Annotated in this window: 57 protein-coding genes and 2 tRNA genes (2 of these 59 only partly in view); 23 read left to right on the forward strand and 36 right to left on the reverse strand. The window is 53.7% G+C overall.

Annotation, left to right across the window (positions count from 1 at the left end; all coding sequences use genetic code 11):
- A protein-coding gene (locus tag Q7C21_RS06385; protein WP_078804843.1) for an NAD-dependent epimerase/dehydratase family protein crosses the window boundary here: on the reverse strand, positions 1-582 show its 5' portion. 54 nt of this gene lie to the left of the window's left edge; 582 of the gene's 636 nt are visible here — the first part of the coding sequence; it begins with the start codon at positions 580-582; the stop codon falls past the left edge of the window.
- Positions 583-727: 145 nt separating this feature from the next.
- Here Q7C21_RS06385 and Q7C21_RS06390 point away from each other — a divergent pair, with 145 nt between their 5' ends.
- The gene (locus Q7C21_RS06390; RefSeq protein ID WP_003851045.1) at positions 728-1,249 is read left to right on the forward strand and encodes a type 1 glutamine amidotransferase domain-containing protein; all 522 of its coding nucleotides are present in this window, start codon (positions 728-730) and stop codon (positions 1,247-1,249) included.
- 35 nt (positions 1,250-1,284) lie between these two features.
- Here the strand turns inward: Q7C21_RS06390 and Q7C21_RS06395 are convergent, their stop codons facing one another.
- Positions 1,285-1,713: a YhbP family protein gene (locus tag Q7C21_RS06395; protein WP_039658932.1), complete on the reverse strand. Its 429-nt coding sequence runs from the start codon at positions 1,711-1,713 to the stop codon at positions 1,285-1,287.
- A 75-nt stretch (positions 1,714-1,788) separates the two neighbouring features.
- On the opposite strand from Q7C21_RS06395, the gene Q7C21_RS06400 reads away from it, so the two are divergent.
- Positions 1,789-2,082, forward strand: a complete 294-nt coding sequence (locus Q7C21_RS06400; protein ID WP_033743118.1) for a GIY-YIG nuclease family protein — start codon at positions 1,789-1,791, stop codon at positions 2,080-2,082.
- Here Q7C21_RS06400 and Q7C21_RS06405 read toward each other — a convergent pair.
- Both Q7C21_RS06405 and Q7C21_RS06410 read right to left on the reverse strand, forming a co-directional pair.
- On the reverse strand, positions 2,066-2,572 hold the full coding sequence (locus Q7C21_RS06405) for a GNAT family N-acetyltransferase (RefSeq protein WP_008925429.1): 507 nt from the start codon (positions 2,570-2,572) through the stop codon (positions 2,066-2,068). The two genes, Q7C21_RS06400 and Q7C21_RS06405, sit on opposite strands and share 17 nt — an antisense overlap.
- The gene (locus tag Q7C21_RS06410) at positions 2,566-3,090 is read right to left on the reverse strand and encodes an SCP2 domain-containing protein (RefSeq protein ID WP_003851052.1); all 525 of its coding nucleotides are present in this window, start codon (positions 3,088-3,090) and stop codon (positions 2,566-2,568) included. Before Q7C21_RS06410 ends, Q7C21_RS06405 begins: the two co-directional genes overlap by 7 nt.
- A gap of 204 nt (positions 3,091-3,294) precedes the next feature.
- On the opposite strand from Q7C21_RS06410, the gene Q7C21_RS06415 reads away from it, so the two are divergent.
- From Q7C21_RS06415 to Q7C21_RS06425, 3 genes are all read left to right on the forward strand, one after another.
- Positions 3,295-4,290, forward strand: coding sequence for a peptidase U32 family protein (locus Q7C21_RS06415; RefSeq protein ID WP_008925428.1), 996 nt, complete (start codon positions 3,295-3,297; stop codon positions 4,288-4,290).
- Between the two features lie 9 nt (positions 4,291-4,299).
- Positions 4,300-5,178, forward strand: a complete 879-nt coding sequence (locus Q7C21_RS06420; protein ID WP_008925427.1) for a U32 family peptidase — start codon at positions 4,300-4,302, stop codon at positions 5,176-5,178.
- A gap of 120 nt (positions 5,179-5,298) precedes the next feature.
- On the forward strand, positions 5,299-6,309 hold the full coding sequence (locus Q7C21_RS06425; protein WP_003851053.1) for a luciferase-like monooxygenase: 1,011 nt from the start codon (positions 5,299-5,301) through the stop codon (positions 6,307-6,309).
- Here Q7C21_RS06425 and Q7C21_RS06430 read toward each other — a convergent pair whose 3' ends face one another.
- Positions 6,310-7,230, reverse strand: a complete 921-nt coding sequence (locus Q7C21_RS06430) for an AraC family transcriptional regulator (protein WP_003851054.1) — start codon at positions 7,228-7,230, stop codon at positions 6,310-6,312.
- 176 nt (positions 7,231-7,406) lie between these two features.
- Between Q7C21_RS06430 and Q7C21_RS06435 the strand changes: the two genes are divergently transcribed.
- Complete coding sequence (locus Q7C21_RS06435) at positions 7,407-8,153, forward strand: SDR family NAD(P)-dependent oxidoreductase (RefSeq protein WP_003851056.1); 747 nt, start codon at positions 7,407-7,409, stop codon at positions 8,151-8,153.
- 55 nt (positions 8,154-8,208) lie between these two features.
- On the opposite strand, the gene Q7C21_RS06440 is transcribed toward Q7C21_RS06435, so the two are convergent.
- The 17 genes from Q7C21_RS06440 to rlmE all read right to left on the reverse strand — a co-directional run bounded on the left by Q7C21_RS06440 (position 8,209) and on the right by rlmE (position 26,214).
- Positions 8,209-10,137, reverse strand: coding sequence for a DEAD/DEAH family ATP-dependent RNA helicase (locus Q7C21_RS06440; protein ID WP_078804846.1), 1,929 nt, complete (start codon positions 10,135-10,137; stop codon positions 8,209-8,211).
- Positions 10,138-10,153: 16 nt separating this feature from the next.
- A complete protein-coding gene (gene yrbN, locus Q7C21_RS06445) occupies positions 10,154-10,210 on the reverse strand; it encodes a protein YrbN (protein WP_098053093.1) in 57 nt (18 codons plus the stop codon).
- A 105-nt stretch (positions 10,211-10,315) separates the two neighbouring features.
- Entirely contained in the window at positions 10,316-11,200 is an 885-nt protein-coding gene (gene nlpI / locus Q7C21_RS06450) for a lipoprotein NlpI (protein ID WP_003851059.1), read from the reverse strand.
- Between the two features lie 129 nt (positions 11,201-11,329).
- The gene (gene pnp / locus Q7C21_RS06455; RefSeq protein ID WP_003851060.1) at positions 11,330-13,465 is read right to left on the reverse strand and encodes a polyribonucleotide nucleotidyltransferase; all 2,136 of its coding nucleotides are present in this window, start codon (positions 13,463-13,465) and stop codon (positions 11,330-11,332) included.
- Between the two features lie 310 nt (positions 13,466-13,775).
- The gene (gene rpsO, locus Q7C21_RS06460) at positions 13,776-14,045 is read right to left on the reverse strand and encodes a 30S ribosomal protein S15 (RefSeq protein WP_003851063.1); all 270 of its coding nucleotides are present in this window, start codon (positions 14,043-14,045) and stop codon (positions 13,776-13,778) included.
- A gap of 131 nt (positions 14,046-14,176) precedes the next feature.
- Complete coding sequence (truB, locus tag Q7C21_RS06465) at positions 14,177-15,121, reverse strand: tRNA pseudouridine(55) synthase TruB (protein WP_003851064.1); 945 nt, start codon at positions 15,119-15,121, stop codon at positions 14,177-14,179.
- Positions 15,121-15,528 carry a 30S ribosome-binding factor RbfA gene (gene rbfA / locus Q7C21_RS06470; protein ID WP_033731320.1) on the reverse strand — a complete coding sequence of 136 codons (408 nt, stop codon included), beginning with the start codon at positions 15,526-15,528 and terminating at the stop codon, positions 15,121-15,123. The genes truB and rbfA overlap by 1 nt, the downstream gene beginning before the upstream one ends.
- A gap of 65 nt (positions 15,529-15,593) precedes the next feature.
- Positions 15,594-18,287: a translation initiation factor IF-2 gene (infB, locus tag Q7C21_RS06475; protein WP_003851068.1), complete on the reverse strand. Its 2,694-nt coding sequence runs from the start codon at positions 18,285-18,287 to the stop codon at positions 15,594-15,596.
- 17 nt (positions 18,288-18,304) lie between these two features.
- Positions 18,305-19,792: a transcription termination factor NusA gene (gene nusA / locus Q7C21_RS06480; RefSeq protein ID WP_003851070.1), complete on the reverse strand. Its 1,488-nt coding sequence runs from the start codon at positions 19,790-19,792 to the stop codon at positions 18,305-18,307.
- A 24-nt stretch (positions 19,793-19,816) separates the two neighbouring features.
- Positions 19,817-20,269: a ribosome maturation factor RimP gene (gene rimP, locus Q7C21_RS06485; RefSeq protein WP_010251795.1), complete on the reverse strand. Its 453-nt coding sequence runs from the start codon at positions 20,267-20,269 to the stop codon at positions 19,817-19,819.
- 211 nt (positions 20,270-20,480) lie between these two features.
- Positions 20,481-20,557, reverse strand: a tRNA-Met gene (locus Q7C21_RS06490).
- Positions 20,558-20,616: 59 nt separating this feature from the next.
- Positions 20,617-20,703, reverse strand: a tRNA-Leu gene (locus Q7C21_RS06495).
- Positions 20,704-20,740: 37 nt separating this feature from the next.
- The gene (gene secG, locus Q7C21_RS06500) at positions 20,741-21,079 is read right to left on the reverse strand and encodes a preprotein translocase subunit SecG (RefSeq protein ID WP_003851074.1); all 339 of its coding nucleotides are present in this window, start codon (positions 21,077-21,079) and stop codon (positions 20,741-20,743) included.
- A gap of 216 nt (positions 21,080-21,295) precedes the next feature.
- Positions 21,296-22,630: a phosphoglucosamine mutase gene (glmM, locus tag Q7C21_RS06505; RefSeq protein ID WP_033781660.1), complete on the reverse strand. Its 1,335-nt coding sequence runs from the start codon at positions 22,628-22,630 to the stop codon at positions 21,296-21,298.
- Positions 22,627-23,466 carry a dihydropteroate synthase gene (gene folP / locus Q7C21_RS06510; RefSeq protein WP_039658941.1) on the reverse strand — a complete coding sequence of 280 codons (840 nt, stop codon included), beginning with the start codon at positions 23,464-23,466 and terminating at the stop codon, positions 22,627-22,629. The genes glmM and folP overlap by 4 nt, the downstream gene beginning before the upstream one ends.
- Before the next feature lie 79 nt (positions 23,467-23,545).
- Positions 23,546-25,471: an ATP-dependent zinc metalloprotease FtsH gene (ftsH, locus tag Q7C21_RS06515; protein ID WP_033743100.1), complete on the reverse strand. Its 1,926-nt coding sequence runs from the start codon at positions 25,469-25,471 to the stop codon at positions 23,546-23,548.
- Positions 25,472-25,584: 113 nt separating this feature from the next.
- Positions 25,585-26,214, reverse strand: a complete 630-nt coding sequence (gene rlmE, locus Q7C21_RS06520) for a 23S rRNA (uridine(2552)-2'-O)-methyltransferase RlmE (protein WP_008925419.1) — start codon at positions 26,212-26,214, stop codon at positions 25,585-25,587.
- Between the two features lie 127 nt (positions 26,215-26,341).
- Between rlmE and yhbY the strand changes: the two genes are divergently transcribed.
- Positions 26,342-26,635, forward strand: coding sequence for a ribosome assembly RNA-binding protein YhbY (gene yhbY / locus Q7C21_RS06525; RefSeq protein WP_008925418.1), 294 nt, complete (start codon positions 26,342-26,344; stop codon positions 26,633-26,635).
- Positions 26,636-26,741: 106 nt separating this feature from the next.
- Here yhbY and greA read toward each other — a convergent pair whose 3' ends face one another.
- Complete coding sequence (gene greA / locus Q7C21_RS06530; protein ID WP_003851087.1) at positions 26,742-27,218, reverse strand: transcription elongation factor GreA; 477 nt, start codon at positions 27,216-27,218, stop codon at positions 26,742-26,744.
- Between the two features lie 248 nt (positions 27,219-27,466).
- Between greA and dacB the strand changes: the two genes are divergently transcribed.
- Positions 27,467-28,900, forward strand: coding sequence for a serine-type D-Ala-D-Ala carboxypeptidase (gene dacB / locus Q7C21_RS06535; RefSeq protein ID WP_033743117.1), 1,434 nt, complete (start codon positions 27,467-27,469; stop codon positions 28,898-28,900).
- A gap of 170 nt (positions 28,901-29,070) precedes the next feature.
- Here the strand turns inward: dacB and cgtA are convergent, their stop codons facing one another.
- The 3 genes from cgtA to rplU form a co-directional block, all read right to left on the reverse strand.
- The gene (gene cgtA / locus Q7C21_RS06540; RefSeq protein WP_003851092.1) at positions 29,071-30,243 is read right to left on the reverse strand and encodes an Obg family GTPase CgtA; all 1,173 of its coding nucleotides are present in this window, start codon (positions 30,241-30,243) and stop codon (positions 29,071-29,073) included.
- A 242-nt stretch (positions 30,244-30,485) separates the two neighbouring features.
- Complete coding sequence (rpmA, locus tag Q7C21_RS06545) at positions 30,486-30,743, reverse strand: 50S ribosomal protein L27 (RefSeq protein ID WP_003851093.1); 258 nt, start codon at positions 30,741-30,743, stop codon at positions 30,486-30,488.
- Positions 30,744-30,758: 15 nt separating this feature from the next.
- Positions 30,759-31,070, reverse strand: a complete 312-nt coding sequence (rplU, locus tag Q7C21_RS06550) for a 50S ribosomal protein L21 (protein WP_008925416.1) — start codon at positions 31,068-31,070, stop codon at positions 30,759-30,761.
- Positions 31,071-31,326: 256 nt separating this feature from the next.
- On the opposite strand from rplU, the gene ispB reads away from it, so the two are divergent.
- Entirely contained in the window at positions 31,327-32,298 is a 972-nt protein-coding gene (ispB, locus tag Q7C21_RS06555; protein ID WP_008925415.1) for an octaprenyl diphosphate synthase, read from the forward strand.
- A gap of 239 nt (positions 32,299-32,537) precedes the next feature.
- Positions 32,538-32,822 (forward strand): helix-turn-helix transcriptional regulator, encoded by a 285-nt coding sequence (locus tag Q7C21_RS06560; protein WP_003851095.1) that lies wholly within the window; start codon positions 32,538-32,540, stop codon positions 32,820-32,822.
- Positions 32,823-32,895: 73 nt separating this feature from the next.
- Here the strand turns inward: Q7C21_RS06560 and murA are convergent, their stop codons facing one another.
- From murA to Q7C21_RS06600, 8 genes are all read right to left on the reverse strand, one after another.
- Positions 32,896-34,155 carry a UDP-N-acetylglucosamine 1-carboxyvinyltransferase gene (gene murA / locus Q7C21_RS06565; protein ID WP_008925414.1) on the reverse strand — a complete coding sequence of 420 codons (1,260 nt, stop codon included), beginning with the start codon at positions 34,153-34,155 and terminating at the stop codon, positions 32,896-32,898.
- Between the two features lie 67 nt (positions 34,156-34,222).
- Entirely contained in the window at positions 34,223-34,480 is a 258-nt protein-coding gene (gene ibaG / locus Q7C21_RS06570) for a BolA family iron metabolism protein IbaG (protein WP_003851098.1), read from the reverse strand.
- A gap of 113 nt (positions 34,481-34,593) precedes the next feature.
- Complete coding sequence (gene mlaB / locus Q7C21_RS06575) at positions 34,594-34,899, reverse strand: lipid asymmetry maintenance protein MlaB (RefSeq protein WP_008925413.1); 306 nt, start codon at positions 34,897-34,899, stop codon at positions 34,594-34,596.
- On the reverse strand, positions 34,899-35,534 hold the full coding sequence (gene mlaC, locus Q7C21_RS06580) for a phospholipid-binding protein MlaC (protein ID WP_008925412.1): 636 nt from the start codon (positions 35,532-35,534) through the stop codon (positions 34,899-34,901). The genes mlaB and mlaC overlap by 1 nt, the downstream gene beginning before the upstream one ends.
- Before the next feature lie 15 nt (positions 35,535-35,549).
- Positions 35,550-36,095 (reverse strand): outer membrane lipid asymmetry maintenance protein MlaD, encoded by a 546-nt coding sequence (mlaD, locus tag Q7C21_RS06585; protein ID WP_375150530.1) that lies wholly within the window; start codon positions 36,093-36,095, stop codon positions 35,550-35,552.
- A gap of 4 nt (positions 36,096-36,099) precedes the next feature.
- Positions 36,100-36,882: a lipid asymmetry maintenance ABC transporter permease subunit MlaE gene (gene mlaE, locus Q7C21_RS06590; protein WP_375150531.1), complete on the reverse strand. Its 783-nt coding sequence runs from the start codon at positions 36,880-36,882 to the stop codon at positions 36,100-36,102.
- A 4-nt stretch (positions 36,883-36,886) separates the two neighbouring features.
- Positions 36,887-37,702 carry a phospholipid ABC transporter ATP-binding protein MlaF gene (gene mlaF, locus Q7C21_RS06595; protein ID WP_008925409.1) on the reverse strand — a complete coding sequence of 272 codons (816 nt, stop codon included), beginning with the start codon at positions 37,700-37,702 and terminating at the stop codon, positions 36,887-36,889.
- Positions 37,674-37,931: a hypothetical protein gene (locus tag Q7C21_RS06600; RefSeq protein WP_128755139.1), complete on the reverse strand. Its 258-nt coding sequence runs from the start codon at positions 37,929-37,931 to the stop codon at positions 37,674-37,676. Before Q7C21_RS06600 ends, mlaF begins: the two co-directional genes overlap by 29 nt.
- Here Q7C21_RS06600 and Q7C21_RS06605 point away from each other — a divergent pair.
- The 11 genes from Q7C21_RS06605 (at position 37,930) to npr (ending at position 45,910) form a co-directional block, all read left to right on the forward strand.
- Complete coding sequence (locus Q7C21_RS06605; protein WP_003851100.1) at positions 37,930-38,910, forward strand: calcium/sodium antiporter; 981 nt, start codon at positions 37,930-37,932, stop codon at positions 38,908-38,910. The two genes, Q7C21_RS06600 and Q7C21_RS06605, sit on opposite strands and share 2 nt — an antisense overlap.
- 16 nt (positions 38,911-38,926) lie before the next feature.
- Positions 38,927-39,910 carry an arabinose-5-phosphate isomerase KdsD gene (gene kdsD / locus Q7C21_RS06610; protein ID WP_003851102.1) on the forward strand — a complete coding sequence of 328 codons (984 nt, stop codon included), beginning with the start codon at positions 38,927-38,929 and terminating at the stop codon, positions 39,908-39,910.
- Between the two features lie 13 nt (positions 39,911-39,923).
- Positions 39,924-40,490 (forward strand): 3-deoxy-manno-octulosonate-8-phosphatase KdsC, encoded by a 567-nt coding sequence (gene kdsC / locus Q7C21_RS06615; protein ID WP_003851104.1) that lies wholly within the window; start codon positions 39,924-39,926, stop codon positions 40,488-40,490.
- On the forward strand, positions 40,487-41,059 hold the full coding sequence (lptC, locus tag Q7C21_RS06620; protein WP_008925408.1) for an LPS export ABC transporter periplasmic protein LptC: 573 nt from the start codon (positions 40,487-40,489) through the stop codon (positions 41,057-41,059). The genes kdsC and lptC overlap by 4 nt, the downstream gene beginning before the upstream one ends.
- Positions 41,034-41,585, forward strand: a complete 552-nt coding sequence (gene lptA, locus Q7C21_RS06625) for a lipopolysaccharide ABC transporter substrate-binding protein LptA (protein WP_033762313.1) — start codon at positions 41,034-41,036, stop codon at positions 41,583-41,585. The genes lptC and lptA overlap by 26 nt, the downstream gene beginning before the upstream one ends.
- Positions 41,586-41,590: 5 nt before the next feature.
- Complete coding sequence (gene lptB, locus Q7C21_RS06630) at positions 41,591-42,316, forward strand: LPS export ABC transporter ATP-binding protein (RefSeq protein WP_003851107.1); 726 nt, start codon at positions 41,591-41,593, stop codon at positions 42,314-42,316.
- 48 nt (positions 42,317-42,364) lie between these two features.
- Positions 42,365-43,798 carry an RNA polymerase factor sigma-54 gene (gene rpoN / locus Q7C21_RS06635; protein WP_182629905.1) on the forward strand — a complete coding sequence of 478 codons (1,434 nt, stop codon included), beginning with the start codon at positions 42,365-42,367 and terminating at the stop codon, positions 43,796-43,798.
- 21 nt (positions 43,799-43,819) lie between these two features.
- Positions 43,820-44,107, forward strand: coding sequence for a ribosome hibernation promoting factor (gene hpf, locus Q7C21_RS06640; protein ID WP_003851111.1), 288 nt, complete (start codon positions 43,820-43,822; stop codon positions 44,105-44,107).
- A gap of 152 nt (positions 44,108-44,259) precedes the next feature.
- Positions 44,260-44,739: a PTS IIA-like nitrogen regulatory protein PtsN gene (gene ptsN / locus Q7C21_RS06645; RefSeq protein WP_008925405.1), complete on the forward strand. Its 480-nt coding sequence runs from the start codon at positions 44,260-44,262 to the stop codon at positions 44,737-44,739.
- A 47-nt stretch (positions 44,740-44,786) separates the two neighbouring features.
- Positions 44,787-45,641 carry an RNase adapter RapZ gene (gene rapZ / locus Q7C21_RS06650; protein ID WP_003851114.1) on the forward strand — a complete coding sequence of 285 codons (855 nt, stop codon included), beginning with the start codon at positions 44,787-44,789 and terminating at the stop codon, positions 45,639-45,641.
- A complete protein-coding gene (gene npr / locus Q7C21_RS06655) occupies positions 45,638-45,910 on the forward strand; it encodes a PTS phosphocarrier protein NPr (RefSeq protein ID WP_003851116.1) in 273 nt (90 codons plus the stop codon). Before rapZ ends, npr begins: the two co-directional genes overlap by 4 nt.
- A gap of 3 nt (positions 45,911-45,913) precedes the next feature.
- On the opposite strand, the gene mtgA is transcribed toward npr, so the two are convergent.
- Both mtgA and arcB read right to left on the reverse strand, forming a co-directional pair.
- A complete protein-coding gene (mtgA, locus tag Q7C21_RS06660) occupies positions 45,914-46,633 on the reverse strand; it encodes a monofunctional biosynthetic peptidoglycan transglycosylase (RefSeq protein ID WP_008925404.1) in 720 nt (239 codons plus the stop codon).
- Positions 46,634-47,520: 887 nt separating this feature from the next.
- A complete protein-coding gene (gene arcB, locus Q7C21_RS06665) occupies positions 47,521-49,854 on the reverse strand; it encodes an aerobic respiration two-component sensor histidine kinase ArcB (protein ID WP_375150532.1) in 2,334 nt (777 codons plus the stop codon).
- Positions 49,855-50,743: 889 nt separating this feature from the next.
- Here arcB and Q7C21_RS06670 point away from each other — a divergent pair.
- Positions 50,744-56,275, forward strand: coding sequence for a glutamate synthase-related protein (locus Q7C21_RS06670; RefSeq protein ID WP_375150533.1), 5,532 nt, complete (start codon positions 50,744-50,746; stop codon positions 56,273-56,275).
- A 185-nt stretch (positions 56,276-56,460) separates the two neighbouring features.
- Positions 56,461-57,237, forward strand: the 5' end (the start) of a protein-coding gene (locus Q7C21_RS06675; RefSeq protein WP_008925402.1) for a sulfite reductase subunit alpha. Its footprint extends 981 nt past the window's final position; only the first 777 of its 1,758 coding nucleotides appear in the window; it begins with the start codon at positions 56,461-56,463; the stop codon falls past the right edge of the window.

Below are 57,237 nucleotides of genomic sequence, written 5' to 3' on the forward strand. Positions count from 1 at the left end.
TTCCTGAGTGAAAGCCTGCTGGTGCAGACAGCGCGCGACGTCGCGCGCATGCACGGCGCGCCAGTTACCCGGCAGCAGCGCGAAAAGCGGCCCCGCCAGGCTTTCACCGCCGCGCTTCTGCTTGCGCTCTCCCAGCAGCAGTGAAGGCCGCACCAGCGTCAGGCGCGGCCAGCCCTGATGGCGCAGTGCATTCTCCATTTCACCTTTAACACGATTATATAAAAACGGTGAGTGACGACTGGCGCCGTGCGCGCTGACTACCAGCATCTGCTTCGCCCCTAAGCGTAATCCGCACAATGCACTGTCCACGACCAGAGTGTAATCGACGTGGATGAATGCCTGTTTGCTGCCCGCCTGCTTACGCGTGGTGCCAAGACAGCAGAAAACCGTATCCAGTGAACAGTCCAGCGGCCCCAGCACATCGGTGAGATCGGCTTCAACCGGGTTCACGACTTTCTGCATCACAGGCAGTGGCCGTCGGGTTGGCGCGATGATTTCATCGACGCGCGGATCCTGAATCAGTAAGCGCAGCAGATGCGACCCGACTAAGCCGGTTGCACCGGTCAGTAATACGCGATTCATCTCAGATTCGTCCTTATTTCACTGCGTATAGGTTAAAAGATAGCTGATCTTCACGGGCTGGCTTGCGTTCTGACTCTCAGCGACCAGACTTACAGCGTTATCCGGAAAGCGCGCCTCGCGCTCCACAAATTTCAGGAGGAAAAAGATGAGCAAGAAAGTTGCGGTTTTAATTACCGATGAATTTGAAGACTCAGAATTTACTTCACCTGCGGAAGTGTATAAACGCGCTGGTTTTGAGGTGGTTACCATTGAGAAACAAGCCGGTAATGTTGTTAAAGGCAAGCAAGGCGAAGCGGAAGTGACCATCGATCGCAGCATCGATGATGTCAGCCCGGCTGAATTTGACGCCCTGCTTCTGCCAGGCGGTCACTCGCCTGACGCCCTGCGCGGCGACGATCGTTTCGTGGCCTTTACCAAAGAGTTTGTTGCCAGCGGCAAGCCCATTTTTGCCATTTGCCACGGGCCACAGTTGCTGATCAGCGCGAATGGCGTTCGCGGTCGCAAGATGACCACGGTTAAAGCCGTTGCCATTGACCTGATCAATGCCGGTGCTGACTTCCATGATAAAGAAGTGGTGGTAGACGGCGATAAGCTGGTCACCAGCCGCACGCCGCACGATTTACCGGCCTTTAATCGTGAATCCCTGCGGATCCTCGAAGCGCTGTAAACCCGATACGCCCTTTTCAGCTGAAAGGGGCGTTTCTATTTTTCCCGCACCCAGGCAATTTTCTTGCCGAATCCCAGCGCATTATCCGTCATTTTCACCTCATCCAGCTCAATCTCCCACAGCGGTGCCGACACTTTGCGTGAGACCGGAAAACGTTTCTGGTAAGCGGCTCTGGCAATCTGCTCTGTGGCCTCCTCCAGCCTTTTAATCCGGCCACGATACTGCACCCCTTTTATCAGCAACACACTTCTGGGCTGACCATTAACGGTGCCCGCCACCTGCGGATTCTGCACCATCAACTCGCCATGGCGGGTATCGGGTTCGGTCATGATCCAGAAGACCATGCGCGTCTCATCAAAGACGTAATAGCAGTTAGCGCACCACAGCTGATCGTCGGCGGTACAGCAGAGTGAAAGCACATGCTGCTTTCTGAGGTAGCGAACCAGATGGGCGTGATCGGACAAGATAAACTCCTGGCGGTGCACCAGAGCGTGAAGCGCGCTACACTGCCCGGCACCTTTTTTTGGGAAATGATTGCGATGAGTCAGCAGTGGCAACTCTACATCGTCCGCACGGCGAAAGGGATTCTGTACACCGGCATCACCACGGATGTGGTGCGCCGGGTCGCTCAGCACCAGAGCGGGCGTGGCGCACGTGCGCTACGCGGCAAAGGTCCGCTGGACCTGGTGTTTCACTGTGCAGCGGGCGATCGTGCCAGCGCCTCCAGACTGGAGTATCAGGTTAAGCAACTGCCCCGCCAACAGAAATTACTGCTGGTGGCGGCTCAGCCGATCAGTCTGGAGAGCTGGCTGAGTATTACGGCTGGCGATTAAAGGGTTCGGCGTAGTCGATCTGCCCTTCCGCGCCGTCATAAGCATTCTCCGCCAGACGGTAGACCTGGAATGCGGCCTCTGTTCCCGGCCAGCGACTGCGCAGACCGTAACGTGCCGCCGGTTCAAAACCAAAACGGTTGAACAGCGCCGGATCGCCCAGCACGACGACCGCGCTGTAGCCAAATTCATTGAGCGTATCCAGCCCCTCATAAATCAGCTTGCTGGCCAGACCCTGGCCGCGTAGCGTCTCATCGACGGCCAGCGGTGCCAGAGCCACCCAGCCGCGATCTTCACCCTGAACGCTGACCGGACTGAATGCGGCATAACCCAGCACCTGTCCTTCCTCATCAGTGGCGACCACGCCGAGCGTCAGCAGACCATCTTCACGCAGCGCCTGAGTCAGTTCCGCTTCTGCCGGGGTGCTGAAGCAGCGTTTGAGCAATGCGTCGATGCCCGCGGCATCAACACCAATTTCGCTACGGATCAACATGCGGCACCCGCGCGCGCCCGTGCGGCCTTCGCGTCCTGTTTCATACCGGCATCGATAAATTTCGCCATCTGTTCAATTGCCGTGCGTAACGCGGTGGGCATAGCCTCAGGTTCAATAGCATCCATTACGTTCTTCACCTCAAGTCCCAGTTCAGTGTCACCTTCAATCACCAACCGGCGTTGAAAGAACAGCATATCGGGATCTGCTTTACGTGCTGCCACCAGCAACAGATCATTGGCATTGCCCCGAAACCAGACATCCGCTTCGGACTGTTGCAATACCGCCAGTCGGCCGTCCTGCAGCGTGGTGATCCAGTGCAGATTGAGATCGGCAATCTCGATACCCAGCAGGCGACCGTTCAGAAAGTCTAACTCACCTTCAGCCAAAGCATGGCGAAATTGCCAGTTTAAGAGTTGTTGCAGAATCAACTGTTTGACCGGAAATGGGGTGAGTGCTGCGGGTAACCCTAAGATTTTAGGGCCATTTTTTACAAAATGGGCATGTATCCGCTCTAACACTTTCGTCACTCCCTTTAGAAAATTTTACGTATATTGCCATATCCTTTTCTGCGCGCCTCCTCTGAGATCAATAAAAACGGCTGCGGTGGCAAGGAAAAAAGTGCCGCAAGGGCCGATGAACTGGAATTTCACTGCCCCAAATCAAAACACTGCCCGGATCAGATGCCTAGACTCGACGCCCATCGCATGTTGAGAGGAACATCTATGGAACTGCTCTGTCCGGCAGGAAATTTACCCGCCGTCCGCACCGCCACAGAGAATGGGGCTGATGCAGTCTATGTGGGACTGAAAGATGACACCAATGCCCGTCACTTTGCGGGCCTGAATTTCACCGATAAAAAGCTGGCTGAAGCGGCGCGCTATCTGCATCAGCATCGGCGCAAACTGCATGTGGCGATTAATACGTTTGCCCATCCGGATGGTATGGGGCGCTGGCAGCGGGCAATCGATGTGGCGGCGCAAAACGGCGCCGATGCGCTGATCCTGGCCGATATCGCCACGCTGGAATATGCCGCGAAGCACTATCCGCAGGTTGAACGTCATCTCTCTGTCCAGGCTTCCGCGACCAATCTGGAGGCAATTCGCTTTTACCATCGCCACTTCAATCTGCAACGTGTCGTGCTGCCGCGCGTGCTGTCGATTCATCAGGTTAAACAGCTGGCGCGCAGCACGCCGGTGCCGCTGGAGGTGTTCGCCTTTGGCAGCCTGTGCATTATGGCCGAAGGCCGCTGCTACCTCTCCTCCTGGCTGACTGGCGAATCACCTAACAGCGCGGGCGCCTGCTCCCCGGCGAAATTTGTGCGCTGGCAGCAGACGCCAAAGGGCATGGAGTCACGTCTCAATGAAGTGCTGATTGATCGCTACGCGCCGGACGAAAGTGCAGGTTACCCGACGCTATGTAAAGGGCGTTATGAGGTTAACAATCAGCGTTATCACGTGCTGGAAGAACCCACCAGCCTCAACACCCTGGAACTGCTGCCGGAACTGCTGCGGGCAGGCATCGCCTCAGTGAAAATCGAAGGCCGTCAGCGCAGCCCCGCCTATGTTGCTGACGTGGCACGCGTATGGCGTCAGGCCATCGATCGCTGCAAAGCGCAGCCGGAACAGTTTGACGTCGCGCCGCAGTGGATGCAGACGCTGGGCGACCTCTCCGAAGGCACGCAAACCACGCTGGGTGCTTATCACCGTGAATGGCAATAAGGAGTCATGATGCAATATGCCCTTGGGCCGGTGCTCTGGTACTGGCCAACCGATACGCTGGAAGATTTCTATCAACAGGCTGTCCGCAGTCGCGCAGATATTATCTATCTCGGCGAAGCGGTGTGCAGTAAACGCCGCGCCACGCCCTATGCGCGCTGGATGGATCTGGCCCGCGAAGTTGCGGCCAGCGGCAAACAGGTGGTACTGAGCACGCTGGCATTGCTGCAGTCACCCTCTGAGCTGAAAGAGCTGCAGCGTTACGTTGAGAACGGCGAGTTTCTGATTGAAGCCAATGATATCGGCGCGGTCAATATGGCCGCTGAACGTCACCTGCCTTTTGTCGCGGGCCCGACGCTGAATGTCTATAACGCTGACACGCTACAACTGCTGGTCAAAGAGGGCATGACGCGCTGGTGTATGCCGGTGGAGATGTCCCGTGACTGGCTGCTACAGCTGCTGGAGCAGTGCGAGAGACGAGGTATCCGGCAGCAATTTGAGGTGGAGGTGCTGGGCTACGGTCATCTGCCGCTGGCGCTCTCGGCGCGCTGCTTCACCGCCCGCTCGGAAAACCGCGCGAAAGATGACTGCGAAACCTGCTGCATCAACTATCCAGCAGGCCGTCGCGTTAACTCTCAGGAGGGACAGCAGGTGTTCGTCCTCAATGGCATTCAGACCATGAGCGGCTACTGCTATAACCTGGGTAACGATCTGGCCGGTATGCGCGATCGGGTTGATTGTGTCCGGCTCTCGCCGCAGGGTGTCACGACGCTGGCGGAGATCGACCGTTTCCGCGCCAATGAAAACGGCCAGGCACCGTTAATGGTCGCGAAAGGCAGCGATTGTAACGGTTACTGGCGCAAACTGGCGGGTATGACGCTGGTCTCCTGAGTAAAAGCACATACCGGCTATATTCCTGCACAGGTTAGCAGTTTTAATAGAAGGAATGATGCGTAATACTTAATGGTGCAGGCCTTCACTTAATGCCTGCGCCATTCAACGGGAGTAGTCATGTCTGATAAAAAACCTCTTCGCCTGTCCGTACTGGATCTTGCGCCGATTCCACAGGGCGCGACCGCACGGGATGCGTTTCATAATTCACTGGCGCTGGCGCGTCAGGCGGAAAAACTGGGTTTCGAACGCTACTGGCTGGCTGAACATCACAACATGACAGGGATTGCCAGCGCCGCGACGTCAGTGCTGATTGGCTATCTGGCGGCGAATACCGAGACCCTGAGGCTGGGATCCGGCGGGATCATGCTGCCTAACCATGCGCCGCTGGTCATCGGCGAGCAGTTTGGCACGCTGGCTTCCCTTTATCCTGGGCGTATTGATCTCGGCTTAGGTCGTGCGCCAGGTTCTGACCAGCGCACCATGATGGCGCTGCGCCGTCATCAGGCCAACATGCATATCGACACCTTTCCCGAAGATGTCGCTGAACTGATTAACTGGTTCGATGCTGACGCGGATGCGCAGCTGCCAGTGCAACCCGTACCCGGTCTGGGTCTGAAAATTCCGGTCTGGCTGCTCGGCTCCAGTCTTTACAGCGCACAGTTGTCAGCAAAAATGGGCCTGCCGTTTGCGTTTGCCTCCCACTTTGCGCCTGACCAGCTGTTCCAGGCCCTGCACGTCTATCGCGAGAACTTCAAGCCATCGGCGCGTCTCGACAAGCCTTACGCCATGGTCTGCATTAATGTGGTTGCCGCTGATAATGAGCGTGATGCGCGTTTCCTGTTTACCTCAATGCAGCAGCAGTTTATTAACCTGCGCCGCGGCAAACCGGGCCCGCTACCGGCACCGGTTGAAAACATGGATAACCTCTGGTCACCGTCAGAACAATATGGTGTTCAGCAGGCGCTCAGCATGTCACTGGTCGGCGATATTGATAAGGTGCGTCATGGGCTGGCCTCACTGATGCGTGAAACCCAGGCGGATGAGATTATGGTCAACGGCCAGATTTTTGACCGCGATGCGCGCCTCAAATCCTTTGCCATTGCGATGGAAGCGGCAAACAGCCTCTAATCAGTTTTGCGGTGGGCGGCGGGTCTCCGTGCTCACCGCCAGTTCACGGCTGTCCCTCGCCGGTGATTGCCCATACAGGCGGCGATACTCCCGGCTGAACTGTGACGCGCTCTGATACCCCACCCGATAACCTGCCGTACCGGCATCCAGCTTTTCTACCAACATTAAACGCCGTGCCTCATTCAGCCGAAGCTGTTTCTGGTATTGCATCGGCGTCATGGCAGTGACGGCTTTGAAGTGATGATGCAGTGAAGAGATACTCATGCCGACATTACTGGCAAGCTGATCGATTTTCAGCGGCTGATGAAAATTCTCCCGCAGCCAGCGTGCAGCCTGTGCCACCCGACTGCCCGGCCGCTCAGCCAGCGCCATGTTTAAAATCCGCGAGCCTTCTGGCCCGGTCAGCAACCGGTAGAAAATCTCCTGCTCAATGAGCGGAGCCAGAGCATCAATATCTTCGGGATGGTCAAGCAGGCGTACCAGTCGAATGACCGCATCCACCAGCAAAGGTGAGACTTTGTGTACGGTGACGCCGCGTTCATCAGGTGCGATCGCCAGCGGCAGCGCGGGAGGAAACTTTTCAAGATAGCGCCTCAGCCGGGATTCGTTGATGGCAATACCAATCCCCAGATTCGGCTTTTCCGGCGTGGCGACAGTCACGCAGGCGCGTACCGGCATATCGAGTGTCACCAGCAGCAGATCACCCGGCCCATAGTGCAGCACCTCATCACCCATATGCAGCGCTTTACTGCCCTGCGCCACCAGCGCAAAACTGGCCCATTGAGCAAAGTGCATGGGCTCAGTGGGCGCTGAAACCCGGCCAAAAAACAAGCAATCGATGGCACTGGAATGCCGGCCATCCTCCGGCGCATGACGGGCAATTAACTGTGCCAGCGCCTGCCACTTATCACTCTCTGTCACTCTGTTCTTCCCCCTCCTGCTCGCTGTGCTGATATTACCTGACCTCCGGCCAAATACCTGTTGCGATAAGGCACTTTTGCAGGATTGTGCAAAAAGCTTGCAGGATTGCGCTACCCGCTTCTCAGCACCAGCGCGCATAGTCTTTCGACGCAATCATTACGGCGGAGAATGACATAATGAAAGCACTGCAGAACAAAATCGCACTGGTGACCGGCGCCTCGAAAGGCATAGGTGCGGCGATTGCTATCGCCTTTGCCGCAGCGGGCGCACGCGTCGTGGTCAATTATCGTCAGGATGAAGTCGGGGCCGCTGACGTAGTCAGCGATATCGTCACCCTGGGCAGTGAAGCCGTGGCAGTTCAGGCAGATATCTCTCGCCTGCGGGATGTTGAACGGCTGTTCGCCACCACCGCAGACTGTTTCGGCGCACCTGACATTGTGGTGAACAATGCAGGCAGCTTTCATCACGGCGAGTTTGAGGCGCTGACACAGGAGGAGATGCAGCAGCAAATTAACGTTAACCTGCTCGGCACGCTGATGGTCTGTCAGCAGGCGATTCGCCACTTCCCCGCGCACGGCGGCAGCATTATTAACCTCAGCGCCCTTAACAGTAAAAACAGCACGCCGGGCTCCGTACTCTGGGCAGCCACCAAAGGTGCGGTGGATACCCTGACTCAGGGACTGGCGCGCGAGCTGGGTGCCAGGAACATACGGGTTAACGCCCTGGCGCCTGGCATGATCCTGACTGAGGGATTACTGGCAGCGAAGAGGATGAGTCCGCAGCTCAAAGCGCAGCTGCTGGCGGCTACGCCGTTGGGGCGTTTTGGTCTGCCAGAGGATGTCGCGCAGGTGGCGCTTTTTCTGGCCTCTGAGGAGTCCGCCTATGTCAGCGGAGAGCGCGTCATGATTAGCGGCGGTGCCTGACGGGCATAAAAAAAGGGAAGCCAGTGGCTTCCCTTTTTACTACGACGCTAAGTCGTTATGCATCACGACGACGTGGAGCGGCAGCTGCGCCTTCTTCACGACGTGGACCACGGCTACCTTCACGGTTAAATGAACGTCCACCGCCTTCACGACCACCTTCACGGCGTTCAGAAGAGAAGCGACGACCACCTTCACGGTTAGCTGCGCCCGGACCGCCAGCACCTGGACCACGACGCTCACCGCCAGCTGGACGACGATCACCACGGCCTTCGTTTGGCTGTGCATCACCCAGCAGCTGCATATTCATCGGTTTGTTCAGAATACGCGTACGGGTGAAGTGCTGCAGCACATCGCCTGGCATGCCTTTCGGCAGCTCGATGGTTGAGTGGGTGCCAAACAGCTTGATGTTACCGATGTAGCGGCTGCTGATGTCGCCTTCGTTAGCGATAGCGCCAACAATGTGACGAACTTCAACACCATCATCGCGGCCTACTTCAATGCGGTACAGCTGCATTTCACCAACGTCACGACGTTCGCGACGTGGACGGTCGCCATCACGGCTTTCGCGGTTTTCACGCGGAGCACGATCGCCACGCGCTTCACGGCTGTCACGGCGGCCATCACGCTCGTCACGATCGCGGTATTCGCGACGTGCAGGACGTGGTGCTTCTGGTGGCAGAATCAGAGGACGTTCGCCCTGTGCCATCTTCAGCAGTGCGGCTGCCAGGGTTTCCAGATCCATTTCATCTTCTGGCTGCATTTTAGCCAGCAGAGCACGGTACTGATCCAGATCGCTGCTTTCCAGCTGCTGCTGTACTTTCGCGGCAAATTTAGCCAGACGACGCTCACCCAGCAGTTCTGCGTTAGGCAGTTCAACCTCAGGAATGGTCAGCTTCATCGTACGTTCGATGTTACGCAGCAGACGACGCTCGCGGTTCTCAACGAACAGCAGCGCACGGCCAGCACGACCGGCACGACCGGTACGGCCGATACGGTGAACGTAAGACTCTGAATCCATCGGGATGTCGTAGTTCACAACCAGGCTGATGCGCTCAACGTCCAGGCCACGGGCCGCAACGTCGGTTGCAATCAGGATGTCGAGACGACCATCTTTCAGGCGTTCCAGCGTCTGCTCACGCAGTGCCTGGTTCATGTCACCGTTCAGCGCGGCGCTGTTATAGCCACTACGCTCCAGCGCTTCTGCCACTTCAAGCGTCGCGTTTTTAGTACGCACGAAGATAATAGCAGCATCAAAGTCTTCAGCTTCCAGGAAGCGAACCAGTGCATCGGTCTTACGACCATAAGCAGTCCAGTAGCTCTGGCTGATATCAGGACGCGTGGTCAGGCTTGACTGAATACGCACTTCCTGTGGATCTTTCATGAAGCGTTTAGTGATACGACGAATCGCTTCCGGCATAGTTGCAGAGAACAGCGCAGTCTGATGATCCGCTGGAATCTGTGCCATGATGGTTTCAACGTCTTCGATGAAGCCCATACGCAGCATTTCATCAGCTTCATCCAGCACCAGACCACGCAGGTTAGACAGGTCTAACGTACCGCGTTTCAGGTGGTCAAGCAGACGACCAGGCGTACCTACAACAACCTGTGGACCCTGACGCAGTGCGCGCAGCTGCACGTCATAACGCTGGCCGCCGTAAAGGGCGACGACGTTCAGGCCACGCATGTGTTTAGAGAATTCGGTAACTGCTTCAGCAACCTGTACCGCCAGTTCGCGGGTAGGTGCCAGCACCAGGATCTGTGGCGCTTTAACAGTAGGATCAATGTTGTGTAACAGCGGCAGAGAGAAAGCCGCAGTTTTACCACTCCCGGTCTGCGCCATGCCTAACACGTCACGGCCCGCCAGCAGGTGAGGAATACACTCAGCCTGGATTGGGGATGGCTTTACGTAGCCCATGCCATTCAGTGATTCAAGGATGTCGGCGTTCAGGCCAAGGTCAGCAAAAGTGGTTTGAATATCAGTCATGTAGTACACGTGCCTCTTAGATTGCGGCGGCCAGTCTACATAACTCGTCGTGAAAACTTTCAGTCATTTTCATCAAAAAGTGTGAACCGGCTCAAATTAAAAGTTTTGACGAACAGAAAAGCCTTCATCCTTTAAGATGATGACTTAACAGGTTTTACAGGCAAATTAAGTTCGTCAGCTATTGCTGGTCAGATTCTGATAAATCGTCTTGTGCCTGGCCGAGTTGCGCCAGTTCCAACAATGCGTATCGGTGTTCAACAAAGTTATTGACGTTGTTGGCCACCGCCAGTTTGAACAACGCTTTCGCGTCGTCCTTCTCCCCCAGACTTAGGTAGTACTTACCTAAATAGAAGTTGGTTTCACTGAGATGTTCAGCGAGCGAGGTGTTATCCGTTGCGTCCGCCTTGAGACTTTCCATCAACGTTTTCTCGTTGATATCTCCAAGGTAGAACTCGACAATATTCCATCCCCATTGATCTTTCGCCGCTTTGTCGTAACGCTGTTGAAGCGCCACTTTTGCCTTGTCAGCATCCATCTCACGTTCAACGAGATAGAGCCACAGACTGCGGAAAGGATCGTTAGGATCGTCTTGATAAAACGCCAGCAGATCATCTTGCGCTAACTTGTATCGACCGCCGTAATAGAGGGCGATACCACGGTTTAAATGCGCATAGTTGTAAGTTGGATCAAGCTCAAGTACAGAATCAAACGCGTCATAGGCGGCATCAAAGTTGCCCGCCTGCGTTAAATATATGCCTAAGTAGTTAAACACTTCGGGCATATCTGGTCTTATAGACAGCGCTTGCGAAAAATCGTTCCGCGCTAATGCCCGCAGACCTAAACTATCATACAACACTCCGCGCTCATATAACAGCTGTGCGCGTTCATCATCGGTGAGAGCGCGACTGGCAAGAATTTGTTCCATGCGCGCCAGTATCACTTCCTGCTGCAGTGTGGGCTGTAAAGGCACTGCAAGAACTTCGTTCTTACGCCAATTGGAGTTGCTGCATCCTGCCAGCGTCAAAGCTGTCGCAACAAAACACCAGCGCAGAAAAGGCTTCATTTCCCACTCCCGAATACAAACATTGGGATAACCATCCTGTCATCCGCCTGCTGTGCACAAGGATTCCCGCCCTCGCGATGATACAAACGCCCCTCTCTGCCAGGCAAAGAGGGGCAAACCAGCAACGTCTTATTCCGCGTCAGGTGTAATCACCGCTGCAGCTTCTTCAGTCTGCGGCTTAGATTCTGTCGCTTCTTTGATGCTCAGACGTACGCGGCCCTGGCGATCAACTTCCATCACCTTAACCGGCACTTCCTGACCCATCTGCAGATAATCAGTCACTTTCTCAACGCGCTTATCAGCGATTTGTGAAATGTGAACCAGACCTTCTTTACCACCACCGATAGCGACGAAGGCACCGAAGTCAACGATGCGGGTCACTTTACCACTGTAAACGCGGCCCACTTCGATTTCTGCAGTGATCTCTTCGATACGACGAATCGCTTCTTTCGCTTTCAGACCATCGGTCGCAGCAATTTTAACGGTGCCGTCATCTTCAATTTCAATCGTTGTGCCGGTCTCTTCGGTCAGTGCACGAATCACTGAGCCGCCTTTACCAATCACATCTTTGATCTTGTCAGAGCTGATTTTGATGGTGTAGATGCGTGGAGCAAATTCAGAAATCTCGGTACGCGGTGTGCTGATAGCCTGTTCCATAACGCCGAGGATGTGCAGACGCGCACCCTTAGCCTGGTTCAGCGCTTCCTGCATGATTTCACGCGTGATGCCTTCGATTTTGATGTCCATCTGCAGCGCGGTGATACCTTCACGGCTACCGGCTACTTTAAAGTCCATGTCGCCCAGGTGATCTTCATCGCCCAGGATGTCAGACAGAACCACAAACTTCTCATCTTCTTTCACCAGACCCATTGCGATACCCGCAACGGCGGCTTTGATTGGCACACCTGCATCCATCAGCGCCAGTGAAGCACCACAGACAGAGGCCATTGAAGAAGAACCGTTAGATTCGGTGATTTCAGACACTACACGCACGGTGTAAGGGAAATCTTCCGCTTTTGGCATAACGGCTAACACGCCACGTTTCGCCAGACGACCGTGACCAATTTCACGACGCTTAGGCGAACCTACCATGCCGGTTTCGCCGACAGAGTACGGAGGGAAGTTGTAATGGAACAGGAAGCTGTCGGTACGTTCGCCCATCAGCTCATCCAGGTTCTGCGCATCGCGGGTTGTACCCAGCGTGGCCGTAACCAGCGCCTGCGTCTCACCACGGGTGAACAGTGATGAACCATGGGTACGTGGCAATACGCCAGTACGCACGTCCAGACCGCGGATCATATCTTTTTCACGGCCATCGATACGTGGCTCGCCATTCAGGATACGGGTACGAACGACGGTTTTTTCGAGGCTATGCACGATATCGCCGATTTCTGAACCATCCAGCGTTTCATCTTCAGCCAGCAGAGCAGCAATGGTTTCGTCTTTAATGACGCCAACCTGCGTGTAACGCTCCTGCTTGTCAGTGATGCGGTAAGCATCGCTGATGCGCGCTTCTGCCAGGGCAGCAACACGAGAAATCAGTGCGGTGTTAGCCGCTTCTGGCTGCCAGTCCCAGCGTGGTTTGCCAGCTTCTGCAACCAGGGCATTGATGTTTTCGATAACAATCTGCTGCTGATCGTGGCCAAAGACCACAGCGCCCAGCATCTGCTCTTCTGACAGGATCTCAGCTTCAGATTCAACCATCAGAACGGCATTCTGCGTACCCGCAACAACCAGATCCAGACGAGACTGTTTCAGCTCATCTGCAGTTGGGTTCAGAACATATTGATCGTTAATATACCCTACGCGCGCTGCACCGATTGGGCCATTGAACGGCAGACCTGACAGTGCCAGAGCGGCAGAAGCACCCATCATCGCAACGATGTCCGGGTGAACCTGTGGGTTAACAGAAACCACGGTTGCAATAACCTGGACTTCATTAACAAAGCCTTCCGGGAACAGTGGACGAATCGGGCGGTCAATCAGACGCGAAATCAGCGTTTCGCCTTCGCTTGGACGGCCTTCACGACGGAAGAAGCTGCCTGGGATACGACCAGCAGCGTAAGTACGCTCCTGATAGTTTACGGTCAGTGGAAAGAAGTCCTGACCTGGTTTAGATTTTTTCTGACCTACAACAGTGACGAACACTGCAGTATCGTCCATGCTCACCATTACAGCGGCAGTCGCCTGGCGAGCCATCATGCCGGTTTCCAGCGTGACGGTATGTTGACCATATTGGAATTTGCGTACGATCGGATTCAGCAAAGTCAAAGTCCTTAACTTCGGGGCATGGCTATCTGTAGCCCGCCATTGATTACCAATCTTCAGCTGCATCCTCGCGACTAATGACAACCCTCGACCGCCTCTGCGGTAAAGCCTCTCATTAGCCGCGCGAAATTCTGCAAACTAAAGATCACACTAAGCAACAATACATCAGTTTGGACCGGATTGCTGCCGATTGCTCGAAAAAAGGGGCCATAAAGGCCCCCTCTTCACGAAACTCGCACAAATCTGATCGTAAGCTGCACACAGTGCAAAAAACCACATAATGCCCCGACGATCAGATTTTTCAGACTTAGCGACGCAGACCGAGACTTTCGATCAGGCTGCTGTAGCGTGCAACGTCTTTACGCTTCAGGTAGTCCAGCAGCTTACGACGCTGAGATACCATGCGCAGCAGACCGCGGCGGCTGTGGTGGTCTTTTTTGTGCTCAGAGAAGTGACCCTGCAGATGGGTAATCTGCGCGGTCAACAGGGCAACCTGAACTTCGGTTGAACCGCTGTCGTTAGCACCACGGCCATATTTAGCAACGATCTCTGCTTTAGCTTCTACGCTTAGAGACATAATAAACTCCGGTAATAAATGAATGTATGGGTGCCGATCTCTAATTCAGCATCCCGCTTTAAAGCCGCACTATTCTACTCTGCGCCTGATAGCAACGCAAATGCCCCATCAGCGAAAAGTGGCCGCACGACTTAATCCTGATACTCAACCACTAAACGACGCGGCGCAAGACGCCCATCAGCGGCAATTTCTGCCATGCCGATAAACTTACGCGCTTCGCCTTCTGATACCCTGACCAGTCCCTGTGCAGGCGCATTACTCGCCTGTACTGGCTGTCCCAGACGGAACAAATCTGCCACGGCAGTCGGGATATTCACTTCAGGGAAATCAGAGGCCGGGCTGTCCATTGGCAGCAGCAGCGGATCAAGCTGCGATTCCAGTGAGATGCCAGCGTCAGTGGCTTCCGCCAGCAGGGTATTGAGCTGCTCCAGCGTCACCATCCTTTCATAGGGATAACGGGCAACCTGCACACGACGCAGCATGGTGACATGCGCACCGCATCCCAGCTTTTCACCCAGATCATCAATGATGGTGCGGATATAGGTGCCTTTGGAGCAGTGAATTTCCAGCTCCAGCTCATTATCCTGCCAGCGAATAAACTGCAGCTCATAGACCGTAATCGGACGCGGTTCACGCTCGATCACAATGCCCTGACGCGCATACTCATACAGCGGACGTCCCTGATGCTTCAGTGCCGAAAACATTGAGGGCACCTGCAGCGTATCGCCGCGGAAGCTCTCCAGGGCGCTATCGAGTTCGGCCTGACTGAAGCTGACCGGACGCGTCTGCACGATGTTGCCATCGGCGTCTGACGTGTCAGTCCGCTCGCCCAGTCGGGCTATCACACGGTAGCGTTTGTCAGAATCCAGCAGATATTGGGAAAACTTGGTTGCTTCACCCAAACAAATTGGCAACATGCCAGTGGCCAGGGGATCAAGCGCGCCGGTGTGTCCTGCGCGATTGGCGTTGAAGATACGCTTTACTTTCTGCAGGACATCATTCGACGAGACGCCTTGTGGCTTATCCAGCAACAACACGCCATGGACGTCGCGACCGCGACGACGCGGACGACTCATTACGCCTCCTCGTCATCGCCAGTGGCGTCAGGACCACGACGTTCAGCATCATTCTTCACAACACTGGTGACGAGATTGGACATGCGCATCCCTTCAACTAACGAGTTATCGTAGAAGAAGGTCAGCTCAGGCACGATGCGCAGACGCATCGCTTTACCCAGCAGAATGCGAATATAACCTGACGCTTCTTTCAGCGCTTTCAGGCCATGTTTGATGGCATCTTCATCTTTGTCGTTAAGGAAAGTGACGAACACTTTTGCGTAGGCAAGATCGCGTGACACTTCAACGCCAGACACCGTGACCATCATGCCAAGACGCGGATCTTTAATCTCACGCTGCAGGATCATCGCAATCTCTTTTTGCAGCTCTTGTGAAACGCGCTGCGGGCGACCAAATTCTTTCGCCATCATTATTTCTCCCAAATAATTCGGGAGGCCAGAGGCCTCCCAAATTGCAACACATCAGCAGTCTATTACTCGATGGTGCGTTTAATTTCGATGATTTCAAACACTTCGATCATATCGCCAACGCGAACGTCGTTGTAGTTCTTCACGCCGATACCGCACTCCATGCCGTTACGCACTTCGTTGACGTCATCTTTAAAGCGACGCAGAGATTCCAGCTCGCCTTCGTAAATCACCACGTTGTCACGCAGGACACGGATTGGATTGTGACGTTTGATGTTACCTTCCGTCACCATACAACCGGCAATGGCGCCAAACTTCGGTGATTTGAATACGTCGCGGACCGCAGCCAGACCAATGATCTGCTGTTTGTACTCTGGTGCCAGCATACCGCTCATCGCCGCTTTAACTTCGTCAATCAGGTTATAGATGACAGAGTAGTAGCGCAGATCCAGGCTTTCTGCGTCAATGACGCGACGCGCAGAGGCATCGGCACGAACGTTGAAGCCAAGCAGAATGGCGTTAGAAGCAGCCGCCAGGGTCGCATCGGTTTCGGTAATCCCGCCGACGCCTGAACCCACAATCTTCACCTTCACTTCATCGGTGGAGAGTTTCTGCAGAGAATCAGAGATGGCTTCGACAGAACCCTGAACGTCAGCTTTCAGAACGATGTTCAGTTCAGATACTTCGCCTTCGGTCATGTTAGCAAACATGTTCTCGAGCTTAGATTTCTGCTGGCGAGCCAGTTTAACTTCGCGGAATTTGCCCTGACGATAGAGTGCAACTTCGCGTGCTTTCTTCTCGTCACGTACCACAGTCGCTTCATCACCCGCAGCCGGTACACCGGACAGGCCCAGAATCTCAACCGGGATAGACGGACCCGCTTCCATGACTTCGCGACCCAGCTCGTCACGCATTGCACGAACACGGCCATATTCGAAACCACAAAGAACGATGTCGCCTTTGTTCAGCGTACCTTCACGTACCAGCACGGTGGCAACCGGACCACGACCTTTGTCGAGGAACGATTCAATCACCACGCCGCTCGCCATACCTTCACGGATAGCGGTCAGTTCCAGAACTTCCGCCTGCAGCAGGATAGCGTTTAACAGATCATCAATGCCGGTACCCGCTTTCGCAGAGACATTCACGAACATGTTTTCGCCGCCCCACTCTTCCGGAATGATACCGTACTGGGTCAGTTCGTTTTTAACACGATCCGGATCCGCTTCTGGCTTATCGCACTTGTTCACGGCAACCACAACCGGCACTTTCGCGGCTTTGGCGTGCTGAATAGCTTCAACAGTCTGTGGCATTACGCCATCGTCTGCTGCAACCACCAGGATAACGATGTCGGTAGCCTGCGCACCACGTGCACGCATCGCGGTAAACGCGGCGTGGCCCGGGGTATCCAGGAAGGTGACCATACCGTTGTCAGTTTCAACGTGGTAAGCACCGATGTGCTGTGTAATGCCGCCCGCTTCGCCAGAGGCGATTTTAGTGGAGCGGATATAGTCCAGCAGAGACGTTTTACCGTGGTCGACGTGGCCCATGATGGTGACAACCGGCGCACGAGACTCCTGCGCAGCATCGGTATCACGATCGTCCATTACCGCTTCTTCCAGCTCGTTTTCACGACGCAGGGTTACTTTGTGGCCCATCTCTTCGGCAACGAGCTGTGCAGTTTCCTGATCGATCACCTGGTTGATAGTCGCCATTGCGCCCATCTTCATCATCGCTTTGATGACCAGAGAACCTTTCACTGCCATTTTGTTAGCCAGTTCGGCTACGGTAATGGTTTCGCCAATCACAACATCACGGTTAACAGCCTGCGCTGGCTTGTTGAAGCCCTGCTGCAGTGCGCTAGGTTTGCGATGCTTGCCGCCTTTACCACCACGAACCTGCGCACGCGCTTCTTCACGGTCGGTTTTGGCTTCAGAGTGTTTGTTGCCTTTTTTCGCCGGACGCGCAGCTTTAGCAGTCGTCCGCGCACGCGCACGACCTGCTTCAACCTGACGGTCGTTTTCATCTTCCGCCTGACGGGCATGGGTAGAAGTGGTGACGTGATAGTCGCCTTTATCCTCTTCTTCCGGTTTTTCCCATTCAGCTGATTTCTCTTCAGCCAGACGGCGGGCTTCTTCGGCTACGAGGCGGGCAGCCTCTTCCAGCTTACGGCGCGCTTCTTCTTCAGCTTTACGCTTCAGTTCAGCAGCTTCTGCTTCGCGACGGGCTTTGTCTGATTGCGCAGCCTTTGTCACTTCGTCGGTAGGTTGATTTGTCACTTTGTCATTTTCCGCTGCTGCACGTTTGGCCTTATCAGCGGCTTCGCGCCTTGCTTTGTCTTCGGCTTCACGTTGCGCTTTCTGTTCAGCTTCGCGACGGGCTTTTTCTTCAGCCTCGCGTTGCGCCTGCTCTTCCGCTTCACGCTGCGCCTCGGCTTCAGCTTCTGCCTGAGCTTGCTCAGACTCTGCATCACCTTTCACATAGGTACGCTTTTTGCGGACTTCAATTTGCACCGACTTACTTTTACCCCCGGTGCCTGGAATATTCAAGGTGCTGCGCGTTTTACGCTGCAACGTCAGCTTAGCTGAACCGACCTGACCGTGTTCACGGTTCAGATGAGATAGTAAGGTTTCTTTCTCTTGCTGGCTCACCGCGTCATTTTCAGACTTAGGGATACCCGCATCAGCAAATTGCTGTACCAGGCGATCGACCGGAGTCTGAATTTCTGCGGCCAGCGATTTTACGGTTACATCTGTCATGCTGTTCCTTCCTGTTATTACGCGTCATCGCCGAACCAGCAGATATTACGTGCGGCCATAATCAGCGCGCCGGCTTGTTCATCAGACAGGCCTTCAATATCCGTCAGATCGTCAACACCTTGCTCAGCGAGATCTTCCAGCGTGCAAACGCCTTTCGACGCCAGGCGGAACGCCAGCGCACGATCGAGGCCTTCAAGATTCAGAAGATCCTCAGCGGGCTCCTGATTTCCAAGACTCTCTTCTTTCGCCAGTGCCAGGGTGGTTAACGCATTTTTTGCTCGTTCACGCAGGGCTTCAATGGTCTCTTCGTCGAGGCCGTCGACTTCCAGCAGCTCGTTGATTGGCACGTATGCCAGCTCTTCCAGCGAGGAGAAGCCCTCTTCCACCAGTACGGTGGCGAACTCTTCGTCGATGTCGAGATGTTTAGTGAACATATCGATCGCTGCATGTGCTTCAGCCTGATGCTTAGCCTGCAGATCATCGACGGTCATCACGTTCAGCTCCCAGCCACTCAGCTGCGAAGCGAGACGCACGTTTTGGCCGTTACGGCCGATCGCCTGAGCCAGATTGCCAGCTTCTACGGCGATATCCATGGTGTGATTATCTTCATCAACCACGATTGACGCCACATCGGCCGGAGCCATGGCGTTGATAACAAACTGTGCCGGGTTATCGTCCCACAGCACAATATCAATACGCTCGCCACCCAGTTCACTGGAAACTGCCTGAACACGCGCGCCGCGCATGCCCACACAGGCACCGACCGGATCGATACGTTTGTCGTTGGTTTTGACTGCAATTTTAGCGCGCGAACCCGGATCACGGGCGGCTGCTTTAATTTCAATCAGTTCTTCGCCAATTTCTGGCACCTCGATCCGGAACAGTTCAATCAGCATTTCGGGTTTGGAACGCGTGACGAACAGCTGCGCGCCACGCGCTTCCGGACGTACAGAGTAGAGTACGCCACGAATACGATCGCCCGGGCGGAAGTTTTCACGCGGTAGCATATCTTCGCGCAGAATGACCGCTTCGGCATTGCTGCCTAAATCGAGGGAAATGTTGTCGCGGTTAACTTTTTTCACCACACCGGTGATGATTTCGCCTTCCTGCTCACGGAACTGATCAACCACCATTGCGCGCTCAGCTTCGCGCACTTTTTGCACGATAACCTGCTTAGCAGTCTGGGTGGTGATACGGTCAAAGGTGACCGATTCAATCTGATCTTCGACATATTCGCCCAGATTGAATGCTTCATCTTCGAAGCGGGCCGCATCCAGCGTGATCTCGCGCGTCGGCTGTGTTACCTCTTCAACGATTTCCCAGCGGCGGAAAGTATCGAAATCGCCACTGCGGCGATCAATGCTGACGCGTACCTCAATTTCCTGCTCGTACTTTTTCTTGGTCGCAGTCGCCAGCGCGCTCTCCAGCGCTTCGAAGATTTTCTCACGCGGCAGGGCTTTTTCGTTAGAAACGGCTTCTACAACAGCTAAGATCTCTTTGTTCATCCTGGTTAGCCTCAATCCGGACTTTTAAAAGTGGGGGACCAGGTTCGCTTTCTGAATATTACTCAGCGCGAACACTTCATCGCTACCCTCAACGTGCACCGTGATCATCTCGCCATCAACTGACTTGATGGTTCCCTGCCATTTACGGCGGTTCTGAACGGCCATACGCAACACCAGGCTCACTTCTTCACCCATAAAGCGGGTGTAGTGTTCAGCGGTGAACAGAGGACGATCGAGTCCCGGTGAAGAGACTTCAAGGTTGTAAGGAACAGTAATAGGATCTTCAACATCCATTACCGCACTTACCTGGTGGCTGACATCGGCGCAATCATCGACATTGATGCCATCTTCACTATCAATATAGATGCGCAGGATAGATGTGCGACTACGAACGAATTCAATTCCAACCAGTTCGTAACCCAGCGCTTCTACGGGAGCCGATACCAACTCTGTCAATTTTTGCTCTAATGTGGACAAGCCCACCCCCAAGACATAAAAAAAGGGCCTATAGCCCAGTATTACGATTCGCTAATAACAAAAAACCCCGAATATTCGGGGCTTTTAATCACTGGACCCTGTATGCCGCAATGCGGCCCGGACTCCATCCAAAGAATTTTCTTTCAAAAAATAGCCGTGAATGCGTCCGTCGATGCATACAGTATATTTGAAAAAGAACTCAAAGGGAAAGTGGTTGCGGGGGCCGGATTTGAACCGACGACCTTCGGGTTATGAGCCCGACGAGCTACCAGGCTGCTCCACCCCGCGTCCGAAAACGTGGCGAATAATACGCCAGACCTGCATAAAATGCAAGTGATACTACGATTTGGTACCGAGGACGGGACTTGAACCCGTAAGCCCAATCGGGCACTACCACCTCAAGGTAGCGTGTCTACCAATTCCACCACCACGGCACTGCACTGACCACAACGATTCGTTGTGCTGACGACCTTACTTAGGAATATCGCTGCCCGGTGTAACCGGTTGAGCTGGCTTTTCAGTCTGTTGAGAAGACTGCGCCGGCGCAGAAAGATTTTCCCACTCGCTTCCTTTTGACGCTTTATTGCTGTTCAGATTACCCAGAACCAAGCTGATGATGAAGAACAATGCCGCTAAAATGCCAGTAGTACGGGTCATGAAATTACCTGAACCCGACGAACCAAACACTGTACCGGATGCGCCTGCACCGAATGAGGCTCCCATATCAGCGCCTTTGCCTTGCTGCAGCATGATCATACCCACGAGGGCGATAGCTACAATAAGGAAAACAACTAAAAGAGCTTCGTACATATTCAACCTGTTCCTTGCACGATAATCGTACAGTTAAAGCTTCACCAGTATTGATGGGGAGTCTCGTCATCACCCATCAGAAGCGGGTGTGAATACTAACCAAAGGCGCATATCTCTGCAAGTGCAATTTTTACTACCCGAACTGATTGCAGAAAAAAGCGCCATCCCGGTGATTTTACAGGCAGTTCCACACTCTGCAGACTGCCTGTTGCGGTTTTAAACGGCCTTGACCTGATCGGCGATGCGATTCGCCAGTTCGGTGACCTGCGCCTCATTTTCGCCTTCGACCATCACACGAATCAATGGCTCGGTGCCGGACTTACGCAGCAGAACACGTCCGCGACCTGCCAGCGCTTTTTCCACTTCCGCGGTCACGGTTTTGACGGCATCGCTTTGCAGCGGATCGTGTTCACCTGCAAAGCGCACGTTGACCAGAACCTGCGGCAGCATTTTCATACCACTGCAGAGATCGTGCAGGCTCATGTGGTTGCGTACCATTGCAGTAAGTACTTGCAAACTTGCAACGATACCGTCGCCGGTCGTGGTTTTATCGAGCAGGATCACATGACCGGAGTTCTCAGCACCGAGACGCCAGCCCTTCTCCTGCATCTTCTCCAGCACATAACGGTCACCCACTTTGGCGCGGGTAAACGGAATGCCAAGCTGCTTCAGTGCTAACTCCAGTCCCATGTTACTCATCAGCGTACCCACTACACCGCCGCGTAACTGTCCCTGGCGCAATGCTTCACGTGCAATGATATAGAGGATCTGGTCGCCATCCACTTTGTCGCCCAGATGGTCAATCATCATGATACGGTCGCCGTCGCCGTCGTAGGCCAGACCAATATCAGCTTTCTCGGCCAGCACACGCTGCTGCAGCAGTTTGAGATCGGTGGCACCGCACTCTTTATTAATGTTCATGCCATCTGGCTGGACACCAATAGCAATGACGGTGGCACCCAGTTCACGCAATACATTCGGCGCGATGTGGTAGGTGGCACCATTGGCACAGTCGACCACAATCTTCAGGCCATTCAGATTCAGTTCGCTGGGGAATGTCCCTTTGCAAAACTCAATGTAACGCCCTGCGGCATCCACGATGCGGCTGGCACGGCCTAACTGCGCTGATTCAACACAGGTAATCGGCTTTTCCATCTCCAGCTCAATCGCTTCTTCAACGTCATCAGGCAATTTGGTGCCTTCGGAGGAAAAGAACTTAATCCCGTTGTCGTCAAACGGGTTGTGCGACGCCGAAATCACAATGCCCGCCTCTGCGCGGAAGGTGCGGGTCAGATAGGCGATGGCGGGCGTCGGCATCGGGCCGGTAAACGCCGCTGTCAGGCCTGCCGCAGCGAGGCCTGCTTCCAGCGCGGACTCCAGCATGTAGCCAGAGATACGGGTATCTTTACCAATAATGATCTTCTTAGAACCATGGCGCGCCAGCACTTTACCTGCGGCCCAGCCGAGCTTCAGGACAAAATCGGGGGTAATGGGGGTTTCACCGACTTTGCCGCGAATGCCGTCTGTACCGAAATATTTACGATTACTCATGATACTCCTTTTGCTCTTCGGGTCGCTTCGACCACGCGCATCGCTTCGGCCGTCTCTTTTACGTCATGCGCGCGAATAATCTGCGCGCCCTGCATGGCAGCAATCACCGCGCAGCTCAGGCTGCCGGTTAAACGCTGTGATGGGCCGACATTTAACAGCTGACCAATCATTGATTTACGCGACATCCCAACCAGCAGCGGCAGACCGAAGTGGTGAAAATCGCCCAGATGAGCCAGCAGTTCATAATTGTGGCTGAGATTTTTACCGAAACCGAAGCCCGGGTCGAGTATCAGCCGCTTTTTTTTAATTCCCGCCGCTTCACAGCGTGCAATCTGCTGAGCGAAGTAAGTGTCCACTTCGCTTAAGATGTTTTCGTAAACCGGTGCCTGCTGCATGGTGCGCGGCTCGCCCTGCATATGCATTAAACAGACGGGAAGTCCGGTAGCGGCTGCAGCATCGAGCGCGCCTGGTTCAGTGAGTGAACGAACGTCATTAATGATGTGAGCACCCACTCGCGCAGCTTCCCGGATAACCTCGGCTTTAGAGGTGTCCACTGAGATCCAGACTTCGAAACGCTGGGCGATGGCTTCGACCACCGGAATCACCCGCTCCAGCTCTTCCTCCACACTCACTTCATCAGCGCCAGGACGGGTTGATTCACCGCCCACGTCGATAATGGTGGCACCTGCATTAACCATCTCATTGGTATGCGTCAGCGCATCAACCAGCGCGTTATGTTTACCACCATCTGAAAAGGAGTCCGGCGTGACATTCAGAATGCCCATCACATGCGGGAAAGATAAATCGAGATGGGAATCACGGGCAAACAACTTCATGGTGAAAACTCCTTGCTGATCAATATCTGGATGTAAAAAACCCCGGACCAGCCGGGGTTTTGTCTGACGATGTTGCGTCTTATTTGTTGTACTGCTCTGACATAGTATTGCCTGGGTTTGGCGTACGCGGTTCATCAACCGGACGTGGCGCCTTTGGCGTACCGTTGCTGTCTGAGTTGCTGCCTGGATCTTCCCAGCCTGCTGGCGGACGCACTTCGCGGCGTGCCATCAGGTCGTCGATCTGCGGTGCATCAATGGTTTCATACTTCATCAGCGCGTCTTTCATCGCGTGAAGGATGTCCATGTTCTCACCCAGAATGCGGCGAGCACGCTGGTAGTTGCTGTCGATCAGGTGTTTGACTTCCTGGTCGATGATGCGGGCAGTTTCATCAGACATGTGTTTCGCTTTCGCGACAGAACGTCCAAGGAACACTTCACCCTCTTCTTCTGCATACAGCAACGGACCCAGTTTTTCAGAGAAGCCCCACTGCGTCACCATGTTACGTGCCAGGTTAGTCGCGACTTTGATGTCGTTAGACGCACCGGTAGAAACACGTTCTGCACCGTAGATGATCTCTTCTGCCAGACGACCGCCGTAAAGCGTTGAAATCTGGCTTTCCAGTTTCTGACGGCTGGCGCTGATCGCGTCGCCTTCAGGCAGGAAGAAGGTCACACCCAGCGCACGGCCGCGCGGGATAATCGTAACTTTATGGACCGGATCATGCTCTGGTACCAGGCGACCAATAATCGCGTGGCCGGCTTCGTGGTAAGCCGTTGACTCTTTCTGCGATTCCGTCATCACCATGGAGCGACGTTCCGCACCCATCATGATTTTATCTTTCGCTTTTTCGAACTCAACCATCGACACCACACGCTTGTTTGAACGGGCGGCGAACAGCGCTGCTTCGTTGACAAGGTTGGCCAGATCGGCACCGGAGAAGCCTGGGGTACCACGTGCAATGATCGCTGCATCAATATCGGTAGCCAGTGGCACACGACGCATATGCACTTTCAGGATCTGCTCACGACCGCGTACATCGGGCAGGCCTACAACAACCTGACGGTCAAAGCGGCCCGGACGCAGCAGCGCAGGGTCCAGTACGTCAGGACGGTTAGTCGCGGCGATAACGATAATACCTTCGTTACCTTCAAAACCATCCATCTCAACCAGCATCTGGTTCAGCGTCTGCTCACGTTCATCATGACCACCGCCTAAACCGGCGCCACGCTGACGACCAACGGCATCGATTTCATCGATGAAGATGATGCACGGTGCCGCTTTCTTAGCCTGTTCGAACATGTCGCGCACACGGGATGCACCAACACCGACAAACATTTCCACAAAGTCAGAACCGGAGATAGTGAAGAAAGGCACCTTCGCTTCGCCAGCAATCGCTTTGGCGAGCAAGGTTTTACCGGTACCCGGTGGCCCCACCATCAGAACGCCTTTTGGAATTTTACCGCCCAGCTTCTGGAAACGGCTCGGCTCACGCAGATATTCCACCAGCTCAGCCACTTCATCTTTCGCTTCGTCACAACCTGCGACGTCAGCGAAAGTGGTTTTAATCTGGTCTTCCGTCAACATGCGGGCTTTACTTTTGCCGAAGGACATCGCGCCCTTTCCGCCACCGCCCTGCATCTGACGCATAAAGAAGATCCACACACCGATCAGCAGCAGCATCGGGAACCACGAAATGAAGATTGAAGCCAGCAGGCTTGGTTCTTCCGGCGGTTCGCCAACCACTTTGACGTTTTTGGTCAAGAGGTTATCGAGCAACTTAGGATCATTGACAGGAATGTAGGTGGTATATTTATTGCTGTCTTTTTTGACAACGTTAATTTCACGCCCGTTAATGCGTGCCTCGCGGACCTGATCCTGGTTCACTTCCGACAGGAAGGTTGAATAATCAACCCGACGGCCATTCGACTCGCTGGGCCCAAAGCTCTGGAATACTGACATCAGCACGACCGCGATGACTAACCAGAGAATCAGGTTTTTCGCCATGTCACTCAAGGGATTAACCTCATATTACATCGGTGTTAACAGATAGCGTAGGGTACTATAGTTCCTGCATACATGGAATCGCAGCAACGCTGCGGACTTCTCCAGCAATTTGGTTATAGTTTGCGCCCAGTCGCCACAATGTACACTTCACGTGAACGAGAACGTGAAGCGTCCGGCTTACGAATTTTTACTTTCGTAAACAGGGAGCGAATTTCCCGCAGGTATTCATCGAAGCCATCTCCCTGAAACACTTTCACTACAAAACTGCCGCCAGGTGCCAGGATATCCCGACACATCTCCAGCGCCAGCTCCACTAAATACATCGACCGGGGAATATCTACGGCAGGTGTACCACTCATATTCGGCGCCATGTCGGACATGACAACCTGAACTTTCTGATCGCCAACGCGCTCAAGCAGCGCATTGATCACCGATTCTTCACGAAAATCGCCCTGAAGGAAATCGACACCGACTATTGGATCCATTGGCAGGATATCACAGGCAATGACGCGCCCTTTGTTCCCGATTTGCTGTACCACATATTGCGACCAGCCACCGGGTGCGGCACCCAGATCTACCACGGTCATACCGGGTTTGAACAGCTTGTCACCCTGTTGTATTTCATCAAGTTTAAACCAGGCGCGCGAGCGCAACCCTTTTTTATGCGCCTGGAGCACATATTTATCGCTAAAGTGTTCCTGAAGCCAGCGGCCGGAGCTGGCTGAACGCTTTTTACCCGTCATATTATTTCCAACTAAATCGTCATCGTAGCGATAAACCTGCACGCAATGGGTTGCGTCGATTTGGTGATATACCCGAGATGGCGGTAGAATGAACCGTTTTCAATCCCTGAGTAAGTAAAAAACTACGATGAATCTAAGTACCAAACAAAAACAGCACCTCAAGGGCCTCGCCCATCCACTCAAGCCCGTGGTTATGCTGGGTGGCAACGGCCTGACTGAAGGCGTGCTGGCCGAAATCGAGCAGGCTCTGGCGCATCACGAACTGATCAAGGTAAAAATCGCCTCAGAAGATCGTGAAACGAAACAGCTGATCGTTGAAGCTATCGTGCGTGAGACCGGTGCCAGCAACGTACAGGTGATCGGCAAAACGCTGGTGCTGTATCGCCCCTCTAAAGAGAGCAAAATTTCTCTGCCACGTTAAGTGGGCAAAGAAAGTGACATGCTCTTACCTCAGATAAAAGGCCGCGATGCGGCCTTTTTCTTTTCTTTACATTGTGCTTTAACGCTTTTCAAAGCGTAGCAACATCTTAAAGGTATTCCACCTTCAGGATTTCGTACTCAACGTCGCCGCCTGGGGTTTTAACAATAGCCACATCATCGGCCTCTTTTCCCACCAGGCCACGCGCCATTGGCGAATTGACCGAAATCAGATTTTGCTTAAAGTCCGCTTCGTCATCGCCCACGATACGATAAGTCGACTCTTCGTCGGTCTCGACATTCAGTACGGTTACCGTTGCGCCGAAAATTACGCGGCCAGTTTTAGGCATCTGGGTGACGTCGATCACCTGCGCATTGGAGAGTTTGGCTTCAATCTCCTGAATACGCCCTTCACAAAAACCCTGCTCTTCACGCGCAGCATGGTATTCCGCGTTTTCTTTTAAATCGCCGTGTTCGCGTGCGTCAGCGATAGAGGCGATAATGCGCGGGCGCTTCACGGTTTTCAGCTCGTTCAGCTCTTCGCGCAATCTTTCAGCGCCTCTTAACGTCATCGGAATCTGATTCATTTAAGCTCCTCGCCCTCTTTCCTGTTAACGATGTCATCCTGACCGGTGACTGCAGAAAAAAGCGTTCTGCGGCACATTAGCCCGTTTTTGCAAATAAAAGAATCCTGACCCGGAGATGCTTCCAGGCCAGAAAAGAGTTTTGCAATTTGATACGTATTTTACCCCAGAGTTCACTGCGGGTCATCGTTTACTTTGCACCGTCCGGCAACGTAGTATTGACGCCCTCACCTGCCAGTTACCGCGAGATTATGCGATTTTCACGACTTGTTACCGGATTAAGCTGTGCATTTATGCTGCAGGCACACGCAGCGCCAGTTGATGAATACATGCAGTACCTGCCAGACGGTGCCAATCTGGCGCTGATGGTCCAGAAAGTGGGTGCTTCAACACCGATCATTGATTATCACGGAAAACAGATGGCCCTGCCCGCCAGTACCATGAAAGTGGTGACGGCGCTGGCGGCATTACTGGAACTGGGTGGCGATTTCCGTTTTCAGACCACTTTTGAGACTCGCGGCGCCATTATAGATGGCACCCTGAACGGCGATTTAGTCGCACGTTTCGGCGGTGATCCCACTTTAACCCGTCAGGATCTGCGCAACATGGTCGCGGCGATTAAGAAGCAGGGTATTAACCATATCAAAGGCAATCTGGTTATCGACACGTCCGTGTTTGCCAGTCACGACATGGCGCCGGGCTGGCCGTGGAACGATATGACTCAGTGCTTCAGCGCCCCGCCGGGTGCAGCGATTGTTGATAAGAACTGTTTCTCGGTATCGCTCTACAGCGCGAATACGCCGGGTGAAAATGCCTTTGTTCGCATCGCCTCCTATTATCCGGCGCATATGTACAGCCAGGTCCGCACCATCGGCCGCAACAGCGGCGAAGGGCAATATTGTGAACTGGATGTGGTGCCGGGCGAGTTGAACCGCTACACGCTGACTGGCTGTATGCGTCAGCGTGCCGAACCGCTGCCGCTGGCCTTTGCCGTGCAGGATGGTGCGGCCTGGGCTGGCGAGATTCTCAAGGCGGAACTGCGGTCGTCAGAGATTGATTACAGCGGGCATCTGGTGCGTCAGACGCAGGTCACGGAGCCTGGCACCGTACTGGCATCGACCCAGTCCGCGCCGCTGCATACGCTGCTGCACACCATGCTGAAGAAGTCAGACAACATGATTGCCGACACGGTGTTCCGCACTATTGGTCATCACTACTTCAACGTACCAGGAACGTTCCGTGCCGGGCAGGATGCGGTTCGTCGTATCCTGAAAGCGAAAGCCAACGTCGATATGGGCAACAGCATCCAGGTCGATGGTTCCGGCCTGTCGCGCCACGACCTGATTTCGCCGCAAACCATGATGCAGGTGTTGCAGTTCATTGCGAAGAATGACAACACGCTGGATTATATTTCGATGCTGCCGCTGGCTGGCTATGATGGCACGCTGCAATATCGGGGCGGACTGCATGAAGCAGGACTGGATGGCAAAGTCTCGGCGAAAACCGGTTCATTGCAGGGCGTCTATAACCTGGCGGGCTTTATCACTACCTCAAGTGGCGCGCGGGTGGCGTTCGTTCAGTTCCTTTCCGGGTATGCGGTACCGCCGGAAGATCAACGAACCCGTCGTATTCCTCTGGTGCGTTTCGAGAGCCGACTCTATCGCGATATCAATCAGAACAACTGATGACGCCGTAATAAAAACGCAGCAGGTGATCAACCTGCTGCGTTTTTTTATGGCTGAACGCTTCAGAAGCGGATACCAGCGTCGCCGTGAAGTGCTGGCTCCAGAAAGAACAATGCCCCCTTTCATTCCTGAAAGGGGGCATCCTATATCACGCTGTAGCAGACGTGCGGTTAACGCTGATAGATGATTTCGACGCCTTCGTCGTCTTCATCATCCCAGTCGTCATCCCACTCTTCATCTTCCACTTCGACCGTGTTTTCAATGGTTTCTTTGTGGTAATCGTCCCACATGAACTCCACTTTTTCCGGCTGTTTCTCTTCAAGCTCGGCTTCTTTCGGGTTGGCATTGATGAAGCTCATCACGTCCCAGCAGAGTTCGTTGACACCAGTACGGCTTGCGGCAGAGATCAGGTAATACTTATCTTCCCAGCCCAGCGCTTCAGCAACGGCTTTTGCCCGTGACTGCGCTTCTTCTTCGCTAATCAGATCAATCTTGTTGAAGACCAGCCAGCGTGGCTTGTTGAACAGCTTCTCGCTGTACTTTTCGAGCTCGCCGAGAATAATGCGGGCATTTTCAACCGGATCGCTTTCATCGATCGGATCGATGTCGATCAGGTGCAGCAATACGCGGCAACGCTCGAGGTGTTTCAGGAAGCGGATACCGAGGCCAGCGCCATCTGCTGCGCCTTCAATCAGGCCAGGAATATCAGCCACGACGAAGCTCTGCTCGCTGTCCATACGGACTACGCCCAGGCTCGGCACAAGCGTGGTAAATGGATAATCCGCCACTTTTGGTTTGGCAGCTGAAACGGCACGGATAAAGGTTGATTTACCGGCGTTCGGTAAGCCCAGCATCCCAACGTCTGCCAGCAGCATCAGCTCCAGCTGCAGGTCACGTTTTTCACCTGGAGTACCCATCGTTTTCTGACGAGGACTGCGGTTCACTGAGGATTTGAAGCGCGTGTTGCCCAGACCATGCCAGCCGCCCTTGCCGACCATCAGTTTCTGGCCGTGACGCGTCATGTCACCGAGTGTCTCACCGGTACCCTGATCGATAACCCGGGTGCCGACCGGCACTTTAACTTCGATATCTTTACCGCGTTTGCCTGTACAGTCGCGGCTCTGGCCGTTCTGTCCGCGCTCTGCCCGGAAAGATTTTTCGAAACGATAATCGATAAGGGTATTGAGGTTTTCATCAGCGATCAGATAAACATCACCGCCGTCACCGCCATCACCGCCATCAGGGCCGCCTCTCGGGATATATTTTTCGCGGCGGAAGCTCACGCAACCATTACCGCCATCACCGGCGACGACCAAAATTGTCGCTTCATCTACAAACTTCATTTTCTATCTCCGTCACACAATCGTCTGCAGCACTCTGCAGACGGGTCCGCCAGGGTCTTCTGCGCTGACCAGCGGCGGATAAATCAGGATTGGCTTTCGCCAGTGCGTACACAAAGTGTACAGCAAACTTTTGTGATGCGTCGCTTTTACCGCAACAGACCGCAGAATGTAAAAAGCCCCGCAGGAGCTGCGGGGCCTTCAATTCGTGCGTTCAGACGTTAAACGTCTGCGTCACGACAACCTTACTCAGCAACGATGCTGATGTATTTACGGTTGTTCGGACCTTTAACTTCGAACTGTACTTTACCGTCTGCGGTAGCAAACAGGGTGTGGTCACGACCACAACCTACATTGGTACCGGCGTGGAATTTGGTGCCACGCTGACGAACGATGATGCTACCTGCCAGAACAGATTCGCCACCGAAACGCTTTACACCCAGACGTTTTGCATTGGAGTCACGACCATTTCGAGTCGAACCACCAGCCTTTTTATGTGCCATTTGTCAGATCTCCTCTTACGCCGTGATACCAGTGATTTTCACATCAGTGAACCACTGGCGATGGCCTGCTTGCTTACGGTAGTGCTTACGACGACGAAACTTAACAATCTTAATTTTCTCGCCACGACCGTGAGCAACAACTTCTGCCTTGATCATTCCGCCTGAAACCAGTGGCGCGCCGATTTTCACGTCTTCGCCATTAGCAATCATCAGAACCTGGTCAAACTCAATCGTTTCACCGGTTGCGATGTCCAGCTTTTCCAGGCGAACGGTCTGACCTTCGCTTACTCGGTGTTGTTTACCACCACTTTGGAAAACCGCGTACATATAAAACTCCGCTTCTGCGCTTGCCTTTTAGTTCATCAGGCGGCGCGCTAAATATTCACAATAGGGCGCGAATTCTACGCAAAACTCCAGAAGAAGACAAGAGCACTTTGCACACTCTTGCAGAAAAAAAACACAGGCTGAATGCAACCGTTTCTCAGGCACAAAATTCAAGTACAATCAGTAACAGATTACCTGAACGCTGGCTGAGTAAACCACTTACCATGGCAGAGATAACGAGTCATAGCTGAAAAGACGAATGAACTTAGAACAGATTAATGAATTAACCGCACAGGATATGGCTGCCGTTAACCAGACCATCCTCGACCAGCTGAATTCAGATGTCTCGCTCATCAACCAGTTGGGCTATTACATCATCAGTGGTGGGGGCAAGCGTATCCGTCCCATGATTGCCGTGCTCTCCGCACGTGCCATGGGCTACAAGGGCGACCTGCACGTGACCAATGCGGCGCTGATCGAATTTATCCACACCGCCACGCTGCTGCATGACGATGTCGTGGATGAATCCGATATGCGTCGTGGCAAAGCGACCGCGAACGCGGCGTTTGGCAATGCGGCAAGCGTGCTGGTCGGTGACTTTATTTATACCCGCGCCTTCCAGATGATGACCAGCATGGGTTCGCTGCGTATCCTGGCGCTGATGTCAGAGGCAGTAAACGTCATTGCTGAAGGTGAAGTCCTGCAGCTGATGAACGTCAATGATCCCGACATCACTGAAGAGAGCTACATGCGCGTCATTTACAGCAAGACAGCGCGTCTGTTTGAAGCCGCCTCGCAGGCTTCTGCAATTCTGGCTGAAGCCACACCTGAAGAGGAAAAAGCCCTGCAGGATTATGGGCGCTATCTGGGTACGGCTTTCCAGTTAATTGACGACTTACTGGATTACAGTGCTGATGGTGAAACGCTGGGTAAAAATACTGGCGATGACCTGAGTGAAGGCAAACCCACCCTGCCACTGCTGCATGCGATGCAGCACGGCTCGCCTGAACAGGCGAAGATGATCCGTGAAGCCATTGAACAGGGAAATGGCCGCCATCTGCTGGAACCCGTACTGGAAGCGATGAATCAGTGTGGTTCTCTGGAGTGGACGCGCAGTCGTGCCGAACAGGAAGCGGATAAAGCCATTGAAGCCCTGAGAATTCTGCCGGAATCGCCATGGCGCAGTGCCCTGGAGTCGCTGGCGCACATGTCAGTTCAGCGCGATTTTTGATCCCTCACGGAGCCTTCCGGGCTCCGTTTTCATCTCAGTCCGTCCCCATTATTCTTATTTCCTGCAAGCATTTGCACACCTTTTGCGAGTCATCCCACAGACCCGGCGCTGGATCTAAAAATAACTGGAAATTAATGGAAACTTTTTGCTATAAAACCCCTGTTCTTTCCAGATGGCACTAAAAAGGAAAGCCAACGTCCTGCTGGACGACGCAATGACAAGGAAAAGGAGAACAGGTTATGGAAAAAATAAAGGAAGACTGGCATCCGGCTGACATTATCGCGGCGCTGCACAAACGCGGTATGACGCTGGCAGCACTATCACGCGCATCGGGTCTGAGTTCGTCAACACTGGCTAATGCGCTGACGCGCCCGTGGCCCAAAGGAGAATGGCTGATCGCCGACGCGCTAACGATTCACCCGAGTGAGATCTGGCCCAGTCGATATTATGATCCCCACACCCACCGCCTGCTGGATCGCAGAAAACGTATCCGGACGCCTGCAGCGCATTCCGACAGCAACTGAGACCGCAGGCTATTTTCAGGCGAAAAAAAAACCAGCCCTGAAGGGGGCTGGCTTTTTGAGTGCCTCAGCAGACTTACTCTTCGCTGACACGCTCGATGTTCGCGCCCATTGCTTTCAGTTTATCTTCGATGTGCTCATAGCCACGATCGATGTGATAAATGCGATCAACGAACGTCGTGCCTTCCGCAATACAACCCGCCAGAACCAGGCTGGCAGAAGCACGCAGATCGGTCGCCATCACCTGCGCACCTGACAGGGTTTCAACCCCATGACAGATTGCCGTGTTGCTCTCAATCTCAGCATGTCCGCCCATGCGAATCAGTTCAGGGATATGCATAAAACGGTTTTCGAAAATGGTTTCGGTAATCAGACCCGTGCCTTCCGCAACCATGTTTAACAGGGTGAACTGTGCCTGCATATCTGTCGGGAACCCCGGATGCGGAGCGGTGCGCACGTTAACCGCTTTTGGTCGCTTGCCGTGCATGTCCAGACTGATCCAGTCTTCACCGGTTTCAATATCGGCACCCGCATCACGCAGCTTAGCCAATACAGCATCCATGGTATCTGGCTGGGTTTTGTGGCACATCACTTTGCCGCCTGAAATGGCAGCAGCCACCAGGAAGGTACCGGTTTCGATACGATCGGGCAGAACGCGATAAACACCGCCACCCAGACGCTCAACGCCTTCGATGGTGATTTTGTCGCTACCTGCGCCACTGATTTTGGCACCCAGGGTGTTAAGGAAGTTGGCGGTATCGACAATTTCCGGCTCACGCGCCGCATTCTCGATCACAGTGGTACCTGTCGCCAGCGTCGCTGCACTCATGATAGTGACCGTTGCGCCAACGCTGATTTTGTCCATGACAATCAGCGCGCCTTTCAGGCGTCCATTGACTGAGGCTTTAACGTAGCCCTCTTCCAGTTTGATCTCAGCACCCAGCTGTTCCAGACCGGTGATATGCAGATCAACCGGACGCGCGCCGATAGCGCAGCCACCCGGCAGAGAAACCTGACCCTGACCAAAACGCGCCACCAGCGGACCCAGCGCCCAGATTGAGGCACGCATGGTTTTGACCAGGTCATAAGGCGCACAAAACACATCTACCGCACTGGCATCGACATGCACAGAACCGTTGCGTTCGACCTTCGCACCCAGCTGGCTCAGCAGTTTCATGGTGGTATCAATGTCGCGCAGCTTTGGCACGTTCTTAATCTCTACCGGCTCTTCAGCCAGCAGGGCAGCAAACAGAATAGGAAGTGCGGCGTTCTTTGCCCCGGAAATGGTGACTTCACCACTTAAACGGGTGGGGCCTTGCACACGAAATTTTTCCATCAACACGGCTCTCGATTAACTAGCTAAAAATTGGACTCGCTCACGGCGAGTTCACCACGCAGAAGGATCAGAAACCGTTGAGTTTACGGTCACGTGCCCATTCAGCGGGAGTATAAGTTTTGATAGAGACAGCATGCATGCGGTTATCCGCGATGAATTCCATCAGCGGCGCATAGACAGCCTGCTGCTTTTTCACGCGGCTCAGTTCGCCAAACAGTTCGCCTACGGCGATCACCTGAAAATGGCTGCCATCGTTGCTCATCACATGAACTTCGTCTAAAGGCAATGCGGCCATCAGCACGGCCTGAATTTCACTGTTTTCCATTGGGCTTAACTTCACTTAATAATAATAAGGCTGACATAGTAGAGGAAAGCGGCTGACTCTTAAATACGCAAAAGCCCCTGCTGGAAACAGGGGCTTAGCATAACAACCGGAAATCAGGCGCTTTTATCCGCAGAAACAATAATCTGTTGCAGATTGTAAAGGGTAATCAGCGAGCGCAGTTTGTCACTGATGCCTGTAAAGCATGGGGTTATACCCTGTGCACGCGCGATTTCCCGCAAGTGCACCAGCAGGGCGAGACCGGAAGAGTCCACCCGCTCCAGCCCCGCGACGTCGATAGTATCGACATCTTTGATCAGCGTCTCGCGTTGCTGCCACAGGCTCATCAGCGTGTCGCGATCCAGTTCGCCTTTAAGTAATAGCGTGCTGGCTTCCCGCTCCCAGCGTAACGATTCGTGCATTATTGTTGTTTATCCAGCGTGATCGGCTGTGCCGCAGAAGACTTCAGTTGTGCCGTCAGACCATCAATACCTTTGGTACGCAACAAATCGCTCCACTCATTTTGTTTCGTGGTGATCATGCTGACGCCTTCGGCGATCATGTCATAAGCCTGCCATTTCCCGCTCTGGCTATTTTTACGCCACTGGAAATCGAGGCGTACCGGCGGACGTCCATTTGGGTCAATAATGGTGACACGAATAGCGACAATCTGGGCGTCGCCTAACGGCTGTTCGGGCTGAATCTGGTAGCTCTGGCCGTTATACAGTGCCAGTGCCTGACCATACGCCTGCGCCAGGTAATCACCAAAGGCGCTGAAATAGGCTTCACGCTGAGCAGGTGTTGAGTCACGATAGTAGCGTCCCAGCACTAACGCGCCTGCATATTTAATCTGCACATATGGCAGGAGCTCCTGACGCACAATCTCACGCAGGTAGTTGGGATCCTGCTTGATTTTCGGCTGCTCATTTTTCAGACGGGTGAATGTCTTCTGCGCCGCTTCGTTCATCAGCTTGTAAGGATTGCTCTGATCGGCTGCGGTCGCCGTCAGCGGTACCGCTACCACCAGCATGGCAATCATCAGTAAACGTTTAAACATGGTAAACCCTCTTCTTTAAGGTTGAGCCGGTGCCGCAGGCGCAGCACTGTCGCCTTCCTGCGCGTCTTCGGAGTCAGTTTTTTGTTTGTTATCGCCGCTCTTATAAAGGAACTGGCCGATCAGGTCTTCGAGCACCATGGCTGACTTCGTATCACGCAGCGTATCGCCATCTTTCAGCATCGCCGAGCCGAGCTCAGGATCGTCAAAGCCTAAGTTCAGCGCCAGGAACTGCTCACCCAGCAGGCCCTGAGTACGGACAGCCAGCGAGCTGGTATCTGAAATTTTATTCGCATACTGATCGCTGATCTCCATGGTGACACGCGGCAGCAGCGTTTTCGGCTCAAGCGCTATTTCTGTCACCCGGCCAATGACCACACCACCAATTTTGACCGGCGAACTGGCTTTCAGGCCGCCGATATTGTCAAAGGTCGCGTAGAGTTTCCACGTCGGCTCTGTGCCCATCGACTTTAAATCGGCGACGCGCAGACAGAGAAACAATGCGGCGATCAACGCCATAATCATAAAAATGCCAACCCAGATTTCGCTTTTTTTGCTTTGCATTGCATCAATTCCCAAACATCAGTGCTGTCAGCACAAAATCCAACCCGAGCACCGCCAGTGAAGCATGTACTACGGTACGCGTTGTCGCGCGACTGATCCCTTCAGAAGTGGGAATCGCGTCATAGCCATTAAAAAGAGCAATCCAGGTGACCGTTACGGCAAAGACGGCGCTTTTGATGATGCAGTTAACGATATCGGTTCGGAAATCGACCGCGTTCTGCATAGCTGACCAGAAGAAACCGGGATCGATCCCCTTCCAGCTCACGCCAACCAGTGCACCGCCTGCAATACCGACCGCAGTGAAGATCATGGTCAGTAGCGGCATGCTGATAAAACCGGCCCAGAAGCGCGGCGAGACTACCCGGCGCAACGGATCCACCGCCATCATCTCCATACTGGAGAGCTGTTCAGTGGCTTTCATCAGGCCGATTTCAGCCGTCAGTGCCGATCCTGCCCGTCCGGCAAACAGCAGCGCGGTAACAACCGGCCCCAGTTCACGCAGCAAGGAGAGCGCCACCAGCATACCCAGACTGGTTTCTGCACCATAGGTGTTCAGCACCAGATAGCCCTGCAGTCCGAGTACCATGCCGATAAACAGACCTGAAACCACAATAATCAGTAACGACAGTACGCCAACACTATAGATTTGTTTGATCAGTAGCGGCGTATGTCTGCGGAACGCGGGTTTTCCCACCAGCGCGTGAAACAGCATTAATCCTGCGCGTCCAAAACTGGCGCACGTTTCAATTCCCTGACGACCGAATGACGCCAGCGCCTTCAAGACCATCTGTTTAGTTACTCCCTGAGCCGGTTAAATCAGCGAGATAGTCGCCGGCAGGAAAACGGAAGGGAACCGGACCATCCGCATGGCCATCAATAAACTGGCGCACGCGCGGGTCATTATTCTCTCGCAGTTCCGGCGTGGTGCCGTGTGCGATAATTTTTTGTCCGGCCACGATATAGGCATAGTCCGCAATACTCAGTACTTCCGGTACGTCGTGCGAGACCACAATACAGGTCAGGCCCAGAGCATGGTTAAGTTCGTCGATTAATTTTACCAGCACGCCCATGGTAATGGGATCCTGTCCGACAAAAGGTTCGTCGAACATGATCAGCTCCGGCTCAAGCGCAATTGCACGCGCCAGTGCCACACGGCGTGCCATCCCGCCCGACAGCTCAGCCGGTTTCAGCTGGGCAGCACCGCGCAGACCCACCGCTTCCAGCTTCATTAATACGGTGCTGTGCAGAATCGGTGCAGGCAGACGGGTATGTTCACGCAGCGGCCAGGCCACATTTTCATAGACCGTTAAGTCAGTAAACAGGGCACCAGACTGGAACAGCATGCTCATTTTCTTGCGCGCTTCGTACAATTTAGCGCGTGACAATGACGGAATGTTTTCGCCACGGAAAAAGATTTCACCGCTGGTTGGCTGAAGTTGCCCCCCAATCAGGCGTAGCAGAGTGGTTTTTCCTATCCCCGATGGCCCCATTATCGCCGTGACTTTCCCTTTCGGCACGGTCAGCGAAATGTCGTCGAAGATAGTGCGATCTCCGCGCGAAAAACTCACGCCACGAACCTCAACCAGATTCGTTTGCTGCTGGATCATTATTACCTCTTGTAAGGATCGGGCGTAAACATGGGGTACGATGGTAGCCTGTTCGGTCCTGATTCACGATAGCTTTACAGAAACTTACCGCTAAGATTTGGCGAAAATGGTCATTAAATTTACTTTTGCCGTTCAGGCGGTCAAAATCAGCGCCTGTCTCGCCAAACAGAACCTTAAACCGGTCGGGAAAAGCATTGCCGGCCCGGGTTTTTACGCAAGGATTTTTCATGTTCTTAGCTTCTGCACTGCTGATTATCGGTTTGCTTTTACTGGCATATGGTGCCGATCGTCTGGTGTTTAGCGCCTCAATATTGTGTCGATCTTTTGGCATCCCGCCACTGATTATCGGCATGACCGTTGTCAGCATCGGCACCTCGCTGCCCGAGATGATCCTCTCCTTTTCAGCGGCGCAGCATGGCCAGATGGATCTTGCTGTGGGTACCGCGCTCGGCTCGAATATTACCAACATTTTACTGATCCTCGGTGCCGCTGCGCTCATGCACCCGCTTTACGTCCATTCTAATCTGATACGCCGCGAACTTCCGTTAATGTTGCTGGTTACCCTGCTCAGCGGATTCATGCTGTTTGACAATCAGCTTAGTCGACTGGATGGAATTGGCCTGATCGCCATAGCCGCTATTTATCTGATGGTGGTGATTCGCATTGCACGGAAAGCGGAACAGGACAATAACGACACCCTGACCCGCGAACAGCTGGCCGAACTGCCTCGCGAAGAGAGCGGAAATACAGTGGCCTTTCTCTGGCTGGCCGTCGCGCTGATTATACTGCCGATGTCGACGCGGATGGTGATCGATAATGCGACCGCTTTTGCCGACTACTTTGGCGTCAGTGAACTGGTCATGGGCCTGACGCTTATCGCCGTGGGAACCAGCCTGCCTGAGCTGGCAACGGTCATTGCGGGTGCGCTGAAAGGTGAAGATGATATCGCGATCGGCAATCTGATCGGCGCCAACATTTATAATATTGCCATCGTGCTGGGCCTGCCGGCGCTGATTCATCCTGGCAGCATCGACTATCACGCTTTTGCCCGTGATTATTGGGTGATGCTGGGCGTCAGCGTGCTGTTTGCCCTGCTTTGCCTGCTTCGTCGCCGTCGGGTTGGTCGCACGGCAGGCTTAATTTTACTCTGTGGTTTCTTCGTCTGGGTGACGCTGCTCTGGATGCAGCCGGCATTTATGGACGGTTAACAAGGACAGACTCACTATGTCATATCAGCAACCAACAGCATTTGATTTTCAGCAGGCCGGAAAAACTGTCCTGCGCATCGAGCGTGAAGGACTGGAACAACTCGATCAATATATCAATGACGATTTCGCCCGCGCCTGCGCCCTCATTTATGCCTGTCAGGGAAAAGTGGTGGTCATGGGCATGGGCAAGTCTGGCCATATCGGCAAAAAAATGGCGGCGACCTTTGCCAGTACCGGCACGCCCGCCTTTTTTGTGCATCCGGCTGAAGCCAGCCATGGCGATCTGGGGATGGTGAGCAAAAATGATGTGGTCATCGCCATCTCTAACAGCGGTGAGTCCAGCGAAATTCTTGCGCTGATTCCGGTGTTAAAACGTCAGCATATTTCGCTGATCTGCATCACCGGACGGCCTGACAGCGCGATGGGACGGGTTGCCGATGTGCATCTTTGTGTTCATGTTCCGCAGGAAGCGTGTCCGCTGGGGCTGGCGCCCACCTCCAGCACGACGGCCACGCTGGTGATGGGTGACGCGCTTGCGGTTTCGCTGCTGGAAGCGCGTGGATTCACGGCGGAAGACTTTGCCCTCTCCCATCCTGGCGGTGCGCTGGGCCGCAAGTTGCTGCTGCATGTGGCTGATATCATGCACAGCGGCGATGAGCTGCCGCACGTCACGCGGGATGCTTCACTGCGCGATGCGCTGCTGGAAATTACGCGCAAAAACCTGGGACTGACGGTGATCGTCGACGGTCTGATGAAAATTGAAGGCATCTTTACCGATGGCGACCTGCGCCGCATTTTTGATATGGGCATCGATTTTCAGCGCGCCACCATTGGCGAAGTGATGACGCCGGGTGGCATCCGCGTCCGGCCAAATATGCTGGCGGTTGAAGCCCTGAATCTGATGCAGACCAAAAACATTACCTCGATTCTGGTGGCCGATGACGACCGTCTGCTCGGTGTGGTACATATGCATGACATGCTGCGCGCTGGCGTAGTCTGAACAGGAAGAGAAAATGCAACAGGCAACTCCCCCGATTGAAACCTGCTATGGCCCGGTCAGCGCTGATGTTATGGCACGCGCCAGCAACATTCGTCTGCTGATCTGCGACGTCGACGGCGTGATGTCCGACGGGGTGATCTACATGGGAAATAATGGCGAAGAGCTGAAGGCATTCAACGTGCGGGACGGTTATGGTGTGCGGTGTTTGCTGACCTCTGATGTAGAAGTGGCTATTATTACCGGCCGTAATGCCCGTCTGATGGAAGATCGCTGCAAAACGCTCGGCATCCGTCATCTTTATCAGGGACAATCGGATAAGCTTTTGGCCTATCGTGAACTTCTGGATAAACTGTCTCTTTCCGACGACCAGGTCGCCTATATTGGTGACGATCTGATTGACTGGCCGGTTATGGCGAAGGTGGGATTAAGTGTGGCAGTGGCAGATGCACACCCGATCCTGTTGCCACGCGCCCACTACGTCACGCGGATCGCCGGTGGACGCGGCGCGGTACGCGAAGTATGTGACCTGATATTAATGGCGCAGAACAAATTTGAGGATGCCAAAGGGCAATCAGTATGAGTAAAAGCAGGCGTTGGATAACGCTGATTCTGACCTTGATTGCACTGGTTTTGATCGGCTGGAATCTTACTAACCAGGATGACAATGGCACGCCCGTCGGGCCCGACAGTCAGTCGCCGACCTACACCAGTGCTGATTCACACACTGTGGTTTATAACCCGCAGGGCGCGCTGTCATATAAACTGGTCTCAGACAAAGTGACCTATTTCTCGGATGACGAGCTGAGCTGGTTCGAAAATCCGGTGATGACCACTTATGATGAGAATAAAATCCCTACCTGGACGTTACGCGCCGATAAAGCAAAGCTCACCAAAGATCGTATGCTTTATCTGTATGGCCATGTTGAGCTGAATACGCTGACGCAGGATTCTCAGCTTGAGCGCATTAAAACTGATAACGCACAGATCAACCTTGTCACTCAGGATGTTACCTCTGATGATCAGGTAACATTGTATGGACGCAGTTTTAACTCCACCGGCATGAAAATGCGCGGCAATTTACGGACAAAGAACGCCGAGTTAATCGAGAAGGTCAAAACCTCATATGAAATTCAAAATGAACAAAAATAGCCTGAAGCTTTTACTGGCCAGCATGTTGCTGGCAACCAGCGTTCCGGCGCTTGCCCTGACCGGTGACTCGGATAAGCCCGTCAACATTGACTCGCAGAATCAGGCACTTGATTTGCAGGGCAATGTCGCGACCTTTACCGGCAATGTCATCGTGACGCAGGGTTCAATCAAAATCACGGCGGATAAAGTCGTGGTGACCCGTCCCGGTGGCGACAGCAAGAAAACCATCGTTGATGCCTACGGCAACCCCGCTACGTTCTATCAGATGCAGGACAGCGGCAAGCCGGTTCAGGGCCATGCCTCAAAGCTGCACTACGAACTGGCTAACGACTTCGTTGAACTGACCGGCAATGCGTTCATTGAGCAGCAGGACAGCAACATCAAAGGCGATCGTATTACCTATCTGGTAAAAGAGCAGAAAATGCAGGCTTACAGCCAGGGCCAGAACAAGCGCGTCACTACCGTCCTGGTGCCGTCGCAACTTCAGGATAAAGGTTCGTCCAACAGCGGAAAGAAGAGTAACTGATAGCTATGGCCACATTAATCGCAGAAAACCTGGCGAAGGCATATAAAGGCCGTCGCGTGGTAGAAGATGTCAGTCTGCAGGTAAAGTCCGGCGAGATTGTCGGCCTGCTGGGTCCGAACGGCGCCGGTAAGACCACCACCTTTTACATGGTGGTCGGTATTGTCCCGCGTGACGCTGGCCGTATCATTATTGATGATGAAGATATCAGTATCCTGCCGTTGCATGCCCGTGCGCGTCGTGGCATCGGCTATCTGCCGCAGGAGGCCTCCATTTTCCGTCGCCTCAGCGTCTACGATAACCTGATGGCGGTACTGCAGATTCGTGACGATCTGACAGAAGAACAACGTCAGGATCGCGCCCGTGAGCTGATGGAAGAGTTTCACATCGAGCACCTGCGCGACAGCATGGGTCAGGCGCTTTCAGGTGGTGAGCGACGTCGTGTTGAGATCGCACGCGCACTGGCCGCTAATCCTAAATTTATCCTGCTGGATGAGCCTTTTGCCGGTGTTGACCCGATCTCCGTTATCGACATCAAGAAAATCATTGAGCATCTGCGTGACAGCGGCCTCGGCGTGCTGATTACCGACCATAACGTGCGTGAAACCTTAGCGGTCTGTGAGCGGGCTTATATTGTCAGCCAGGGACACCTGATTGCGCATGGCACACCCAATGAAATTCTTGCGGATGAGCAGGTTAAGCGGGTTTATTTGGGTGAAGAGTTCAGACTCTGATAAGGTGTCGTTAATACCGATGTTTACCTGGGAACTACCATCCTGTCTATGAAGCAAGGTCTACAACTCAGGTTCAGCCAACAGCTGGCAATGACTCCACAGTTGCAACAGGCGATTCGTCTGCTGCAACTCTCTACGCTTGAACTCCAGCAGGAGTTACAGCTTGCACTCGAAAGCAATCCGCTGCTTGAGCAGACTGATCTGCATGAAGAGATCGACTCCAGGGAATCGCCGGAGTCTGAGGCGCTGGATACACGCGAAGCGCTTGAGCAGAAAGAGATGCCCGATGAACTGCCGCTGGATGCCACCTGGGATGAGATCTACACGGCGGGCACGCCTTCCGGCACTGGCACCGATTATCAGGATGATGAGTTACCGGTTTATCAGGGTGAAACGACACAGTCACTGCAGGACTACCTGATGTGGCAGGTTGGATTGACGCCTTTCAGTGATACCGATCGCGCTATTGCCACCTCTATCGTCGATGCTATCGATGACACCGGATATCTCACCGTTTCGCTTGAGGAGATCCTGGACAGTATCGGCAACGATGATCTCGAAGTGGATGAAGTTGAGGCGGTGCTGAAACGCATCCAGCGTTTTGACCCGATGGGTGTTGGTGCGCGCGACCTGCGTGACTGTCTGCTGGTGCAGCTGTCGCAATTTGCGCCCGACACACCGATGCTGGCAGAAGCACGCCTGATCGTCAGCGAGCATCTCGACCTGCTGGCCAATCACGATTTCCGTAGCCTGATGCGAGTGACGCGCCTCAAAGAGGATGTACTGAAAGAAGCGATGGTGCTGATTCAGTCACTGGACCCGCGTCCGGGTCAGTCGATCAATACCAGCGAGCCAGAATATGTCATTCCTGATGTCCTGGTGCGTAAAGTTGGCAGTCGCTGGACGGTTGAACTCAATGCCGACAGCTTGCCACGCCTCAAGATCAATCAGCACTATGCGGCAATGGGCAGTTCAGCGCGCAATGACAGCGACAGTCAGTTTATCCGCAGTAATCTGCAGGAAGCCCGCTGGCTGATTAAGAGTCTGGAAAGCCGCAATGATACGCTGCTGAAAGTAACGCGCTGCATTGTTGAGCAACAGCAGGCGTTTTTCGAGCAGGGTGAAGAATTTATGCGTCCGATGGTGCTGGCAGATATCGCCCAGGCTGTTGAGATGCATGAATCGACCATTTCTCGCGTGACTACGCAGAAGTATCTGCACAGTCCCCGTGGCATTTTTGAACTAAAGTACTTTTTCTCCAGTCATGTGAATACGGAAGGTGGAGGCGAAGCCTCCTCAACCGCGATTCGTGCGCTGGTGAAAAAATTAATTTCGGCGGAAAATCCAGCCAAACCCTTGAGCGACAGTAAACTGACCTCAATGTTATCTGATCAGGGGATTATGGTGGCACGGCGTACCGTCGCCAAATATCGTGAGTCTTTATCCATCCCGCCATCGAACCAGCGTAAACAACTGGTTTGAAAGAAATGAGAAGGAAGACCTATGCAGCTGAACCTGACCGGGCAACATGTTGAAATCACACCGCCTCTGCGTGAGTTCGTCAACGGGAAATTTGCCAAACTGGAACACTATTTTGAACATATCAATCAGGTCTATATTGTCCTGAAAGTTGAGAAAGTCACTCAGGTGGCTGATGCAACACTTCACGTGAATGGTGGCGAGCTGCACGCTACATCGGAAGCGGAAGATATGTATGCGGCAATTGATGGGCTGATCGACAAGCTGGCCCGTCAGCTGACCAAACACAAAGATAAACTGAAAAAACACTAATCTTCACGCTAGCAACGCGCGCCTGGCGCGCAGAGCCGACAGGATGGGGCGGATAATCCGCCCCGTTTTGTCATCTGAGTAAGCGCAGCTTGTCTCAGAGGTAATGACGCGCTGGCGGCGAATGGCCTGGTGAACACGCAAGTGAAATGATAATGAACAACGATCTTACACTGGAATTGAGCACAGTGCTTTCGCCAGACTGCACCCGCAGCGGCGTACACTGCCAGAGCAAAAAACGTGCGCTGGAAATCATCAGCGAACTGGCCGCTAAGCAGCTCAACCTGCCGCACCAGACGCTTTTCGAAGCGATCCTGACCCGCGAACGCATGGGCAGTACCGGTATTGGCAATGGGATCGCGATCCCTCACGGCAAGCTGGAAGAGGATACGCTGCGCGCGGTTGGGGTTTTTATCAGCCTCGAACAGCCGATTGCATTTGATGCCGTCGACAACCAGCCGGTCGATCTGTTGTTTGCTTTGCTGGTCCCGGCCGACCAGTGCAAAACACACCTGCACACCCTGTCACTGGTGGCGAAACGTCTGGCAGATAAAACGGTCTGCCGTCGTCTGCGCGCTGCCCAAAGTGATGAAGAGCTCTACGCCATTATTACGGAAATCCAGACAGAGCAGTAACACGTCTTTACCGGCCAGGTGCCGGTTTTAAAACGGGAGAAAAGGTCATGGTGCTGATGATCGTTAGCGGTCGTTCAGGCTCGGGGAAGTCAGTGGCGCTCCGTGCGCTGGAAGATATGGGGTTCTACTGTGTTGATAACCTGCCGGTCGTGCTACTGCCCGAGTTAGCTAACTCGCTGGCGGAGCGTAATATTTCGGCAGCAGTCAGCATTGATGTTCGTAACATGCCAGAATCTCCGGAAATTTTTGAAACCGCGCTGAATAACCTGCCTGACTCATTTTCACCTCAGCTGCTGTTCCTGGACGCCGATCGTAATACGCTGATTCGTCGGTACAGCGATACGCGCCGTCTGCATCCCCTTTCCAGCAAGAATCTGTCCCTGGAGAGCGCGATTGACGAAGAGAGCGATCTGCTGGAGCCATTGCGTTCGCGGGCCGATCTCATCATCGACACCTCAGAGATGTCAGTGCACGAGCTGGCCGAGATGCTGCGTACCCGCCTGCTGGGTAAACGTGAACGTGAGCTGACCATGGTGTTTGAATCCTTTGGCTTCAAACATGGCATCCCTATTGACGCTGACTATGTGTTTGACGTGCGCTTTCTGCCCAATCCCCATTGGGATCCCAAGCTGCGGCCGATGACTGGCCTCGATCGTCCGGTGGCGGCCTTTCTTGATCGCCATACGGAAGTGCATAACTTTATCTACCAGACGCGCAGCTACCTTGAACTCTGGTTGCCGATGCTGGAAACCAACAACCGTAGCTATCTTACCGTAGCGATTGGCTGCACCGGCGGCAAACACCGCTCAGTCTATATCGCTGAACAGCTGGCGGATTACTTCCGTTCGCGTGGTAAGAATGTACAGTCACGCCATCGTACGCTGGAAAAGCGCAAATCATGACCGTCAGACAAACTGTAGAAATTAAAAATAAGCTGGGCATGCACGCCCGTCCGGCAATGAAGTTATTTGAGCTGGTGCAGAGCTTTGATGCCGAAGTGTTGCTGCGCAATGAAGCGGGCACGGAAGCTGAAGCCAGCAGCGTGATTGCGCTGCTGATGCTCGATTCAGCCAAAGGCGGACACATCGAAATTGAAGCCAGCGGGCCGGAGGAAGTCCCGGCGCTGGCTGCGGTCATTGAGCTATTTGAAGCGGGTTTCGACGAAGATTAAGGCCTAGTCGAGTTTGTTACGCTGTAAAAAACCTTCTCCGCCAAGCTGGCGCATCTGACGCAGTATCCACTGTTGCCGCTCTCTGACATAACCTGAGGGGGCAGCAGCACGATAACGTATCGGATTGGGCAAAACCGCCGCCAGCAAAGCAGCATCTGCTGCCGTAAGCCGGCTGGCAGGTTTATGGAAATAGTGCTGTGAAGCCGCTTCAACGCCAAAGATACCCGGCCCGAACTCCGCGATATTGAGATAGACGGTCAGAATGCGTCGCTTAGTCCAGACCGTCTCAATCCCGACTGTCAAACCCGCCTCCAGACCTTTGCGGATCCAGCTGCGGCCATCCCAGAGAAACAGATTTTTCGCCGTCTGTTGTGACAGCGTGGACGCCCCGCGCATCCGGCTGTCGCTTTTATCCAGTACAGATTCAATTGCCGCAACATCGAAGCCCCAATGCTCAGGAAACTTTTGATCTTCTGAGGCGATAACCGCCAGTCCCATCCAGGGCGACATCTCGTCATGGCCGACCCAGTCTGAATGGGCGACATAACTAAAATCACCGTGTAACCAGGCACCAATCTGTCGTTCAGCCATCACGGCTGAAAACGGCACCGGCAGGAATGAAAAGAGTAAAATACCTGCCAGCCATGCGCCCAGCCATACCAATACGATTCGACCGACAATCCGTCTGATACGCTGTCCGACGCTTCCTTTATGCTTGTTCATGCAATCTTCCCACACTTGTTCCAGACGTTAATCAATCACTCATGTAATCACTGCCACTAACCCAGGCTTTTTACGATTATCGCTGAAAACGGGACGACAGTTTCCAGACTTTATTCAATCATTTTGCATCAAAATGCTGCAACAGTTCGAAATAGTTCAAGGACTTCCGTAAAAAAGGAATCGGTTCCATTGCTTACCCTTGCTTAGGCGCTTTCCAGATAAACAGTTAATAAAGAGTAATAAGCGCCGGATTGAATCATTCGCTATATTTAACTATTATTTTTTTCTTAATCAGATGCAGTTTAAACCTTAATCAGAATCTTCGTTATAACGCTCAAATAAACAGCGCTTAACTGACTCCCTCCTGGCCATTATGGCACTGTTGGCTTCCTTTAAAGCCTCAGGTGTGCAGACGGGAAAAGGAGAAAGTTTTAGATTCTTTTTAATCATTCCAAATCGTTTTGGATAATTCGTATCATTTCAGGCTGTGTGCTTGCAATATCAGCGCGTTAGCCACACTGGAGAGGTGAATGTTAACGCGGCTTCACTTTACTGCAGCGCAGACTCTGCCTCCCTGTCCGACAGCCTTAAAACTACACGAAAAAGAGCAAATATGGTCAAAATATCATCAATGCAGCGTGTAAAATGATTCCTTACTTGACTGTGTTGGCAAATTAATGTTTTCTGTATTTAAACGCTGCTCAATATCACAAATTTTAATGAATCTTGTCGCACGAGAAGATGAATTTGCTAAGGTGATAACAGTGTTAACCAATACCCTGCGGCTGCATTAATTATTCATATCATAGCGGTCGCAATGATTTCCCTGGTGTTGGCGCAGTATTCGCGCACCCCGGCCTCGGCTGGGGTCATTTTTTTCCGGGATATCACTTCTCCTGCTCTGATACCCAGTCACGCAGTACCTGCACATCATGTCGCCACTCCTGTTTCAACTCATCGATCCATTCAACAACATTGTCCCACCATGCCGGTAACTCCGGACTCTGAATCTGTTTCGCCAGCATCTGCAAACGCTGCAGCCCTACTGAACCCGCCGCACCTTTAATTTTGTGGCCTTCTTCAGCAATTCCTTTCTGATCTCGGGCCATCAGATTGGATTCCAGAACCGCAAGATAGTCTGGCATCATTTTTTCAAACATCGTCAGACTTTGGGTTATCAGACCGGGGCCGACCAGTTCGATATACTGTTCGAGCATGGCAACATCCAGCAGCATCCGACTTTTGTCATCGCTGACATCAAGCGTTTCTTCTTCCGCTTCTGCCTGATAATCCCAGTACTTTTTAATCATCGCAGTCAGTGCTGGCACCGCAAGAGGTTTGCTAAGCACGTCATCCATGCCTGCGTCGAAGTACTCTTTTTTGTCTTTGAGAACATTGGCGGTAAGTGCAATCAGCGGTGGCAGATGTGTTCCCTGATACTGCTGGCGAATCGCACGCGAGACATCCAGCCCGGTCATATCAGGCAATTGAATATCCAGCAGCACCAGATCAAACTCCAGCGGGTCAAACATCGCCAGCGCCTCACTGCCGGTCATGGCGACCTCAACGCTACAGCCCAGCTTTTCCAGTACTGAGCGCGCCACAATCACGTTGAGCTCAATATCTTCGACTAACAGTACGTGCAGTGCAGGCAGTGGCAGGCTGTCATCCACACCTTCGTCCTCCACCTCTTCAGCAATACGCGGGGCTTTGATTTCAACGGTGAAGCATGAACCTTGTCCTGGTGCACTGTGAACCCGGATATCCCCGCCCATCGCCTGCGCCAGTCGGCGTGATACCGCCAGCCCGATACCGGTACCAGTTGCGGGTTTGCCGCCATGCTGGTCTTTAACCTGATAGTACATGGCAAAAATCTTGTCCTGCTCGTCCTGGCGAATCCCCATGCCGGAGTCCTGCACCTCGAAGCGCAGCGTCTCGTCCTGCTCATAGGTGACCCGCACGACAATTTCACCCTGTTGGGTAAATTTCACGGCGTTACCAATCAGGTTCCACAGAATCTGGCGCAAGCGGGTCCCGTCGGTGGAAATCATATGCGGCAGTGGCAGTTGCGGCGCGAGCACAAATTTCAGCCCTTTTGGCTGAGCCAGCAGGCCGGAAAGATTTTCTAAATCGGCCAGGAAGCCGGTGAAATCAAGCGGCTGATTATCCAGCTGCACTTTACGGCGTTCGATTTTGTCCACCTCAATGACATCATTAAAGATGTTGCCCAGCGTGATGGCAGAGACGTGGATGGTTTTCAGGTATTTCAGCTGTTCCTGATTAAGGTCGGTATCCAGCAGAATACGGCTCAGGCCAACAATGCCATTAAGCGGCGTACGAAGCTCGTGGCTGATCGTAGAGATAAAGGTGGTCTTCTCCCGGCTGGCGTTCTCTAACGCGTCCTGATAGCGCTTACGCTCGGTTATATCGCGGCCAAAACCCATTAGCCCGCTGCGCTTACCCACCCGGTCGTAATAAGGCACTTTACGGATCTCGAAACAGGCTTTGCGCCCGTCGGGATATTGCAGCCACTGTTCATAGGTCAGCGAGACGTTGTGGCGGAATACTTTTTCATCTGTTTCAAGCACCTTCGTTGCCGCTTCATCATCGTAGATATCACGCGGAGTCAGGCCGATCAGCTGCTTTTCGCTTTTGCCGGTCAGTAATTCCATTGCACGGTTACAGCCGGAGAACTGTTTATCGATGTTGCGATAGAAAACCAGGTCTGGCGAAGCATCCAGGAATGAGCGCAGGAAGGAAGATTGCTGCTCCAGCTCAATCTGTGCCTGCTCACGACGCGTCACCTCTTCACGCAACTTGTCCATCACCTGCTCACGAGCCAGCTCCGCCTTTTTACGGTCGCTGATCTCCTGATTCAGCTGCGTAATGGTCTCTTTCATCTGCTGATTGAGTTCCAGATCACGTGTGCGCATCTCTTCCAGCTTGTCCACCAGCCTGGCCAGTCGTTGTCGTGACTCTTCAAGCTGATCGACCACGACGGACAAGAAATAGACTGCCCAGGGCGTAATCAGCAGCCCGAAGAAGACCGAACGCACCACGTCAATACTCTCAACATGGCCCCGCAGCACCATCGTGACCGCCATCTGGACAATCATCGCCAGCACCACCAGCGCAGACGCCAGCAGCAGCGAGAACCTCACCAAACCCAGCTTGACCATTAAATCAACGTAGTACTGCGCCAACAGACGAATTTGTTTCATAACAACTCCCTGGATGAGAAACAGCCTCATAATAGCGCAGTTACCCTGCTGACGTCGCAGCACGTCGCAGGGAGAAGCGGGATAAAACGCCCTGTTATGGTGCATCCGCGCGGCCGATCGGCGACGTTAAGGACAAAGCGGTTAAAACCCTTGACTGACTGTGCCAAATGAATAATCTGTAAGGCCGCCAGCGAATCACCGATTTCTCTGTCCGGCCTTTTTTCAATATCCTGGCAGACTCCTGCTGCGCAGGCACACCTTTCATATATGCATACCCATTCATCTTTAATGATGTTTTACGCACGCTCATCCTGATTAATTTTTCTTATAACCAATGGCTGTTTCATTCAAATAGTCGGACATAAGAAAAACAGATACATGCTATGCATCAACGGTGTTGAACAGCATTTAATGCTGTCTAACACCCCGTCACCAGCATGGTGCAGAGATCTGATGCCTGCACTACAGTGAGTCAGTTCACATTTATCGGCCGATCGACGGGTGCCAAAGTGATACATTTTAAACCATAAAAATCATTTAATTCATAAAGTTATATACATTAAACACCTGATTAGCCCGTCTGACCACGCCATTTGACCTGATTACGCTTTCCCGATAAGTTGGAAATCCGCTGAAAGCTTTCCAGACGGGCCATTGTCTCGGCATATCTATGCAACAAGAAGACTCCCGCGTGGTTTAAGTCATCTCCTTTAAGAGACCGGAAATCAGAGAGCAGCTCAATTAAGGACGTTTTACCGATGTCTGGAGAGAAATGCTCAGGGCTATGACGCGCGCTCGACAGAGCATGGCGATGAAAATGATAGCGCCCCAGTGCGCCCAGACCCTGAATCAGTGCAGGTAATGTCAAAGCAGTTTAAGGAGACCCTCAATGTCCACTAAAAAACCTCAATCCTATGGCTTGTATGATCCGACAGCAGGCAGTGACAGCTGTGGTGTAGGTTTCATTACGCGTAAGGACGGCGAGCAGACCCACGAGATTCTGCAGATGGCACACAGCGCTCTGTGTACCGTGCCTCACCGCGGCGGTATGTCCGCGGAAGGCGTCGGCGATGGTGCGGGGGTCAACGTTGATCTGTCGCTGCACTTCTTCCGCAAAATTACCGGCCAGCCGCTGGAAGCGGGTCGCTTTGGTGTCGGCAACTTCTTCGTGCCAAAAGATGCCGGGCTGCGCGCGAATGCCGAACGTCTGGTGGATGAGGCACTCAGCAGCTTTGGCCTGCCGGTGATCATGAAACGCGACATGCCGCTCGACAGTAGCGTGACGCGCCCGGCCGCCGTGCAGTTTCAGCTACCGATTTTGCAGTGGATTTTCACTGCGCCAGAGGACGTGGTCGACCAGAACGACTTCGAAAAACGTATCTACCGCGCCCTGCTGACCATTGAAGCCCGTGCGTTTACCGAAAGCGAATTTGGCGGTCTTTATCCGCTGTCGCTGTCATCACGCACCCAGGTGTTTAAAGCCCGTCTGAATTCCAATGAAGTGATCCCTTACTTCAAAGATCTGACCGATCCGGACCATCAGGTACGCGGGCTGTTCTTCCATACCCGCTTCTCCACTAACACCGATCCGCATACCACCATGGCACAACCGTTCCGCCTGATGGCGCATAACGGTGAACTGAACACTGACCGCAAAAACCGCATCGCCGAGTCGGCGCTGGCGCTGGCGCGTGGCAAGAAAATCGTCCGGCCAAAAGGCCAGTCTGACAGTTCGCGTCTGGATCAGAGCATCCACAGCCGTCTGATGGAAGATAACCTCGATCTGATCACGGCCGTTGTCTCGATGATGCCGCCCGCCTGGGAAAACGACAGTTCACTGCCGACAGAAGTGCGCGACATGCTGGAGTATTTCTCGCTGTATGAAGAGAAGAACGACGGCCCTGCAGCATTAATCTTTGGCAATGGCGAAGTCATTGGTGCTCGTCTGGACCGTCTTGGCCTGCGTCCACTGCGTTCAGTCGAAACGGCTGAGTATATCGGTGCAATGTCAGAAGCCGGGCAGATCGCGTTTCCACCTGAAAGCGTGTTGCGTCGTGGCCGAATCGAAGCGGGCGGCATGCTCTATTTCGATCATCGTGAAAAACGCAGCTACACCACGCTGCAGGCGCTGGAAAAACTGGCTGCAGAGAAAGATTATTCTGCGTTGCTTCGCGAAGCGCGCGTCGGTCTTGACGATCTGCCTGAGATCCCGGCAGAACAGCAGGGTTCACCGTTGCGTTATCGTGGCGACCTGAAAACCTATCAGCGCTTTGTTGCCTACTACTACAACCAGGAAAGCTTCAAGTTCATGATGGACCCGATGCTGAACACTGGCGCAGAGAAGATCTCTGCGATGGGTTACGGCAACGCCATCAATGGCTTATCCGATCATGAAGGCGGCATGGCGCACTACTTCTCTCAGCGCTTTGCTCAGGTGACCAACCCACCGCTGGACTCTATCCGCGAAGTGGACGGTATGACGCTGCGCGTCGCGCTGGGCGCAAAACCGCATCTGGGCCGCAGCAAAGGCCGTCAGATTGTGGTGCCGAGCCCCATCCTCAGCCACCTTGATATGCTGCGTTTACGTGAGCAGAAAATCGCGCCTTATGCCCGCTTTGAAATGCTCTATGAGCCCGTGATCGGTAAAGATTTGCTGAGCACCACGGCTAACGCGAATGCGCTGGAAAAAGCGATTGATGACCTGGCGCAACAGGTAGTGGATTTTGCCCGCTCTCAGGGTGGCATTGCCGTACTGACCGATCGCCACATCTCGTCGAAACACGCTGCAATCCCGATGTTGCTGGTGGTATCCGCCATTAACCAGCGTCTGGTGCAGGAAGGCCTGCGTCTGGATGTTTCTCTGGTGGTGGAGAGCGGCCAGAGCATCTCTTCGCACCACATTGCCGCCACACTTGGTTTCGGCGCTTCCGCTATCTACCCACTGGGCGTACAGATGCGCGCAGAGGAGAAATTTGGTGAAGGTGAAGAAGGCAACAAAGCCTTTAAACGCTATGCCAAAGCGGCTGAAAAAGCGCTGATGAAAACCATGGGCAAAGTGGGCCTCTGTACCGTTGAGAGCTACAGCAGCGGCGAGTTCTTTGAGCCAAACTTCCTCAACACCGATGATCCGGTGTTGAAAAAGTATTTCCCGAATATCAGAACACCGGTGGGCGGCGCAGGCTTCGCAGCAATCGCGGCGATGGCAGTAGACTGGCACCAGAGCGCACTGAAGATTCAGGGTGAATCTGAAGTGCCATTGCTGGGCCTGTTTAAAGAGCGTGCAGAAGGCGCGGGGCACTCTTACGGCACCATCGCCGTACGTACTTTCATCGACATGACTGAAGAGCCGATTCGCTTTGCCGACAAAGCGCGCGAAGAGGACAACTTTATCCGCCTGATGACGCTGGCAAAACTGGATAACGCGTTTGGCATCAAGCCCGAAACGTTCAAAGACAGCAGCTTCGAGCGCATCCCGGATGACGTCATCAACAATTTTGCCATTACTGCCGATTATCGTCAGTTCTCAAGCCTGATGTACGAAGAGCGTAAACGTCGTCCGGCGGCCCTGCGCGACATCCTGACCTTCCCGGCTGATTTGACACACATCGACAGCGAAGCGGAGTTCCGTCGCAAACTGGGACGCTACTCACTGACCAACAACGGCTTTGCGATTCGCGGCATGGTGTGTGAAGCGGTGGATGGCAGCCTGAATCACTTCATGCTGCGTCTGACCGATGCCATTGAAGGGCTGAAGCCTGAGAGTGAGCGCCTGCAGAACCTGTCACGCGCCCTGAAGTTCCGCTTCGGCGATGATATTGAGAGCAGCGAAGTGGTTGAAGGCGGTCTGAAAGTGACCGCATACGGTAAAGCGGCAGATTATCTGTCACGTATCTTCACCACCCTGCCCTCACTGCCGCTGAGCGACGTACAGCCAGCCTGTGAAATTACCCGTACCTTTGCCTCCGGGGCGATGAGCCACGGTGCGCTGGTCGCGCCTGCTCATGAAGCGGTTGCACACGGCACGAATATGGTCGGCGGCATGAGTAACTGCGGTGAAGGCGGTGAGCACTACTCCCGCCATGGCACTATTCGTGCCTCCCGTATCAAACAGCTGGCTTCCGGTCGTTTCGGCGTCTGGGCTGCCTATCTGGCAGATCCAATGCTGGAAGAGCTGGAGATCAAAATTGGTCAGGGTGCGAAGCCTGGCGAAGGCGGACAGTTACCGGCAGCCAAAGTCACGGTAGAGATTGCGGCTGCGCGTGGCGGCACGCCTGGCGTTGAGCTGGTTTCTCCACCGCCACACCATGACACCTACTCCATCGAAGATCTGGCGCAGTTAATCCACGACTGTAAAGCCGCGCGGGTGCGCGTTATCGTCAAACTGGTCTCGTCTGAAGGCATCGGCACCATCGCGGTTGGCGTAGCCAAAGCCGGTGCAGATGTGATTAACGTGGCGGGTAACACCGGCGGTACAGGCGCAGCGTCTGTCACCAGTCTGAAATACACCGGACGCGTAGCCGAAATCGGCATCGCTGAAGTCCACCAGGCGCTGTGCGCCAATGGTCTGCGCGATAAAGTCCTGCTGCGCTGCTCTGGCGCGCAACAGACCGGCAGCGATGTCGTGAAATCTGCCCTGCTGGGCGGCGACAGTTTCGAGTTCGGCACTACCGCGCTGATGATGCTGAAATGCGTGATGGCGAAGAACTGTAATGTGAAGTGCCCGGCTGGCTTAACCACCAATGCCGAAGCCTTTGATGGCGATCCACGTCAGCTGGCGCAGTACTTCCTCAACGTGGCGCATGAAGTGCGTGAGATCCTGGCACGTATGGGTCTGCGTTCTTTGCGTGAAGCGCGCGGTCGCTCTGACCTGCTTCACCTGATGGATCACCCGCTGGAAGTGGGCAAACTCGACTTACGCGCCATGCTCACCGTGGTGCCTGAACTGAAAATCGACAAGCCGGTTTATCTGGAAAAAGATTTTGAACTGGATGATGGCTGGATTGAGCAGCTGAAACTGTCGCTGGTGGAGCAGGGAAATCCTGACGTCGCACTGGGCGATGGCATCGTGCTGAATAACCGCAACAAAAGTGTCGGTGGTCAGCTGGCTATCGATATCGAACGCATGCTGAACCATCAGTTGAGCGCGGAGCAGTTAAACCTGATGCCTGCTGTCATGACTGACGATCGCGGTCGCCGCTATCTGGCGCCTGAGAGCGTAAAAATTTCCACAACCGGCTCTGCCGGCCAGTCATTTGGCGCATTCTGCAACGATGGCATGCAGCTGGCCCACTATGGCACCTGTAATGACGGTGTCGGCAAAGGACAGTGTGGCGGCGAACTGATTGTGATGTCGCCGGGTGGCGGCGCGCAGGATGCCGATGGCAACGTGCTGATTGGTAACTTTGCGCTGTTCGGTGCAACTGGCGGACGTCTGTTCGTTCAGGGGCAGGCCGGTGACCGCTTCGCGGTGCGTAACTCAGGTGCAACGGCCGTCGTTGAAGGCGTGGGTGACTTCTGCTGTGAATATATGACCAACGGCGCCATTCTAAACCTGGGCACCTTTGGTAAAGGATTTGGCAACGGCATGAGTGGCGGCTTTGCCTACCAGTACGATCCCTATGGATCGCTGGCAAGCCACGCTGCCGGGGACTCTGTGCGGTTTGGCTCCATTGCCGATCAGGATGAGATGGCGCAGGTGCACAAGCAGGCGGTACTGACCATGCTCAACTGGCATCTTGAGGCAACGAAATCGCCACGTGCTGCCTGGCTGCTGGAAAACTGGGAAACAGAGTGTCATCACTTTGTTTATGTGATGCCACGTTCGCTGCTGCTCTATCAGGATGGCGGTGAGATCCTGAAAGCCAAGAGCCGTAAAGATCTGCTCGAAGAGCTATCAACGGCGCTGGCAGGCCATCAGGTTGCCAAGTTTAAAGCCGCGTGGCGTCAGGGTAAAACCATCGCCAACGGTGCCGTACCAGCCTATGGCGCGACCGATACGCAGGAGATGTTTGTCCTGCTGAACAACTACACCGTGCTGAGCTTTGCGCAGCAACTGGCACTGGCAAAATTGCCGAAAGGCACGTCAGTTGAAGATCCGGCGGTAGAAAAAGCGGTGCGTAATCTGCTGATGACGGAAGACTTTTCGCTGGTCAGTAAGCTGCAGCGTCATGCCCGTTCCGCCATCGAGAGTTACAGCGATGACGAACTGGCGAGTCTGATTGGGACCAAACGCATGTCAGATTACAAAGCGGCGCTGACGCAACGTAATATCCGCTCCATGGACAGCCTGGCAACCTACGGCTGGATCATGTATCAGGATGCCTGTAACCGGGAAGTGCTGGGTCATCTGCCTGACTTTGAAGAGCTGTTTGCACGTGCGGCATTGCCGGAAATCGCCGCTGCGGTGGGTAAACTCTCCTGACAGTGATACTGATCAGGCTGAACTGAATATTATTAATTGATTATTGCCCGGATTAATCGTTGTACCGGACAGATGCCGAACCGCTCTCCCCTGCTGCAAAATCTGCGGCACGGGAAAGCGGAACGGCTGTCACACCGGACAACACCACTGATATCGGGCGAGAACGGGATTGAGTAAACGTACCCATGAAAATTCCTTATATTCCAGAAGATGCACCTTTTAATGGCGATCAGAAGTACTGGCTGGCTGGCTTTCTTGCGGGGCTTCACTCCCGTTTGCTGGTGTTAGAAGACAAACAGCAACCTGCCGCAGGTACGGGTGCAGCCGCGACCACGCAACTGCACATTCTGTATGGCTCGCAGACCGGCAATGCCGAAGCGCTGGCGCAGACCGCAGCAAAATCTGCCCGCGCGAAAGGGCTGGTTCCGGTGGTTCAGGCGCTGGGCGATGTCGATCTTGATGTGTTCGCCACCATGCGCCATGTGCTGATTGTTACCTCGACCTATGGCGAAGGGGAAATGCCGGACAACGCACAGCTATTCTGGGATGCGATTTCTGCCAGTACCGCACCGCGTCTGGAGCAGATGCATTTTGCCGTGCTGGCGATTGGCGATACCGGTTACGACGGCTTCTGTCAGGCGGGCAAGTTCATTGATATGCGCCTTGAGCAGCTGGGCGCGAAACGCGTGGTTGATCGTATCGATTGTGATATTGATTATGAAGAGCCTTCCAGCGAATGGCTGAACAGCTCAATGCCACAGTTTGCTGCCAGCGCGGGCAGCAGCGGCACCGTGCTGGAGAGTGCACCTGAAGCGCCTGTGATTCCTGGCAGCAATAAATCGAATCCGTATGCCGCCGCACTGATCACCAACAAGCGTTTGTCAGGCGAGCAGTCAGCAAAAGATATCCGTCATTTCGAATTCGACCTGTCGGACAGCGGTCTGAAGTATGAAGCGGGCGAT

The organism is Pantoea sp. ANP04, assembly GCF_041982285.1.
In the GTDB taxonomy this organism is placed as follows: Bacteria; Pseudomonadota; Gammaproteobacteria; order Enterobacterales; family Enterobacteriaceae; genus Pantoea; species Pantoea eucalypti.

Bases quoted from the DNA above. Each gene is read 5' to 3' on its own strand.
- rapZ (WP_003851114.1), top strand. From the start codon at position 44,787: ATGGTGCTGATGATCGTTAGCGGTCGTTCAGGCTCGGGGAAGTCAGTG.
- yhbY (WP_008925418.1), top strand. From the start codon at position 26,342: ATGAATCTAAGTACCAAACAAAAACAGCACCTCAAGGGCCTCGCCCAT.
- Q7C21_RS06670 (WP_375150533.1), top strand. From the start codon at position 50,744: ATGTCCACTAAAAAACCTCAATCCTATGGCTTGTATGATCCGACAGCA.
- infB (WP_003851068.1), bottom strand. From the start codon at position 18,287: ATGACAGATGTAACCGTAAAATCGCTGGCCGCAGAAATTCAGACTCCG.
- rpsO (WP_003851063.1), bottom strand. From the start codon at position 14,045: ATGTCTCTAAGCGTAGAAGCTAAAGCAGAGATCGTTGCTAAATATGGC.
- ibaG (WP_003851098.1), bottom strand. From the start codon at position 34,480: ATGGAAAACAGTGAAATTCAGGCCGTGCTGATGGCCGCATTGCCTTTA.
- Q7C21_RS06390 (WP_003851045.1), top strand. From the start codon at position 728: ATGAGCAAGAAAGTTGCGGTTTTAATTACCGATGAATTTGAAGACTCA.
- hpf (WP_003851111.1), top strand. From the start codon at position 43,820: ATGCAGCTGAACCTGACCGGGCAACATGTTGAAATCACACCGCCTCTG.
- mlaE (WP_375150531.1), bottom strand. From the start codon at position 36,882: ATGGTCTTGAAGGCGCTGGCGTCATTCGGTCGTCAGGGAATTGAAACG.
- secG (WP_003851074.1), bottom strand. From the start codon at position 21,079: ATGTACGAAGCTCTTTTAGTTGTTTTCCTTATTGTAGCTATCGCCCTC.
- greA (WP_003851087.1), bottom strand. From the start codon at position 27,218: ATGAATCAGATTCCGATGACGTTAAGAGGCGCTGAAAGATTGCGCGAA.
- arcB (WP_375150532.1), bottom strand. From the start codon at position 49,854: ATGAAACAAATTCGTCTGTTGGCGCAGTACTACGTTGATTTAATGGTC.
- cgtA (WP_003851092.1), bottom strand. From the start codon at position 30,243: ATGAAGTTTGTAGATGAAGCGACAATTTTGGTCGTCGCCGGTGATGGC.
- Q7C21_RS06415 (WP_008925428.1), top strand. From the start codon at position 3,295: ATGGAACTGCTCTGTCCGGCAGGAAATTTACCCGCCGTCCGCACCGCC.
- ispB (WP_008925415.1), top strand. From the start codon at position 31,327: ATGAACTTAGAACAGATTAATGAATTAACCGCACAGGATATGGCTGCC.
- ftsH (WP_033743100.1), bottom strand. From the start codon at position 25,471: ATGGCGAAAAACCTGATTCTCTGGTTAGTCATCGCGGTCGTGCTGATG.
- rbfA (WP_033731320.1), bottom strand. From the start codon at position 15,528: ATGGCGAAAGAATTTGGTCGCCCGCAGCGCGTTTCACAAGAGCTGCAA.
- dacB (WP_033743117.1), top strand. From the start codon at position 27,467: ATGCGATTTTCACGACTTGTTACCGGATTAAGCTGTGCATTTATGCTG.
- Q7C21_RS06440 (WP_078804846.1), bottom strand. From the start codon at position 10,137: ATGACTGATATTCAAACCACTTTTGCTGACCTTGGCCTGAACGCCGAC.
- ptsN (WP_008925405.1), top strand. From the start codon at position 44,260: ATGAACAACGATCTTACACTGGAATTGAGCACAGTGCTTTCGCCAGAC.
- lptB (WP_003851107.1), top strand. From the start codon at position 41,591: ATGGCCACATTAATCGCAGAAAACCTGGCGAAGGCATATAAAGGCCGT.
- Q7C21_RS06425 (WP_003851053.1), top strand. From the start codon at position 5,299: ATGTCTGATAAAAAACCTCTTCGCCTGTCCGTACTGGATCTTGCGCCG.
- folP (WP_039658941.1), bottom strand. From the start codon at position 23,466: ATGAAGTTGTTTGCCCGTGATTCCCATCTCGATTTATCTTTCCCGCAT.
- Q7C21_RS06560 (WP_003851095.1), top strand. From the start codon at position 32,538: ATGGAAAAAATAAAGGAAGACTGGCATCCGGCTGACATTATCGCGGCG.
- nlpI (WP_003851059.1), bottom strand. From the start codon at position 11,200: ATGAAGCCTTTTCTGCGCTGGTGTTTTGTTGCGACAGCTTTGACGCTG.
- rlmE (WP_008925419.1), bottom strand. From the start codon at position 26,214: ATGACGGGTAAAAAGCGTTCAGCCAGCTCCGGCCGCTGGCTTCAGGAA.
- Q7C21_RS06400 (WP_033743118.1), top strand. From the start codon at position 1,789: ATGAGTCAGCAGTGGCAACTCTACATCGTCCGCACGGCGAAAGGGATT.
- Q7C21_RS06600 (WP_128755139.1), bottom strand. From the start codon at position 37,931: ATGAAAAATCCTTGCGTAAAAACCCGGGCCGGCAATGCTTTTCCCGAC.
- Q7C21_RS06435 (WP_003851056.1), top strand. From the start codon at position 7,407: ATGAAAGCACTGCAGAACAAAATCGCACTGGTGACCGGCGCCTCGAAA.
- mlaF (WP_008925409.1), bottom strand. From the start codon at position 37,702: ATGATCCAGCAGCAAACGAATCTGGTTGAGGTTCGTGGCGTGAGTTTT.
- glmM (WP_033781660.1), bottom strand. From the start codon at position 22,630: ATGAGTAATCGTAAATATTTCGGTACAGACGGCATTCGCGGCAAAGTC.
- Q7C21_RS06420 (WP_008925427.1), top strand. From the start codon at position 4,300: ATGCAATATGCCCTTGGGCCGGTGCTCTGGTACTGGCCAACCGATACG.
- rplU (WP_008925416.1), bottom strand. From the start codon at position 31,070: ATGTACGCGGTTTTCCAAAGTGGTGGTAAACAACACCGAGTAAGCGAA.
- lptC (WP_008925408.1), top strand. From the start codon at position 40,487: ATGAGTAAAAGCAGGCGTTGGATAACGCTGATTCTGACCTTGATTGCA.
- nusA (WP_003851070.1), bottom strand. From the start codon at position 19,792: ATGAACAAAGAGATCTTAGCTGTTGTAGAAGCCGTTTCTAACGAAAAA.
- Q7C21_RS06405 (WP_008925429.1), bottom strand. From the start codon at position 2,572: ATGTTGATCCGTAGCGAAATTGGTGTTGATGCCGCGGGCATCGACGCA.
- mlaD (WP_375150530.1), bottom strand. From the start codon at position 36,095: ATGCAAAGCAAAAAAAGCGAAATCTGGGTTGGCATTTTTATGATTATG.
- rpmA (WP_003851093.1), bottom strand. From the start codon at position 30,743: ATGGCACATAAAAAGGCTGGTGGTTCGACTCGAAATGGTCGTGACTCC.
- lptA (WP_033762313.1), top strand. From the start codon at position 41,034: ATGAAATTCAAAATGAACAAAAATAGCCTGAAGCTTTTACTGGCCAGC.
- kdsD (WP_003851102.1), top strand. From the start codon at position 38,927: ATGTCATATCAGCAACCAACAGCATTTGATTTTCAGCAGGCCGGAAAA.
- mlaB (WP_008925413.1), bottom strand. From the start codon at position 34,899: ATGCACGAATCGTTACGCTGGGAGCGGGAAGCCAGCACGCTATTACTT.
- kdsC (WP_003851104.1), top strand. From the start codon at position 39,924: ATGCAACAGGCAACTCCCCCGATTGAAACCTGCTATGGCCCGGTCAGC.
- truB (WP_003851064.1), bottom strand. From the start codon at position 15,121: ATGAGTCGTCCGCGTCGTCGCGGTCGCGACGTCCATGGCGTGTTGTTG.
- npr (WP_003851116.1), top strand. From the start codon at position 45,638: ATGACCGTCAGACAAACTGTAGAAATTAAAAATAAGCTGGGCATGCAC.
- murA (WP_008925414.1), bottom strand. From the start codon at position 34,155: ATGGAAAAATTTCGTGTGCAAGGCCCCACCCGTTTAAGTGGTGAAGTC.
- mtgA (WP_008925404.1), bottom strand. From the start codon at position 46,633: ATGAACAAGCATAAAGGAAGCGTCGGACAGCGTATCAGACGGATTGTC.
- rpoN (WP_182629905.1), top strand. From the start codon at position 42,365: ATGAAGCAAGGTCTACAACTCAGGTTCAGCCAACAGCTGGCAATGACT.
- Q7C21_RS06605 (WP_003851100.1), top strand. From the start codon at position 37,930: ATGTTCTTAGCTTCTGCACTGCTGATTATCGGTTTGCTTTTACTGGCA.
- mlaC (WP_008925412.1), bottom strand. From the start codon at position 35,534: ATGTTTAAACGTTTACTGATGATTGCCATGCTGGTGGTAGCGGTACCG.